The organism is Peribacillus butanolivorans (assembly GCF_001273755.1).
Classification (GTDB): domain Bacteria; phylum Bacillota; class Bacilli; order Bacillales; family DSM-1321; genus Peribacillus; species Peribacillus butanolivorans.
Map to the genome: position 1 here is coordinate 1658362 of NZ_LGYA01000001.1, position 57671 is coordinate 1716032.

General features: G+C 35.9%; 45 protein-coding genes and 3 pseudogenes (1 of these 48 running past the window's edge). 32 read left to right on the top strand and 16 right to left on the bottom strand.

Translation table 11 applies throughout. The features are described 5' to 3' along the window. The 6 genes from AKG34_RS07920 to AKG34_RS07945 form a co-directional block, all read left to right on the top strand. Positions 1-357: group II intron maturase-specific domain-containing protein (locus AKG34_RS07920; RefSeq protein ID WP_330219144.1), on the top strand; the 357-nt coding region annotated here is incomplete at its 5' end. Positions 358-523: 166 nt separating this feature from the next. Beyond that, positions 524-1093, top strand: a complete 570-nt coding sequence (locus tag AKG34_RS07925) for a GrpB family protein (RefSeq protein ID WP_053345581.1) — start codon at positions 524-526, stop codon at positions 1091-1093. Between the two features lie 291 nt (positions 1094-1384). Then, positions 1385-1849 (top strand): DUF8821 family protein, encoded by a 465-nt coding sequence (locus tag AKG34_RS07930; protein ID WP_053345582.1) that lies wholly within the window; start codon positions 1385-1387, stop codon positions 1847-1849. A gap of 368 nt (positions 1850-2217) precedes the next feature. Then, on the top strand, positions 2218-2448 hold the full coding sequence (locus AKG34_RS07935) for a hypothetical protein (protein WP_053345583.1): 231 nt from the start codon (positions 2218-2220) through the stop codon (positions 2446-2448). A 139-nt stretch (positions 2449-2587) separates the two neighbouring features. Beyond that, positions 2588-2857 (top strand): hypothetical protein, encoded by a 270-nt coding sequence (locus AKG34_RS07940; RefSeq protein ID WP_053345584.1) that lies wholly within the window; start codon positions 2588-2590, stop codon positions 2855-2857. 178 nt (positions 2858-3035) lie between these two features. Further along, entirely contained in the window at positions 3036-3854 is an 819-nt protein-coding gene (locus AKG34_RS07945; RefSeq protein WP_053345585.1) for an alpha/beta fold hydrolase, read from the top strand. Between the two features lie 262 nt (positions 3855-4116). Here AKG34_RS07945 and AKG34_RS27900 read toward each other — a convergent pair whose 3' ends face one another. The 4 genes from AKG34_RS27900 to AKG34_RS07965 all read right to left on the bottom strand — a co-directional run bounded on the left by AKG34_RS27900 (position 4117) and on the right by AKG34_RS07965 (position 8015). Beyond that, a complete protein-coding gene (locus tag AKG34_RS27900) occupies positions 4117-4275 on the bottom strand; it encodes a hypothetical protein (protein ID WP_157444014.1) in 159 nt (52 codons plus the stop codon). Positions 4276-4567: 292 nt separating this feature from the next. Continuing rightward, entirely contained in the window at positions 4568-5872 is a 1305-nt protein-coding gene (locus tag AKG34_RS07955) for a (Fe-S)-binding protein (protein ID WP_053345587.1), read from the bottom strand. A gap of 1 nt (position 5873) precedes the next feature. Next, positions 5874-7283, bottom strand: coding sequence for an FAD-binding oxidoreductase (locus AKG34_RS07960; protein WP_053345588.1), 1410 nt, complete (start codon positions 7281-7283; stop codon positions 5874-5876). A gap of 24 nt (positions 7284-7307) precedes the next feature. After that, complete coding sequence (locus tag AKG34_RS07965; protein WP_053345589.1) at positions 7308-8015, bottom strand: FadR/GntR family transcriptional regulator; 708 nt, start codon at positions 8013-8015, stop codon at positions 7308-7310. A gap of 455 nt (positions 8016-8470) precedes the next feature. Here AKG34_RS07965 and AKG34_RS07970 point away from each other — a divergent pair, with 455 nt between their 5' ends. From AKG34_RS07970 to AKG34_RS07985, 4 genes are all read left to right on the top strand, one after another. Further along, positions 8471-8767: an MFS transporter gene (locus AKG34_RS07970; protein ID WP_053345590.1), complete on the top strand. Its 297-nt coding sequence runs from the start codon at positions 8471-8473 to the stop codon at positions 8765-8767. Between the two features lie 82 nt (positions 8768-8849). Then, positions 8850-9305: an N-acetyltransferase gene (locus tag AKG34_RS07975; protein WP_053345591.1), complete on the top strand. Its 456-nt coding sequence runs from the start codon at positions 8850-8852 to the stop codon at positions 9303-9305. Between the two features lie 196 nt (positions 9306-9501). Beyond that, on the top strand, positions 9502-9990 hold the full coding sequence (locus tag AKG34_RS07980; RefSeq protein WP_053345592.1) for a hypothetical protein: 489 nt from the start codon (positions 9502-9504) through the stop codon (positions 9988-9990). Between the two features lie 694 nt (positions 9991-10684). Next, a complete protein-coding gene (locus tag AKG34_RS07985; protein WP_053345593.1) occupies positions 10685-11647 on the top strand; it encodes a tRNA dihydrouridine synthase in 963 nt (320 codons plus the stop codon). 609 nt (positions 11648-12256) lie between these two features. On the opposite strand, the gene AKG34_RS07990 is transcribed toward AKG34_RS07985, so the two are convergent. Further along, positions 12257-13447 carry an MFS transporter gene (locus tag AKG34_RS07990; RefSeq protein WP_053345594.1) on the bottom strand — a complete coding sequence of 397 codons (1191 nt, stop codon included), beginning with the start codon at positions 13445-13447 and terminating at the stop codon, positions 12257-12259. A gap of 1126 nt (positions 13448-14573) precedes the next feature. On the opposite strand from AKG34_RS07990, the gene AKG34_RS28270 reads away from it, so the two are divergent. Beyond that, on the top strand, positions 14574-14801 hold the full coding sequence (locus AKG34_RS28270) for a hypothetical protein (RefSeq protein ID WP_053345595.1): 228 nt from the start codon (positions 14574-14576) through the stop codon (positions 14799-14801). Positions 14802-15637: 836 nt separating this feature from the next. Next, the gene (locus AKG34_RS08000; RefSeq protein WP_053345596.1) at positions 15638-16537 is read left to right on the top strand and encodes a DMT family transporter; all 900 of its coding nucleotides are present in this window, start codon (positions 15638-15640) and stop codon (positions 16535-16537) included. Between the two features lie 496 nt (positions 16538-17033). Here AKG34_RS08000 and AKG34_RS08005 read toward each other — a convergent pair whose 3' ends face one another. Further along, a complete protein-coding gene (locus AKG34_RS08005) occupies positions 17034-17678 on the bottom strand; it encodes a YczE/YyaS/YitT family protein (RefSeq protein ID WP_053345597.1) in 645 nt (214 codons plus the stop codon). A 29-nt stretch (positions 17679-17707) separates the two neighbouring features. After that, positions 17708-17938 (bottom strand): hypothetical protein, encoded by a 231-nt coding sequence (locus tag AKG34_RS28275; RefSeq protein WP_053345598.1) that lies wholly within the window; start codon positions 17936-17938, stop codon positions 17708-17710. Positions 17939-18979: 1041 nt separating this feature from the next. Between AKG34_RS28275 and AKG34_RS08015 the strand changes: the two genes are divergently transcribed. From AKG34_RS08015 to AKG34_RS08030, 4 genes and pseudogenes are all read left to right on the top strand, one after another. Beyond that, entirely contained in the window at positions 18980-21124 is a 2145-nt protein-coding gene (locus AKG34_RS08015) for a bifunctional metallophosphatase/5'-nucleotidase (protein ID WP_053345599.1), read from the top strand. Between the two features lie 487 nt (positions 21125-21611). Further along, on the top strand, positions 21612-23552 hold the full coding sequence (locus AKG34_RS08020; RefSeq protein WP_053345600.1) for a PhoX family protein: 1941 nt from the start codon (positions 21612-21614) through the stop codon (positions 23550-23552). Between the two features lie 1174 nt (positions 23553-24726). Continuing rightward, complete coding sequence (locus AKG34_RS08025; RefSeq protein WP_053345601.1) at positions 24727-25737, top strand: alpha/beta fold hydrolase; 1011 nt, start codon at positions 24727-24729, stop codon at positions 25735-25737. Beyond that, positions 25724-25978, top strand: a pseudogene (locus AKG34_RS08030) (response regulator); the annotation flags it as partial. The gene AKG34_RS08025 and the pseudogene AKG34_RS08030, both read left to right, overlap by 14 nt. Positions 25979-26435: 457 nt before the next feature. Here AKG34_RS08030 and AKG34_RS08035 read toward each other — a convergent pair. Both AKG34_RS08035 and AKG34_RS08040 read right to left on the bottom strand, forming a co-directional pair. After that, positions 26436-27758: an SLC13 family permease gene (locus AKG34_RS08035; RefSeq protein ID WP_053345602.1), complete on the bottom strand. Its 1323-nt coding sequence runs from the start codon at positions 27756-27758 to the stop codon at positions 26436-26438. An 867-nt stretch (positions 27759-28625) separates the two neighbouring features. Further along, positions 28626-29300 carry a GntR family transcriptional regulator gene (locus AKG34_RS08040; RefSeq protein ID WP_053345603.1) on the bottom strand — a complete coding sequence of 225 codons (675 nt, stop codon included), beginning with the start codon at positions 29298-29300 and terminating at the stop codon, positions 28626-28628. A 443-nt stretch (positions 29301-29743) separates the two neighbouring features. On the opposite strand from AKG34_RS08040, the gene AKG34_RS08045 reads away from it, so the two are divergent. From AKG34_RS08045 to AKG34_RS08060, 4 genes are read left to right on the top strand one after another with little or no spacing between them, the layout of a single operon-like run. Continuing rightward, positions 29744-30541, top strand: a complete 798-nt coding sequence (locus AKG34_RS08045) for an enoyl-CoA hydratase/isomerase family protein (RefSeq protein WP_053345604.1) — start codon at positions 29744-29746, stop codon at positions 30539-30541. 3 nt (positions 30542-30544) lie between these two features. Beyond that, a complete protein-coding gene (locus AKG34_RS08050) occupies positions 30545-31753 on the top strand; it encodes a CaiB/BaiF CoA transferase family protein (protein WP_053345605.1) in 1209 nt (402 codons plus the stop codon). A gap of 40 nt (positions 31754-31793) precedes the next feature. Next, entirely contained in the window at positions 31794-32387 is a 594-nt protein-coding gene (locus AKG34_RS08055; protein ID WP_053345606.1) for a flavin reductase family protein, read from the top strand. Positions 32388-32406: 19 nt separating this feature from the next. Then, entirely contained in the window at positions 32407-33384 is a 978-nt protein-coding gene (locus AKG34_RS08060) for a quinone oxidoreductase family protein (protein ID WP_053348035.1), read from the top strand. Between the two features lie 67 nt (positions 33385-33451). Here AKG34_RS08060 and AKG34_RS08065 read toward each other — a convergent pair whose 3' ends face one another. Continuing rightward, positions 33452-34264: a hypothetical protein gene (locus AKG34_RS08065; RefSeq protein WP_053345607.1), complete on the bottom strand. Its 813-nt coding sequence runs from the start codon at positions 34262-34264 to the stop codon at positions 33452-33454. A 483-nt stretch (positions 34265-34747) separates the two neighbouring features. Between AKG34_RS08065 and AKG34_RS08070 the strand changes: the two genes are divergently transcribed. The 7 genes and pseudogenes from AKG34_RS08070 (at position 34748) to coaA (ending at position 41420) form a co-directional block, all read left to right on the top strand. Continuing rightward, entirely contained in the window at positions 34748-35389 is a 642-nt protein-coding gene (locus tag AKG34_RS08070; RefSeq protein WP_053345608.1) for a GntR family transcriptional regulator, read from the top strand. A 599-nt stretch (positions 35390-35988) separates the two neighbouring features. Further along, positions 35989-36810 carry an enoyl-CoA hydratase-related protein gene (locus AKG34_RS08075; RefSeq protein WP_053345609.1) on the top strand — a complete coding sequence of 274 codons (822 nt, stop codon included), beginning with the start codon at positions 35989-35991 and terminating at the stop codon, positions 36808-36810. A gap of 251 nt (positions 36811-37061) precedes the next feature. Further along, positions 37062-37892 carry an ABC transporter ATP-binding protein gene (locus tag AKG34_RS08080; protein WP_053345610.1) on the top strand — a complete coding sequence of 277 codons (831 nt, stop codon included), beginning with the start codon at positions 37062-37064 and terminating at the stop codon, positions 37890-37892. Between the two features lie 416 nt (positions 37893-38308). After that, positions 38309-38536, top strand: a complete 228-nt coding sequence (locus AKG34_RS08085) for a hypothetical protein (RefSeq protein ID WP_053345611.1) — start codon at positions 38309-38311, stop codon at positions 38534-38536. Positions 38537-38869: 333 nt separating this feature from the next. After that, a pseudogene (locus tag AKG34_RS26695) lies at positions 38870-39249 on the top strand (IS3 family transposase); the annotation flags it as partial. Between the two features lie 766 nt (positions 39250-40015). After that, positions 40016-40309 (top strand): RNA polymerase alpha subunit C-terminal domain-containing protein, encoded by a 294-nt coding sequence (locus AKG34_RS08090; RefSeq protein WP_053345612.1) that lies wholly within the window; start codon positions 40016-40018, stop codon positions 40307-40309. A 190-nt stretch (positions 40310-40499) separates the two neighbouring features. Further along, a complete protein-coding gene (gene coaA, locus AKG34_RS08095; protein ID WP_053348036.1) occupies positions 40500-41420 on the top strand; it encodes a type I pantothenate kinase in 921 nt (306 codons plus the stop codon). Between the two features lie 164 nt (positions 41421-41584). On the opposite strand, the gene AKG34_RS08100 is transcribed toward coaA, so the two are convergent. From AKG34_RS08100 to AKG34_RS08110, 3 genes are all read right to left on the bottom strand, one after another. Continuing rightward, positions 41585-42427, bottom strand: a complete 843-nt coding sequence (locus AKG34_RS08100) for a MurR/RpiR family transcriptional regulator (RefSeq protein WP_053345613.1) — start codon at positions 42425-42427, stop codon at positions 41585-41587. 201 nt (positions 42428-42628) lie between these two features. Beyond that, positions 42629-43321: an N-acetylmannosamine-6-phosphate 2-epimerase gene (locus tag AKG34_RS08105; protein WP_053345614.1), complete on the bottom strand. Its 693-nt coding sequence runs from the start codon at positions 43319-43321 to the stop codon at positions 42629-42631. Between the two features lie 31 nt (positions 43322-43352). Then, positions 43353-44888 carry a maltose/glucose-specific PTS transporter subunit IIC gene (locus tag AKG34_RS08110; protein ID WP_053345615.1) on the bottom strand — a complete coding sequence of 512 codons (1536 nt, stop codon included), beginning with the start codon at positions 44886-44888 and terminating at the stop codon, positions 43353-43355. A gap of 1689 nt (positions 44889-46577) precedes the next feature. On the opposite strand from AKG34_RS08110, the gene AKG34_RS08120 reads away from it, so the two are divergent. The 5 genes and pseudogenes from AKG34_RS08120 to AKG34_RS08140 all read left to right on the top strand — a co-directional run bounded on the left by AKG34_RS08120 (position 46578) and on the right by AKG34_RS08140 (position 54907). Then, positions 46578-47396: a putative protein N(5)-glutamine methyltransferase gene (locus AKG34_RS08120; RefSeq protein ID WP_053348037.1), complete on the top strand. Its 819-nt coding sequence runs from the start codon at positions 46578-46580 to the stop codon at positions 47394-47396. 894 nt (positions 47397-48290) lie between these two features. Next, complete coding sequence (locus AKG34_RS08125; RefSeq protein ID WP_407946281.1) at positions 48291-50435, top strand: transglycosylase domain-containing protein; 2145 nt, start codon at positions 48291-48293, stop codon at positions 50433-50435. A 19-nt stretch (positions 50436-50454) separates the two neighbouring features. Next, positions 50455-50715 (top strand): hypothetical protein, encoded by a 261-nt coding sequence (locus AKG34_RS08130; protein WP_053348039.1) that lies wholly within the window; start codon positions 50455-50457, stop codon positions 50713-50715. A gap of 558 nt (positions 50716-51273) precedes the next feature. After that, positions 51274-52686, top strand: coding sequence for a glycoside hydrolase family 18 protein (locus tag AKG34_RS08135; RefSeq protein ID WP_053348040.1), 1413 nt, complete (start codon positions 51274-51276; stop codon positions 52684-52686). A gap of 863 nt (positions 52687-53549) precedes the next feature. Next, positions 53550-54907: pseudogene (locus AKG34_RS08140) on the top strand (IS1182 family transposase). A gap of 189 nt (positions 54908-55096) precedes the next feature. Here AKG34_RS08140 and AKG34_RS28680 read toward each other — a convergent pair. The 3 genes from AKG34_RS28680 to speB form a co-directional block, all read right to left on the bottom strand. Continuing rightward, complete coding sequence (locus AKG34_RS28680; protein ID WP_236694889.1) at positions 55097-56161, bottom strand: midas domain-containing protein; 1065 nt, start codon at positions 56159-56161, stop codon at positions 55097-55099. Positions 56162-56709: 548 nt separating this feature from the next. Beyond that, positions 56710-57063, bottom strand: a complete 354-nt coding sequence (locus tag AKG34_RS08150; protein WP_082612881.1) for a GNAT family N-acetyltransferase — start codon at positions 57061-57063, stop codon at positions 56710-56712. A gap of 385 nt (positions 57064-57448) precedes the next feature. Continuing rightward, positions 57449-57671: the end of an agmatinase gene (speB, locus tag AKG34_RS08155; protein WP_053345617.1), read on the bottom strand. 743 nt of this gene lie beyond the right edge of the window; only the last 223 of its 966 coding nucleotides appear in the window; the start codon falls outside the window, past its right edge; its stop codon occupies positions 57449-57451.

Consider the following 57671-nt stretch of genomic DNA (forward strand, 5'->3'; position numbering starts at 1 on the left):
AATTGGAATGTTCCACTAGACTACCGAATATTGAAATTGAACCAAGTAATAGTTGGATGGGTAAACTACTTCAGAGTGGCAAACATGAAAAAAACGACGGAACGAATAGACACAAAGCTTCGCTCTAGAATTAGGGTCATCATATGGAAACAATGGAAAGTAGCGAAGAAACAAATTAAATCGCTTATTCAACTAGGAATTCCGGAGGAAGAAGCGAAAGGATTAACCTACTATCGAAAAGGTTACCGATTCATAGGAGTATCCAAAGTCGTCCAAAGAGCAATCTCAAACAAAAGACTAAAGCAGAGGGGAGTCCCCTCTGCTTTAGAACATTATCTAAAAGAGTACACACTGTGATATAAATTGAAACGCCGTATACGCGAACCGTACGTACGGTGTTGTGAGAGGGGCGAAAATAAACTTATTTTCCCCCTACTCGATTTATCGAGGCAGGTTTGTAAAAGAATGCAGGTACAAAGATTTTTCTGAAACTGAAAAAATAAAAATCTTGAGGGAGAGTAAAATGAAAGATATTCATGATGAAAGCACATGGCCCGTTTGGGCTAATGAGACAATAGACATTGTCGAACCAAATCCCAAGTGGGAAGAAAAAGGTAATCGGGAAAAAGCACTTCTTCTTAATCTTCTTTCAACTTTCGGCATAACGGAAATTCAACATTATGGAAGTACATCTATTCCTAATTTACCAGCTAAACCAATCATTGATTTAATGGCTAAAATTGATTCATTTAAAAAAATAAAAGAAATATCTACATTGTTAGCTAATCACGACTGGCATTATGTACCACCTAACATAGACAATCAACCTTGGCAAAGATTTTTTGTGAAAGTAATTAACGACAAACGAGCAGTACATTTACATATTTTACTTGAGGGAGAAGAACGGTGGGATAATCAGCTACTTTTTCGTGATTTATTACGGACTAATCAGCAGTTTATTGATGAATACGCTATTCTTAAAAGAAATTTAGCAAAAAAATATAGCAATGATCGTGAAGCGTACACTAAAGCAAAAACAGAATTTATCAATTATGTTCTTAAATCTAAGTTGCGAACTAATATAAGTTTGTGAAGAAATGTACCTCAACTAACGGGTGCGTTAGTTGAAGAAGAAACTTGTGCATACTTATATCGTGAAATGTCATGCGGAGGCGTGCAGATTGAAATGTAACAATATTTTCTCTTGAATCATTTTTGGTATAATATTTGGTAGATGAGAGGAATAATTTGAAGTTTGGCTATATGCGTGTTTCTTTGACCAAAATTTGTATCGTCAAAAGAAACAATTTGAAGAATGGCTTAGTTTTTGGTGAAATGTGGATTCCTATTGTTAGGAAATAAAAAGAGAAAAGGAGAGATGTAAATGTCCTATATCGTTGATTTTAAAAATGTTTCTACGGTTGGTTTAGAGTCTTCACCTGTAGTAGAAGCGCTTGCTGGTTTACGTGCTAATGAAGCCCGTTATTTTATGAACAAATACAAGCATGAATTTACGGTTGTAGCAGCTAGCGAAAGTCAGGAGAGCCTTGATTATGTGAACCGAATCTTGAAAGAAGAACGTGATATTGAGTTTGCGGCCAAACCTTTAGAAACGTCGCGTTTTCAATTGGAAAATATCAAATTTGCCTACGTCTTTTATGAGGATGGTCTTGAGGTCAATGTCATGTATACGGTTGATGACCCTAAGAAGCGGGCCGTTGGTTTTAAGCTTTCTGAGGGGATGGAGGTACCAAAGGAGTTAGAAGGGAAGTTTAAGTTTGCTAGGCAGAAGTCTAAACTAGCTGGAACAATTCGGGGCTCGTATTTTGTAATTAAAGGAGAATACTAAAGTAATCAAAAGCGCAAGTGGAGGAATCCAGCCATTGCGGTCTGTCTCATCAACGCTGGGATCAGGCCTATATGGATGCGTGGATGGAGAAACAATATTACTAATGATATGTCACAGAAGAATGTAATGAAATTGATTTTAAATCAACTGTAAAAGTAATTATTGAGATTAGTATGAAATACTAATTATCTAATGCAACTAACGCATACTTTAGAGCCATAAGAAGGCCGCCAATTGGCGGCCTTTTGAATGTATGATTCTTTCAATTATCATACATTCAAATTAGAGAAAAAATATCTTTATTCCACTTGATACCCATTTTATTACTATCAATTGGTATAATTAAACATATCTTAAGGAGGTAGATTATGTTTAAGAAAATCCTTATGTTATTCGGCTTATTAATCACTTTCATTGGTCTTTCTTCTTCCCAATCTGATTTAGCAAATGCGCCAGTAGATGAAGAAGTTATTCTATTACCTGGAAGTGAAACATTAGTTGAAGATGACATTGAAACAGCAAAAAAACAAAGAGAAAAAGCGATGCAAGACATGGCAGATCACCCTGAATTGGTTCAATTTGCAACTGAAATTGAATGAAAAAGGATTCCTTTATTGCAAAGGGGTTCTTTTTTTGTTCATTTCTCTTGTTGAACTATAGGGGCAGGATAGTTTAATAAAGAAAATAAAAATAAACCCCCTTCATTAAATGGTAAAATAAGTTAAAGGGGTGGGAGTAATGGAAAAATATTTTGGAGTTATTTCATTCGCTTTAATAATATTGGTGATTGGATTCTTTGGTATGGATGTATCTTTAATCATTAATCCTGAAGTCTCAACGTTTCGATTATTAATGATAACAGGAATTACTTTATCTTTGATTTTCGCTGGATTCAGCGAAAAGGGATATTGGAAAAGGGTATCTTTAGGTCTTAGTATTTTAGTTGGTTTATTTTACTTTATTGGTATTGAAGTAATGAGAATTTTATTTCAAGGGAACGGATTTTAATTTAAAAATATTTATTTAATAAAAAATTAAAGGGTGCTTTACTTCAATAACAGGGGTTGCTGCGGCAGTCTTTTTCTTATTGAACTATCGGGGCAGGTTAGTCGAAGAAGGAATTGAAGAAACAAAAAGAGGATAGGTACTGTTAATTAAAATGATTTTTATAGAAAGAAGGATTAATATGGCATATTGCAAAGTTCGCCAAGCTGAAATTTATTATGAAGATTTAGGGGAAGGTAAACCAATTTTAATGATACACGGTTATTCTCCGGACCATCGATTAATGAGTGGTTGTATGGAACCTATATTTACTAAGAGGGAGGGGTGGCGACGTATTTATATTGATCTACCTGGAATGGGATTAACAAAAGAATATAACGAAATAAGCAGTTCTGATGAAATGTTGAATGCTGTTTTAGATTTTATTCAAGCTGTAATTCCTAACCAAGAGTACGTAATTGCTGGGGAATCTTACGGTGGCTATATAGCTAGGGGCATTATTGAAAAGCATCAAGAACAAATACTCGGTGCAGCATTTATATGTCCTCTTATTATTCCTTTTAAAAAAAATATAACAGTTGAGAAACATAAAATATTGAGAAAAGATGAAAAGTTTATTGAAAATTTATCAAAGGGTGAATTAGAAGATTTTAGAAAAAACAACATTATACTTGATGAGTACACATGGTTAAGGTACAACAAAGAAATTCTAAGTGGTTGTAAAATTGGAGATGAAAAGTTTCTAAATAAGGTTAAGAATAAATATGGGTTTTCTTTTAAGATTGACCAGACTGATTTTATTAAACCCAGTGTATTCCTGTTAGGAAGACAAGACTCTTCGGTTGGATATAAAGATGCTCTTGACATAATAAACAAGTATCCACGAGGAACATTTGCTGTATTGGATATAGCAGGTCACAATTTACAAATTGATCAACCACAACTTTTTAGTACTCTATTAAATGAATGGTTGGATAGAATTGAAGAGTTCCAAAACTAATACTTACCGCAGTAAGTGAAGTTTGTGAAATATTGTACTTGAACTAACAGGTGCTTTACTTCAATAAGAGAGTTGCTTCTGCAGCTCTTTTTCTTATGGAACTAAAGGGGCAGGATAGTGGAAGAAGGTATTTATTGTTCAGATAAAGAATAGTATTCGGAAAAGGTTGATTTTTAAGGATTAAACAAACTAAATATCAGGAGGAAAAAATGGTTGATAATAGTTATGAGAAACAACAACTGAAAAAACTCAGGACTTATATTTATATCACGATAGCATTACTTTTTTCAATGATATTTATATTTGTTAGCATTTTATTTTTGTATTTTCCTATGATAGGCATTTTAGACGTTGTGTATTTTCCACCAAAACTCGCAATTTTTTCATTCTTAATTTCTATTGTATTTTCTGTTTTAGCCATAAAAAATCTCTTTGGTAAGATATTGTTAGTTTTAAACATATTTCTCATGCTATTTATGAATTTTTATGGACCATAAATAGATACAAGAAGACTAACTTAGGGTGTAATAGTCAGGCTGTTGTATAGACAGCCTTTTCTTAAGTAACAACGAAAGCAGCATTTCTGCAATAAATGAACTACTTTCTTCATTTGTAAATCGTCCATAATTGTGAAGTAATTCACTTAAACTCTTGAGATTCTATTGATCTATTGGGCAAGACACCTTGCCAAATAGACCAATAGATGAAGGAATTTAATAATCGATACCGGCAGCTTCAGCTAAATATTCAATTAGATGAAGGGCGCGCATTGATTGTGTGAGTCCTTCACGATCAATACCAAGTTTCATCTGTAATAGGCAGCCAGGATTTGTTGTAATAATAACAGCTGCCTCTGTGGCTTTCGTGTGCTTCATTTTCTCATCAAGAATCTGCATGGATGAATCATAGTTTACAATATTATAAATGCCTGCAGATCCACAGCACATATCAGCCTGATCCATTTCAATAAGTCGTATTCCAGGCACTTTTTTCAATAATTCGACTGGTTCTTGCGTTACTTTTTGAACGTTAGTCATATGGCAAGAGCGCTGATAAGTAACTCTCTCGCCAACTCGGGCTGCTATCTCTGGTAATCCGCATTCAACAAGAATTTGGCTGATATCTTTTGACTTTGCTGAAAAAGCTCTTGCTCTGTCTGCCCATTCGCTGTCATCTGAAAGTAAATGACCGTATTCATATAACATGGCGCCGCATCCTCCAGCATTATTGACAATAAAATCAGCTTCCACTTTTTCAAAAGCCAGAATGTTTTGTTTCGCAAGATTGCGTGCTTCATCCATTTCTCCAGAATGGGCGTGCAGTGCGCCGCAGCATGTTTGTTTCGGTACAACGACAACATCACAGCCCGCTTCTGAAAGAAGCTTAATGGATAATTGGTTAATGTGGTGGAACATCGCATCCATAATACAACCGGTGAAAAAGGCTACTATATATTTCGGATTCAATTTTGCTTTCACTTCTGTCAGGGCACGCCCTCGTTCCACCGGTGAAACGGGTTCCGGCATGATTGCTTCGAAGGCACCAAGATTATTAGGTAGCTTTTTCATAATACCTGATGAACGAGCCGCTTTTTGCAGCCCACTTTTTTTGTATAGCCAAATGGAGTGTCCAGTGACATTCATCATCGTCCTACTTGGGAAAACCTTTTTCAGCATAGATTTTCGGAGTAGCCGCACGGGTATAGAAAAGGTTTTGCGTTTGACAAGTGCTGCGCGAGTGGCTTCTAAAATGGAACCATATTCTACACCTGTCGGGCAGGCTGTTTCGCACGCCCTGCAGCCTAAACACAAATCGAATGGTTCTTCGAGAACAGATAAGTCGGTAATTTTTCCTTCACCGACCATTTTCACTAAGTTAATTCGACCACGTGGTGAATGTGTCTCTTTTCCGAATGTTGTATAAGTCGGACACACAGGCAAACAATAGCCGCATTGGACGCAGTTATTTGTTTTGTCGTATTGAAATTCTTCTCTTAACTGTTTAAGTGATGTTTCCATGTTAGCTCAACTCCAATTTTTGTCCCGGTTCAGGGAAAATTTTCCCTGGGTTCATAATGTTATTTGGATCCCATACTTCTTTAATCCGTTTCATAATATCGAGGCCGGCTGCCCCTAGCTCCATTTCCATAAAGGGAGCTTTCATCATTCCAATGCCATGCTCGCCGGACAAGGTTCCGCCAAGCTCAATGGCCGCCATAAAAATTTCCGAAACAGCTAGTTCAACGCGGCTCATTTCTTCTTTATCCGTTTTATCACAAATAATGTTAGGATGAAGGTTACCATCACCTGCATGCCCAAAAACAACGAGATGAACACCATACTTGTCTCTTATTTTCTGCAGTCTTTCACACATTTCAGGAATTTTGCTGCGAGGAACGGTGGCGTCTTCTGAAATTTTCGTTGGCTTAATCCGAACAATGGCCGGAGATACGAGCTTTCGTGCTCTCCATAGTTCCGATTCTTCGACTTTGTCCTTTGGAATTCTAACTTCTCTTGCTCCTACGGAACGACATAATTCAGATGCCTGGGCAACTTCTTCTTGCAAAGCAAGTGGATGGCCATCCATTTCAATTAAAATAAGTGCAGCCGCATCAACAGGTAAGCCAAGTGGCTCAAACTGTTCAACTGCTACAATGGATGCCTGATCCATCAATTCCATTTTTGAAGGGAAAATACCGGCAGAAAGAATTTTGGAAATCGCACTTCCTGCATCTACTAAACTATCAAAAATAACCATTATTGTTGCAGTAGCTTTCGGTTTAGGAATGAGTCTGAGCACTGCTTTCGTAATGATGCCGAGTGTACCTTCTGATCCGACAATCAGCTTTGTTAAGTCGTATCCGGTCACATTCTTAACGGTACTCCCTCCTGTTTTTATGAGTTCTCCTTCAGGTGTAATCACTTCAAGGCCAATAACATAATCTTTCGTTACGCCGTATTTCAGCCCCCTCGGCCCTCCAGAGTTTTCAGCTAAATTGCCGCCAATTGTCGAGACGTGAGAACTGCTTGGGTCAGGTGGATACATAAATCCTTTTTGTTCAGCTGCTTTATGTATATTCGATGTCAAAACACCAGGAGAAACCACTGCTACAAGGTCCTCTTCGTGAATTTCCAGAATATCATTCATCACAGATAAATCGAGGACGATGCCCCCTTTAACCGGAAGCGGCCCGCCACTTAAACTAGTAGACTGACCCCGTGGATAAAGAGGGATTTTCTCCCGATTCGCAAACTTCACGAGGGATACTAGCTCTTCTGTACTTTTTGTCTGAATGACGAGGTCCGGCAAATACGTCCCGAATGAAGCATCGAATGAATAGCTAAAGCGGTCACTTTCATCTGTATAGACTTTTCCCGTTTTTATAATTGCATCGATTTCCTGAATGTGATTGGCGGTTATTACTTTCATTTCATTATCATCCTTTCTGTTTTGCTATACTGTATAATCCTGTAAAAATAAACTTAATTTTTTCTCGGCGTTTCTTAAATGAATCTGGCATTGAAGTTTAGCCAATTCGGGCTCTTCTGCTTCAATTGCCAGAAGAATGCTTTGATGTTCATCGTAGACTGCTTTACTTTTTCGTTTTAATTGTTCGTTTGGACGAAGAGTAATGTTTAACGCTTTTTCATAGAGAGTAGATAAGCTTTCAAGCGTTTGAATCATAATCGGATTTTGCGTAGCCTTAATAATGGAACTGTGAAATTCTATATCAGAATGGATGGCGGTAGTACCTTTTTCAATAGATTCTTCTTCCATTCTTTTTAAAATATTCTTCATTTGGTCAAGGCATTTTGGTGTACGTCTTAGGGCAGCTAAATAGGCCGCTTCAGGCTCCAGAATCTTTCGCATCTCAAATAGATACTTAATATTTTCAACATCATCTCTTTCTACTTGTATGCGATGTATGAATGTTGAACTTGTCGTTTCTTCCACATAGCTTCCGCCTCCTTGACGGGAGTTAATGACACCAGCAGCACGCAGCATGCTTAATGCCTCGCGTATGGGTGCTCTGCTTACAGAAAAATGAGCCGTTAACTCCTTTTCCGTTGGCAGCTTAGAACCTGGACGGAACTGCCCTGTTTCAATCATGTTTAATAATTCACGGGAGATCATTTGAGAAACACTTTCTTTTTGGGACAAAATAATCTATCACCTTTCATGTTTTATCTCAATAGAGAAGTATAAAAGCTAAAAATTTGCATTATGAATTTAAATTTGTATGACATATTTATGGAATGTATTGAGATTTTATTCTAATTTGGGGAAATATCAATTCGAAAGCGCTTTCAATTTGTTTATAATAAAGAAAAGCCTTTAATTAAACTACAAAAAAGCGAATATTTGTATTACAAATATTGTATAAAAAACTGTTGAGTTAATCAAGAGTTTTCTTTAATGACTACAACCTGGTTTCGCAAACTGTAAAACTTAATAATAAAAGGGAAGTACTTTTGAAACTTTACTGATGTAAAAGGGTACTTTTAAGTTGTTTTCAGTCCTCAATTAATGGAATGTTATTTAGCTTATTCTCATTAACAAATAAATTGAGGTTTTTGTTTTTAAATATTTGCATTTATGAGTGAGCGACATGAGCAATGCAACTATGTTTAGAAAGACTGACGACTAGAAAAGTGACAAGACGAATTGTACCATTTCTTATTGTCTTGTATGTAATCGCATTCATTGAAAGAGCGAATTTAGGTTATGCGGCTTTGGACATGAACGAGGCACTGGCACTGACAAGCCAGATGTTTGGAATCGTTTCTGGTATTTTCTTTATCAGCTATTTCTTGTTTGAAATTCCAAGCAATGTGATGCAGGAAAAGTCCGGGGCGCGAAAATGGATTGCACGTATTCTCGTTACGTGGGGAGACGTGGTAGCGTTGACATAAATAAAAAAACATTTCATTGCATAAAAATACAAAATAATATATTTTTATAATAAACATTCTAAGATCTAAAAGGAGATAAGATATGGATATTTATCATGCAGTAACCAGTGATGTTAAATATATTTATAATTTAATACAAATTCAGGCTGAACAAGGAGTAGTTTTGCCTCGTACAAAATTATCACTATATCAACATTTACAATGTATGTATGTCATGAAAGAGGATAATAAAATACTTGGGGTTGCCGGATTACATGTTTTAGGTCAGGACCTAGCAGAGGTACGTTCATTAGTCGTAGATCCAAATCATTCTGGTCAAGGTATAGGTCGTAAATTAGTTAATCATATTATAAATGAAGCTTCACGACTTGAAATTAGCAGATTAATATCATTAACATACGAAACGGAGTTTTTTAAAAAATGTAACTTTGAAATTATTTCAAAGGATACTTTGCCAGAAAAAGTGTGGATTGATTGTATGAATTGCCCCAAGTTTAACTCTTGTGATGAAGTTGCAATGATTAATTATATTGGATAAAAAAATTATCATCGAGTCCATGGCTGTCATGAATAAAGGCGGATTACACATTTCCGTTCATGGTATTTTAAGGAGAAAGCACCTTATGGTAAGTGGTTAGAAAGAGAGGATGGAATACGGGAGAGATAAGTATCTTTAAGTAAAATATGTATTTATAGCTTTAAAATATAAAAAGTAAAGGTTACGAGAGAGATATTTGAGACAAATAATTGTAACTTTAAACAAACACTTTAACTCTCTAGAAAGATATATATTTGATTTGGGAAATATAATTAAAGAACTAAATTTAGATGAAAAACCAAATAAGCAGGTTGATTCATATATTTATGAGGAATTTAGAGATAAAACTCAATTTATTGAAAATAAAATATTGAATTTAATGGGTGATATGCAAAGCGACTCTATTTCGTACAACAAATTTAAAAGAGCACTTGTAAAACGAAACATTGAAGTAAAACAATTAATAGGGAAAATTCTAGAAGAATTATCAAAGTTGCTTAATGAAATGAATACTATGAGAAACTGGGGACTGCACGAACCAGAATCACTTTTAAACGCACATTTAGAAAATATCAAAGAATTTTGGCCAAAGGAAGAATTAGATTGGTATTTTAATAATTTCAATCCTATACACGTACCCATATTTGAAAAATATGAAGGTAAATGGATTATTAGTTTATTATGAGAGTTGTAAAGGAAACTTAGAATATTATAAAGCCATTTACGAATATATTTTCTAAAGACTATAGGTTATTATCCGGTGAAGAAGATATAAAAATTAATTTAAAGAAGATAAAAGTGCGTCCTTTTGAATTAGAAATAAAATTGCCTAATACATCTCTTGAAATGCAAAAAAATCAAAATAATCCAAAATAAAGTATTTTGAGAAGAATTTATAAAGAAACGAACACATGTTCCTTTCAAAAATAACCATAGGAAAGTTCTATTTAGAAAATATAGTAACTGTAGCTCTTATTTAAATGGAAAATCAATAAATTAAGTGATCAAATAGTAACCTGATTTGTTTCTGAACTCAACCAATCAGGTTACATAACCCCACCAGCATCTCTTGTGTTGCCACATACACTCCGCATTGTGAAGCGGTCGCGTGGTTGGAGTTGGTATAATAGAAAAGCAGTTGATATAGAAAAAATCTATACCATCTGCTTTTTTGTTTATAAAAATACCATTCAGGACCGATTTTCGTTAAAATAGACATTGCCGATTGTTTTTCACAAATTATAAATGTCCAAATGTACTTGTGTTTGATAATAAGTTATTAAGCATGATATAAGTGTAAAAGAAGTGGAACATTTGCCTTTATATTTTTTGACGGAGAGTTTGAAGTTGTATCCATAGTGAGAGGATTTGAGTTTGAAATGATAGATAATTTTTGGCGTGATTTACCACGACCATTTTTTGTACTTGCACCAATGGAAGATGTGACAGATGTTGTTTTTCGTCACGTAGTAAGTGAAGCCGGTCGACCGGATGTATTTTTCACAGAGTTTACAAACTCGGATAGCTATTGTCATCCAGAGGGCATGAAAAGTGTGCGTGGCCGTTTGATTTTTACAGAAGATGAACAGCCAATGGTGGCACATATTTGGGGGGATAATCCCGAATATTTCCGTCAAATGAGTATTGGCATGGCAGAGCTAGGATTTAAAGGCATCGATATTAATATGGGCTGCCCTGTACCGAATGTGGCATCGAGAGGGAAAGGTAGTGGCCTTATTCTGCGTCCAAACGTTGCGGCAGAACTTATTCAAGCAGCAAAAGCGGGCGGACTGCCTGTCAGCGTGAAAACACGACTTGGCTATGAGGATGTAAATGAGTGGGAGGAGTGGCTAACGCATATTTTAAAACAGGATATTGCGAACCTTTCTATTCATTTACGTACAAGAAAGGAAATGAGCCAAGTAGATGCGCATTGGGAGCTAATTCCGGAAATCAAAAAATTACGTGACCGTATCGCACCAAATACGCTACTAACAATCAATGGAGACATTCCTGACCGTCAAACTGGGCTGCAGCTTGCTGAACAATATGGTATTGATGGCGTTATGATCGGGCGAGGTATTTTTAAAAATCCTTTTGCTTTTGAAAAAGAGCCAAGAGAGCATAGCAGTAAAGAATACCTTGATCTTTTAAGACTGCAGCTTGATCTTCAAGATCAATATGCGGAAGCACTGCCACGTTCAATCACAGGGCTTCATCGCTTTTTCAAAATTTATGTCAAAGGATTCCGTGGAGCTGGTGAATTAAGAAATCAATTGATGAACACGAAATCAACAGATGAAGTGCGTGCATTGCTTGATAACTTTGGAAAAGAATGTTGATGGGACGGGGACAGTGAAATGATGTAACTCTCAAAAAGTTAGAGAAAAAATGAATCACATCAACTCATGTGTACTTATTTTATTCAGTTTCAAGTTCCTTTGCAGCCGGCAACTTTTGTTTTGATACAGTCTGTTTTCTAGAATGTAATAAACCCACCAGCACCCTTGTGATGCCACATACACTCTGCACATGAGGAGTGCTAGATGTTTCTAGCGAATGTTTTTTCCACTCAACCGAAACCTGCTGCAAAATTGAAGAAATAAAGAATAGAAAATGATTAGGATTCTATCTCAATTATAGGATTTTTTTGGATTAACTAGGTGGAACCGTACCATAAGTATCGATTCTTAGATCAATATTTCCTTTAATCAGAAACATTGTTCTTGATAAGTTCTTTTGCAATTGTCCGCTTGATTTTTAGAGGTAAGCACCTAGTCCTATTTTTAAAAGAAGTATCAAAGAACAACTCAACGTTCTTGATACTTCTTTCTTCAATTTTATTTGAAAGATTAACTATAATCTCGTTTATTCTGCCATGGAATGATTTTTGTTTTTTGTTCTATTGGAGGTACCATAGGAAGCATACCAAGGCGTTCGTAGCTTCTCTCTTATGCTGGTTTCTTTTGTTTTTGGTCTAAGCGATGACTTAGGAAAGTTAGAAGACTTGCAAAGATAGCAACCAGCCCACCGACCAATGTCACATTCATCAAATTTCCCTGATGGTAAACAATTCCGCCTAATGCGGAACCAAAGGCGATACCGACATTACTTGCTACTGGCATCAGTGAAGCAGCTAGTCCTGTAGCTTTTGGTTGATAAATAACGGCAAGGTCTATCAAATAAAGCTGGGTAGATGTTGTTAAAAGGATAGCCATTAATGACATCAAGCTAATATTAACCAATCCAAAGATAAAATTATCTGTCGTCCAATATAAACTGATCAGAACAATTGCTTGTACGAGAAAAACAAACCGGAGGCGTCCGATAGCATTGTAGCTGGCAATTTTACCAGCGAGTATGTTGCTGAAAATGGAAATAAATCCGTAGCCAAACAAGATCAAACTGATTGAACTACTCGGTGCTTCCATTCCTTTTAGGATCGGAACAAGATACGTATAAACGGCATACGTTGCTCCAAATCCAAGAGATGGAATGAAAAAAGCCATTAAGATTCGTGGGTGTGTTAACAAAGAAAATTGCTCACGCATTGAACTGCGGAATGTACTGTGCATAGTAGGCAAAATGAAGAAAGATGCCAAAAACGCAATTCCACCGAGAAAAGTAGTTAACAGGAAGGTTGCATTCCAGTCGTACCAATCAGCGATGACAGTGCCTATTGGTACTCCAATTACGTTTGCAAGAGTAAAACCACCGAAAACGAATGATATAGCAAGTCCACGTTTTGCGATTGGTATGGTTTCACTTGCAACAATCATGGAAAGCGAAATTAAAACTCCTGTTACAATCGCAGTCATCATCCGAAGTACAAGGAGCATGATGTAGCTCGTCGAAATCACGCACAAAGCATTCAGGATGATGAACGAACCTATCAAAAACAACATCCATTTACGCTTTGGAAAATGGCTTGTTGTCGACATCACGAGTGGTGTGGCAATGGCAAACGTAATCGCAAACGCAGAAACGAGTGTACCTGCTTTTGCATTTGTTATATGGAGACTCGAGGAAATATCGGTTAAGATCCCGATTATAACAAATTCGCTTGTCCCGAGAACAAATGTTAATAAAGTAAGTGTTAAGATGAGTAGCCAATGTCGCTTGGATAATTCTGTAGCGTGCATAAATACCTCTTTTCTTAGATGAATGTAAATGTGTCACAGGGTAGATAAACAATCGTACTATCATACCATAAAACACTTTTACGAGGAAACCCCTTGCTTAGTTATCGTTGATTATCTCTTTAAAAATTGATTAACGTTAAAAAGTACATTTTATAGAAACATCATATAGATATAACTTGATTTTAAAAAGTTCTCGATATCCATAAAAATACCAATTATATTTTACCCGCTTGATGATCATTATAAATAAAGAAGAAGGGGCTAGTGATTACGTATGATTCACATCATATAGTAAATGAGGTGTCAGTTAAAGACGTTTAACTTAACTACTAGAAGCTTCATTAAAAAATCGTTTCGAGCAAGGAGATGGTTCGCTTGCACGTAAAAGCAGAAAACTCATTCAATAATTGTCATTTATGCTTTGAAAGTTGAGGAAACTTTTAAGATATAGGGGATGGTTGCTTTGGATGGAAAACTCTAGTCAGATACCCGTATTTACTCTAATGTAGATGAGGTGTTTATCGCAGAGAATTTATGCTAATTCGAAATGAAGCAAACCCCTTTTTTCAGACAGGGTGCAACTTTCCGTTGCATCCTGTTTTTATGTGTGTTCTTTTCTTGTTATTACTAGGGTGAGTTATAACCAACATTGTTAAATCTTTTTCGCGTTGCGGCTGTTTTAACTCAAAGTAGAGATAAAAACACAGGGTGAGTGGGAAATCAACATAACTCGCTTTTAAAATTTTGATAATTACTTATACTGGTGTCGTTGGCTTGAGTTAAATAAAAACTTGGCATTTGAAAATCGGGTAGAACAAATGCTTATTTTAGCTTGTCAAAAATCTAACTATTTCACAGTAGAATCATTAAAAGAAAACAAAAATCACCTGTTTCAGCGACTATAAGTAGGAGAGGAACTTCTCTTTCCAGTTCCATTCTTTATTCCTTCTATGTACTTATGTCCCCCTTTACTCGTTTATTGTTTCATTTTACCGTTACCTGTTATGTACAAAAAAAAATTCAAAACGGATTAATAAGGAAAAGCATAAGGGTAACAAGATGATAAAAATATAATACTCTAATATCAGGAAGAAAACATAAATCAAACAAAAAGGATGGGATCCTGATGGTTGATGAAAATAAGCAAAAAAACAAACGGGAACAATGGAAAAAGAAAGTTATGGATAATCTGAAGAGGGAAGCTGTCAAAAATATCATAGCAAGAACGGGAGACCTAGCAAGATTAGATGCTAAAGTCAATAATACTTACACTGTATACATCAAGGATGGAAGGATGATAAAGCAACCTACAAATGGGAAGTGTGTTGTTATTAATGGAAAAATCCAAAATTAAAATTTGTGAAGGAATAGAGAATACACATTATAGAAGGCGAAGGTATATAGCGGTTGGACCACGGTAATTGGTGCAAGGTCATAACAAAGTTTATAGTGCTAACATGTATGGTAAGCTTTCTGGAGACAAGATAGTGTATAGAATTCGAGGTCCTTACTTTTATGAAGCTCTAATTTGATTAGATTTGGTACATTTGAGTGTGCAACGAGCAGATCGAACTAGAAACCCACATACAGGAGAAGAAATACAAATTGGTGCTTCCAAGGTTTACTGCTTTTAAACCGGATAAGGAAAAGAGACGGTTAAAAATAAAAAAGTAGTATAGCGTAAAAAAATACTCTGGGATGAGATATTCTCCAGAGTATTTTTTTTCTTTATGTAAAGTTAGGTTTTATACTTTCGCATCTGTTTTCACATAGATAAGTGCTACGGGTAAAATGCAAAACACTTTTAAGTGAGCTTGAGAGATGCACCTATTTTTACAGAATGAGAGGAGGGAAGGGATGTAGTGGGAGGGGATGTTACTGAACCCTTTTGATAAATGTCGAAAAACTTTGCACCACAAATAACAATGGTGTGGAAAGTGACCACTGTGTGATATCAGCCATTATGAAGAAATTCCAATATAATAGTTAATTCTCGAACTTCGTTAGCTACATAGTTTAAACACCAAATTTTAAAAATGTTGTCTCTAATAAAATAGAATCCCATTAATACTTTAGTCAATTTGCTCTGTTGAGTGCAAAATCATTAAAAAACATAACTGATCGTTTATCTTGTATTAACCATTAAAAGTAGTATTATGATTTAGGTACGAATGTTAAGGAGGCACAACTATGAAACAAATTTCTCGAACAAATACAGCTTTACTGCTTATATTTCTTGTAGTTGTGTGGGGCGTTAATTGGCCATTATCTAAAATGGCGCTGAATTATACACCACCAATATTATTTGCGGGAACAAGAACTATATTGGGTGGTCTGATTTTACTAATTTTTGCTCTACCGAGATATAAAAAACTTCGCTTTAAAAAAACATGGCATTTTTACCTAATTTCTGCTTCTCTAAACATTATTCTCTTTTACGGCCTTCAAACGGTAGGTCTTGGTTTTGCACCTGCGGGATTATTTTCGGCCATTGTGTTCATTGAGCCAGTTTTACTTGGAGTTTTCTGTTGGATTTGGCTAGGGGAATCGATGTATGGATTAAAAATTATTGGATTAATTCTTGGCTTCGCAGGTGTTGCTATTATAAGTGCAGGAGGATTTACAGGTAATGTTTCAGCGATTGGAATTATTCTAGCCCTTGGCTCTGCTTTATCCTGGGGGTTAGGTACTGTTTTTATTAAGAAAACAGGTGATCGTGTAGACTCAATTTGGATGGTTACATTACAACTTATTATGGGAGGCATTTTTTTATTAAGTGTAGGCTCCAGCGTTGAAAGCTGGTCAAATATCCAGTGGGAATTGCCATTTATTATAAATTTATTATTCATCTCTATCTTTGTAATTGCATTTGGGTGGCTTGCATTCTTTACACTTGTAGGTTCAGGAGAAGCGAGCAAAGTAGGTTCATTTACGTTCCTTATCCCGCTTATTGCAATCCTTTGCAGTTCTTTTATGTTGCATGAAAAAATTACACTAAATTTATTAGTTGGCCTTTTATTTATCTTGATTAGTATTTTGTTTGTAAACATAAAACTAAAATCACAGACATTACCAGACTCAAATTTATAAAATAAGGCTGTTTTCTAAAATATTATAATTTGATTACGATCTAGATCGGTCGCTTTATACATATAAAATGCCATTAGGTCAAATATCGTTATGGACACATATCCGAGTTTGATTATATGGATGATCAAACCAGTTTAGTCTTATTGGCAGACTTGGCTAATACTTTCCCATTTATTTCTTAGGGTGAGATTATGTAAAAAGTTGGAGTTATCCGAGCTATTGGTCGGAAAAACAACAATAAAGATTAAGATTTTTTATATTATAAAATAAACCTCGTTAGAATATGTGTAGTTTTCTTTAACCATATTTTGCTAAGAAAATGTTAATTATACTAATCGTTAATAAAAAAAACCACTCTTTAAAAAAGAGTGGATTTTTTATATTTATTTGTTTTATTGCGTAAATCTGTCACTTCTATGCTCTCTACAATACATTTCATGACAAAGGTCTGTTTTTCTATAGCATCTTTATGATTTACAAACAGAATCTCTTCTAATTATAAGGGGATCTTAAATTGTCCCTTTTGCTTCCGATCAAGATTAGCGATATAGGAACTCATCAGCTTCATGGAAAACTGAAAGATCGGGCTTTGAATAAAGGTATATGCAAACGTCATAATAAACACTGGACCGCCAAGGATGAAGCCGATAATCAAGATGAGGCTCTCGACAGCGATTCTTGCACGGCTGACCGATAACCCGGTTTTTTCCGAAACGGAAAGCATGAAACCATCCCGAGGACCGGCCCCGATTCCCGCAGCCACATAGATTCCTCCGCCAATGCCGGATATGATGATACCCATCAACAAGATGAATAGATTTAACCACCAATGCTCCGTTTCATGAGGAAGAATGTTGAGATGCAAGAAGAAATCCATAATCGGGCCGATTGACAAGGCATTTAGAAAGGTACCAATGCTAATATGCTTCCTATCAACGACGCAGGCGATTAGCACAAGTACTAAGCCGCATATGACACTCCACGTCCCAATCGTGAACCCGAACCGTTGGAACAGGGCGACGTTTAAAACCTCCCATGGATGCAGCCCCAAGGATTGAACATTCACCGCAATCGCATTTCCTAATCCAAAGAAAATTAAACCAAGAAAAAAAATAAAATACCGTAATAAAAGAAATCTCATCTCTTCACCTCTACATCATATATATCTATCTACTTTAGATGAAGAAGGCTTAACGAACAAGATGATTTATTAAATTCAAAGCGAGAGGACCATGAAAAAACGTCATCCTTTTCGAGTATTTTACTCAAAGAATAACGTTTTTTGTGTTTAAAATTGTTTCGTTTTCTTGATAGGCATGTTTGATAAGGTATACCTTTATCCAAAAAGGCTTGAACCTGACTTTCCCCTTTTGAAATATCCAGACCAACGACTGGATTCATTCTAAATCTCCTCCTAATCTAGTGGATTACAGGTACCCCTATTTTTCCTTGCAGTGTCACAGCTTCGCTTGTTATACGAGATCTACGTCCCAATCAGCCTAATCATGTTTGTACAAGTAGGGGGCAAACTGTTTAGTTGACGGGGTCTATCTCCACGAGCAGTTACGTTTTGCCCCGGCTACCGTTATAATCCATATAAAAATTGGTCAACCAGAAATAACTTGCTGACCTTATAATACGATCGGGTCAGGTTAGCATAACTGGCCTCCACCCCTTGGATAGGCATGACGAAGGAATGAGAGGGCAATTGACCCGTTGAGACATGGGAGGGAAAGCCTCCAGGGGCGGCGTGGAGATGTGTATTTTATGGTAAAATATGGAGTGGTAGCTGACTCCTTTATTTAACTATGCCATCACGAAGCCTAACTGATCTGAACTCATTTCATTTACCCGTAAGTCTAATTACAAGGGTTATGAAATCCTGCGAATAAGTGAGCATTCGAGAGATATTCGCATCAAACTGAGAGAGTTGAAGAATGGTTTTTACTCTTATTTAACAATTATGCATATTGTCAAGGATGTAGTTTAGGATTACTAGTGATGAACCGTACCATAAGTAAATGAGGTTTTTAGTATGGTCGGAAGACACCTTCAACAAAGAAAGCTAGCCAAGGGCTGGCTTTTTTTTCAGTAAATAGATCTGTGCCTAATAACTCCTCGAATATTCTTGTTTTAAATATAGTTTCAAAGGTGTTTACATCTCGATTTATTATATTACTATGAATGTTTACTTGTAGTAATTTGTGATATTTAATCCAATCAAGTAGTAATATATCATTCTATTATTTATCCATACACCGCTACTAGTTAAGCTGCTTTAGTTTTTGTAACTTAGATAAATCTGGACTTTGAAACTATTTAAAAGTCATGACACTAGGTAAAAACGATTATTTTCTGATAATTTACATGAAATTAACATGGAATTAACCTTCTATATAAATAACCAGATTATTATTGGGGAATAATAGGAGGAATGAAATTTTGAGAAAACTATTTTGTAAAAGATTTATTAATTTACTAGTTATTGCACTACTGGTTCTACCCATCTTCTCAAGTCTTGCCATTCGTGCGCATGCAGAAGATACCGTGTCGGTTAAATTACTTTCGGTGAATGATTTACATGGTAAGATTGATGTAACAGCAACAATTAATAATGTAAATTACGGACGTGCTGATTATTTGGCTACTTATTTAAAAGCCCGTAAAGCAACCAATCCAGATAACACGCTAATTATCCATTCTGGAGATATGATTGGTGGCAGTTCTCCGGTTTCAGCTTTACTTCGAGATGAACCTACTGTTGAAATCATGGAAGCAATCGGATTTGATGTAGGAACTGTAGGTAACCACGAATTTGATAAAGGTACACAAGAATTCCTTCGGATGGTAAATGGCGGTGACCATCCGAACGGCACACAAGGATATAACGGGATGGACTTTCCAGTTATTGCTGCAAATGTGGAATACAAAGATAGCGGAAAGCTCATATTAGATCCCTATGCCATTAAAGAAGTAGATGGTGTTAAAATTGGATTTATTGGTGTAGCTACGGTTGAAACGCCTAATATGGTGATGGCCTCAGGTATTCAGGATATTCGTTTCACGGACGAAGCTGCCGCTGTTAATAAATATACGGAGGAGCTAAAAGCACAAGGAATTAAGGCAATTGTCGTTTTAGCTCACGTTCCTGGAAATCAAAGCGGTGAAACGGCCACTGGTCAAATTGCAAGTTTAGCTAAGAACGTAGATGACGAGGTAGATGTCATTATTGCTGCTCATAACCATGTGAAACTCAATGCGATTGTAGACAACAAACTTATTGTCCAAGCTTGGGAATATGGAAAATCCTTTGCGGATATTGATTTGAATATTGATCGTGCTACAGGAGACATTGTTGAAAAACATGCAGAAATCGTTGATGTTATTCAAGAAGGTGCAACTCCTGATCCAGAGGTTAGTGCCATTCTAGCCAAATATAAAGAAATGGCTGGACCAAAATTGAATGAAGTCATGGGTTATGCTGCTACTCCAATGACTGGCGGATACCCTATCAAAGGCATTATTGGTGACAATGCTCTTGGAAACTTGATTGCAGACGGAATGAATGATGAAATGAAGTCTGATTTTGCCTTAATGAACGGTGGAGGAATCCGTGACTTTCTAGCCCAAGGCGAAATTACTTGGGAAAATCTTTTCAATATCCAGCCATTTAATAACACACTGGTTACGGTCACCATTCCAGGATCAGCATTAGAACCTATATTAAATGCTCAGATTTCATCCTATGGGCCAGACGTCTCTATTAGTGGATTCTCATATACATGGGATAGTGCGACAAGGAAAGTAGTGAATATCTATCTTCCTGATGGAACACCAATTGATAAGAATGGGACCTATACGCTTACTGTCAACAATTATATGTATGAACATGAGACTGATAAATATAAAATTCGCCAATATGGCAATGATCCAGTTCAAGGACCTGAAGATTTACAAGCTACTGGAAACTTCGTGAAAAGCTTTAATGGACCAATCCATTATGTTGCGGAAGGAAGAATCTCGGAAGACTTCAAGGCACCTGAACTGGCGGATGTGGTATTACATGAGGCTGACTTGAGAGACGGATCGTATCTTCATGAAGTTAAGGTATCCTTGGAAGCAACAGATGCAGGTATCGGGATTTCGCATATTGAGTATAGCCTAGATAACGGTGTCACTTGGAAACGTTATGATGAGGGGCTAACTATTAATAAAGAAGGTAAAAACTCTATTCAATATCGTGCGATTGATAAAGTGCATAATGTTTCAGAGCCGAAAGCTCTTGAGGTATTCATTACACCTGCATCAGTCGAAAATGCGATTTCTTTAGTGAAACAAGCAGAGGGAAATAAAGAAATCAAAACATCGCTTATTGCTCAATTGGAGAACGCAATTAAAACTTTTGAAAAAGATAAAGAAGATAAAGCTTATCAATCTTTAGAAAAAATTTACTCGCGTATTAGCAAGCTCCCAAATAAGCATTTAGGGGAAGTGGACAAAAACGAAATCATGTTCATGCTTCAATACATCATTGAACATAGAACAGAAACTAGCGGGAATGAGTTCCCAGCCTTATTAGCAAGTTAGTTTTCGATTCGAGTCTTTTATAATAAATAAAATGATGGCAAGGATAAAAACATGAGCTTTCGAAAAAGTAGGATGGTAACCAGAAAATAGGAAGTGAAAAAACAGATAGAGGCTTGTTTTACGCGCACTCTATCTGTTTTTTTAATTTACTCTATTCAACGTTAGAGTGAACCGTACCATAAGTAAATGAGGTTTCTAGTTGAAAGTTAAAAAGTATTTAATTCTTTGAATTCATTATTATCTTAATAAAAATAAGCACTCAGTCAAAAACCATATGACAATCGCCAGCTACTTTCAGAAAAAGATTAAAAAATTCAAAAGCAAGTGGAGAAAACAACCTGTTTTTCGCCACTTGCTTTATTTTAGGGACTTATCGGACAGCCCCCTTGTGGAATTAATAATATTAATATAAAAAATTAACATTATATTTATATAGTTTTGGTTTAATTGAATTGTAAAATATAAATCTCCTTGGAGGAATCATTAGATGATTAATAAGAAAATTGTGAAAACAGGAGCTACTTTAGCACTTGCCTTAGCTATTACAGTTCCAGCACTATCACCGACAGCAGCTACTGCAAAGGAAAATAGTAAAATTGAATCTGTTAAATTTAATGGAATGAAAGCACCAGCTACTATCGATGAAATGGTAAAAACGTATACAACTGCAACCGTTGATGTAAAATATAGCAATGGAAAAGTAAAAACATTTCCGTTGTCCTACAACTACCTATTTAAATCGGAAGATAAGGTAGCAACCGTTAAAGGTGAAAAAATTCCTGCAGGTACACCAATTGATGTAAAAGGAAATCCAATTAAGGATCCAAGTAGCACAGACGGAAAATATTTTGTTTCAGATGCTCCGGATTCAAATAGCTTATTAATGCCAATTGACGGCAAACTTTATATGGTTACACATTATGAATATCAAACAATTGATGCTGCTGGTCAATCAGCATACGGTTTAGTCCCAGCATCTATGTCTTTAACTGAGATGGAACAGGACAAAAAAACAGGTGAACTTAAACCTGTAAAAGTAGAAAAAATCGATTTTTCGGCAGTAAATGGACTTTGGATTCCATGTAATGGTTCTTTATCACCATGGAATACGCATTTAGGTTCAGAAGAGTATGAGCCAGATGCTCGTCAATTTGCGGACCCTACATCAAAAACAAGAAGTCAAGTTGAAACATTTGCTCAATTCTATTTTGGAAATAAAGCAAAGGCTAATCCTTATTTCTATGGCTACACTCCTGAAATTACAGTTGATAAGAAGGGGAAAGCATCGGTTGTAAAACATTACAGTACAGGGCGTTTCTCCCATGAGTTAGCTAAAGTAATGCCTGATAACAAAACTGTATTTTACGGTGATGATGGTGGTAATACAGGAATGTTTATGTATATAGCCGATAAAGCAAAAGATTTATCAGCGGGTACACTATATGCAGCTAAGTTTAAACAAACAGGTACTGAAAATGGTGGTTCAGGAGACTTAGAATGGATTAATTTAGGACATACAACGGATAAAGAAGTGGAAAAAATTATTGACAGCGGCATTACATTCAATGATATTTTTGAAACTTCTGATGTACCAAAAGAAGGTTTTACTGCGATTAAACAATATTCATATGGTAAAACAGAATATCTAAAACTTAAACCTGGTAAAGAAAAAGCAGCGGCCTTCCTTGAAACACGCCGATACGCAGCAATGCTTGGTGCGACTACTGAATTTAACAAAATGGAAGGTTTAGCGCTAAACGAAAAGGATAAAAAAGTATATATTGCTATTTCCGATCAAAGTAAGAGTATGGAAAAAGATTCAACAGGAAAAGACCCAGCAGACCATATCCAATTACCAAAAATTAAAGCTGGTGTAACCTATCAATTAGATTTACAAGGTGGTCAAAAGGATAGCGAAGGAGAGGCTATTCATAGCTCTTATGTAGCACCATCAATGTATGGATTGGTGGTAGGAGAAGACCTTCCTAATGCTGATGCATATGGAAACACTGCAAATGTAGACAAAGTAGCTAATCCCGATAACTTAAGTTATTCTGAAGCAATGCGAACCCTCTTTATTGGTGAAGATAGCGGTGCTCACACAAATAACTATGTTTGGGCATATAATGTTGATACGAAAGAATCAAATCGTATTCTATCTGTTCCAGCAGGAGCCGAAGCAACTGGATTATTTGCTGCTGATGACCGCAATGGATTCTCATACATTTTCAGTAATTTCCAACATCCTGGTGATGAACTAGATGGTAAGTCAGTTACAGCTGTTAACAAAGATGAATTACTTAAAGCTGTTGACGAACAAATTGGCATTAATAAAACAGGGGGGATTGGTTATATCTCTGGTATACCTTCTTTAACAAAATATAATAATGGTAAATATCAAAAAAGTTTAGAAATTGATAAAAAATGATAAGTTTAGATTAGGTAATGAACCTAAATGAAGGAACACAAATTTACGTAACGGCAACTGATGCAGCCGGAAATATAAGCGCTGATAAAGTTACTAAGTAATGGATAAACTGGCTCCTAAAATACCTTCAGTAAATGAAGTTATTGTGCTTATAAAAATAAAAAGGGCTGTCATAAAAGTGATTAAAAAATGACTTTTGTGACAGCCCTCATCCATTTTAATTTGGCTCTGTATTATTTGTTGGGGTTAAGACACAATATTGAAGCAATAAAAAAACGTAGGAATCTTATTTTAGAAATGAGATTCGTGTCTCACTTCAAGCAGTGGCAGAACAAGTGGGTATTTTGCTAGAGAGAAACCTATAGGTGGGAAATAGAATTAGATTGTGAAGGATTGTACGTAAACTTTAGCCAATATCGATTGTTATTATAAAGAATCTCTTGAACCAAAAAACCAGGATGATCCTAAGAAATAAAATTATAAATATTGTTTTATTAATCCTGTACGTAAAAGTACACATTTATAAACATAAAAAGTCCTTAGATTCTATTAAATCTAAGGACTTTTTTGATTGCCTCTAATCCTAATTATGTTAAGTAGGGCTGGCGTACACTGGTTCTTCTTATTTCACATTTCACATACTATTTTTTGAACGTATTTTTCCGTTTTGTTGCTGATAGGTCGAACCCGTAAGTGACATTTCTGTCATTCTTATTTATTTATTGTTAGGTAAATCGATGGAAAGAAATTGAAATGATTTTTAAAATAGATATAAACTCTGTTGTAGAAAGGAATAAGTCCAGAGAATCCTTTACAATCACCTTATTAGTTTGGTTGACGTTGTTTGTAATTTTTGTACTTCATGGGAGAATAGATACACTTTATCTGAAAGTAGATACTTTATAAAAAAGCCACCCTTCCAAAGTATTGTATAGAAAGATAGCCCTTTGGGCGTTTTAAGGAAACGACCTTGTATTAACCTGATAGATGGCGAGACCCGTATTAGAGAATGTACGGTTAACTTAAATGAATTTTAAAGTTCTTATATTAAAACAAAAAATAATACTACCAAGAAAAGGAGAATGACTGATGAATCGAAGTTTGGTTGATCGATACAATCAATCTATCATTTTCTTTGATGGAGAGAGAGTGTATAAGTTGAAAGGAGAAGTCTATGAAAAAAGTATTCGAAGTATTAAAGAAAATATTTGTTTTATTTATTGCCTTTAGCTTGCTCGTATCAGTATCTGTTTTTATTTACCATAACTCTCAATTAAGTAAGGAAGCAGCACTCCTTAAAAGTGAGGGAACAGTCGTTAAGTTTAATAATAAAAAAATTAATGTCTATAATGAGGGAAGTGGTGAGGATACATTTGTATTTATGGCTGGCTCCGGGATCGCTGCTCCTGTTTATGACATGAAAGGACTATATAGCAAGTTTTCAAAAGAAAATAAGATAGCTGTTATTGAAAGAGCTGGATATGGGTATAGTGACGTTTTTAACGATGACAGAGATATTGACAAAATACTAGAGCAAACTAGAGAAGCTCTAATAGAAAGTGGAAATAAACCTCCGTATATATTAGTGCCTCACTCATTATCAGGGATAGAAGCTATTTACTGGGCACAAAGATACCCAGATGAAATAAAGGGAATTATTGCTTTAGATATTGGTTTACCTCAACAGTACGTAACACATAAAATGAACCTAGTTGATTCATTGACAGTAAGAGGAATAAATATTTTAACGAAAATTGGTTTGCACCGACTTGTTCCTTCTTCTACTTATAATCCTGAAGTGATTCGGCAATCATTTTTAACTGAAGAGGAAAAAGAAATTTATAAAGCATTATACTATAAACAATTTTTTAATGATGATATGAAGCAAGAACTTTTACAGGCTTATGAAAACGGTAAAAAATCAGTTAACCTTCCGATACCAAAAGAAACACCTATTTTATTTTTAGATGCAATTGCTGACCAATATAAAAACTCGAAATATACAAAACAAAAAAACAAAGATTATGAGGAATTTGCAGAACAATTAGAAATAGCAGATGTCATAAAAATTAGAGGTACACACAGCATTTATTTATACGTGCCTGATGAAATATATAAGCTTTCAATGGAATTTATCAATAAGGAAGTTGAAAAAAATGAAATCCTACGTGATGAAAGGATTTAACATTTTAATAGTAGAAGGCGATTTGATGATTGGCGATTTACTTCAAAAAATTTTGCAACTCGAAGCGTACTATGTTTGTTGGAAAACGGATGGAAGAGAAGTTCTGGATATCATCCATAAGATAGATTTAGTCATAATGGATGTTATGTTACTAGGTGAAGAGGGCTATCAAATCACAAAGAAAATAAAAAACTAGGATTAAATATTCTCATAAATTTTTCTCTCTGTCCGAAATGATATGGTTAATCCTTATGATTCTAGATAGTTACTATTACAAACTTTTTTAAATTGCGGGGTAGAAAATACAATTGACTAAGAACATAGGATCGTTGAATTATTAGCAGAAATTATAGATTAAATATTAGTTGAACTTGATTAAAAGTTATACCATTTTTGGTGGAATCTTTAATGTTTCAGGAGGGGATTTGGAATTATAGAACTAATACTTTAAGGTCAAGGCTCTTACCTTGGATACAGCTTCGCTCATCTATATAGGAAATCCAGGATAGTAGGTGGATGATTATGAGTTAATTGGTTAGTTGACTGGGCGGTAAATAAAAAGAAAAGGTACTAATTCCTTATTTGTACGGAATCAGTACCAGGTATAGATATTTAATAATCTTTCTTATTAGGGAATCACTTACCGGTTAATTAAGCAATTCCCTTCGTCATAACGAACGATAATGACGAGCTTGTGTCTATCCCCATGGTGTTCCAATCACGACAAATATTAGCCAAGCAAGTCCAGGTCCGATAACAACAAAGCATGCGGATGCAATTAAGAGTTTTCTAAAAAATTCATTTTGGTTCATACCTTGAGCATTTGCGAGCAACATAGCACCATTTGTTGAGAAAGGACTTATATCCACAATGCTCGATGCAAAAGAGATGGATGATATGACACCTATGGATGATACAGTCGGATCCTGAAGAATTGGAATCGCGAGTGGAATAATGGCTGCCAAGAAACCTGTTGTTGAGGCGAAAGATGAGATAATTCCTCCAATATAAGATGCTGTTAGAGCTGCCATTACAGAATTATTCATGCCAGCTATTAACTGGGTCATATATTCGATAACACCGATTTGTTCTAGTACTCCTACATAAGTCACAATCCCTGTTACCATAAGGATAATTGGCCAAGGCATACTCTGTAAGACGCCTTCTTGCCTTTTTGGAGCCATCAAGAAAAGTGCCAACCCTACTCCAAACCCGGCAAAGCCCATGTGTACATTGTACCCTAGAGCTAGGACGACTAGAAGAGCTATTCCAAGAAGTGTGAATCCTCTATACCAAGTTAAACGCCCTTCTGATTTTCCTGAATTATCTTCTGGATTATCCACTTGATTTACATTTATATCGATTGTTTCTACTGTTTCTACTGTAGCTGCTGTATACAGGTGAACAGAATCTTTCCTAAAAAACCGAAGTCCTCCAAAAAGAATGAATACTATAATCGCAACGAATACACATAAGATAAAGGTGTTTAAGAAAAGCAAACCTGGTGAATGTGGGAGGTTTTGTGAATCCATCATACCGTTCACAATCACACCAAAAAGATGAAGTGGTGAGAAACCACCCGCAGTCACCCCTATAAGTAGCATTAATCCCATCATAAGAGGATTAATCTTGTATTGAAAGGCAACTCGTAACGCAATTGGACTTAAGATAGAAGCAGAAGCAATGGCAGATGTACCGATACTGGTCAAAATAGCACCCAGGGCGAACATAACCCATGGAATTAAGCCGGTGTTACCTTTAACCAAAAGGAGCCCCCATCTACTAATTAAGTCGATGGTTCCATTTTTTTGGACAATTGCAAATAAGAATGTGACTCCTGCAAGTAGGACGAATAGATCTGCAGGAAATGCACTAAAGATCTCGTCAACGCTTAGCCCACTGACTAACACACCCATGATAAAAGCTGCAACAAAACCGATAATACCGATGTTTATTGGGAGAATAGCTCCAATGATAAACATAAGTAAAAGTAATATAATAGCTCCGATTTCTATGCTCATAAAATGACCCCCTAAGTTTAATAAATTGCTCATGTGTGACCTGATCAAATGTGCTGAACAAATCCAATTGCTAGCTTCTTAGAGGTAGGCTCGCACTGTAACAGACACATAAGAAAAATACTCTATAAAAATTTAAAACTTTGATTCACAAGTCTGAAAACGCTTTCAAATAGAAAAAATATGAATGCCAATAAATAACCTTATTAGGGAATTATTTTTTTGAGTTTTTTTCAAATGAAGAGTAATTGTCAACAATTTATTAATATCATCAAGAGTAATTGCATAATACAAGACACGTTTAATTTCTGTTAAACCAATTGTAGAGTAGTTTCATTTCTTTAACCTCCTTTCCTTAGTTTAAAAAACTAATGGCGATTGTCGACAAAATTATGCTGATGCTTGTAATTCTAATGAAATTAGAATTTTCTGTCAATGTTTTTTTTATCAATTTTATTAAATTCCCTTAATCCATAATAGGAGGGTGTAAATTCAAGAAGTTTTGTTAAACCAGAAGTTGGTTTTTGTACCCTATGTATTTGAAAGAATAAACCGCATTTTGGGAAAGGCAAATAAGCCTGATCGTAGAGATAGGCTTTTTCACTTTTTTCAATTGCTAAGTTTTCATGTTGAAAAAACAAGGGAAAGTGTTTTTAGGTAGGAAACTATGGAATATGGTTTTATAATTTTGTTTTTCAACGTGCTTTTCTTCTAGTGTCATAGTTCATACAGTAATACAGTCCTCATCAACATTCATACCACATGCACATTCAATAACTACATTCATTGAAAACACCCGTTTCAGCTTCAATAATTGGAATTGGTAAGATCAACTTGACCTTTGTTCTGCATGGATTGTTAAGGGAAAATCTAATTATTAAAGCCTTTAATGCTAGGTTGTGATTTACCTCTAGGGTTAAAGACTTTTTGGTTATGCTTTATTAAAACTTTTTTTGCATCATCAAATTGTTTTTTACGTAAATGATTTAAAATAATATGGTGTTCTTTAAGTGATTTATTAATATTCTCTACCCATTCAAAAGAAAGTCGTTGCAATGATAGTAGCGGTAGTCCTAATCTCGAATACATATTGGCGATAATATCACTTTTACTCATTTCGATAATCCCCAAGTGGAACTTTTGATTCAACATCGCGTATTCCAAACGGTCACCATCAACCAGATCCATCTTATTAACAAGCTGTTCCATATGAATTAGAGATGATTCAGGTGTATCGAGTTCTGCAATCCTCTCTATTGCCAGGCTTTCGAGCATCATTCTTATTTCTAACAGATCAATAATATCTCTTTCTGAGTAGCCCTTTACAACGGAACCTTTTCTTGGGATCCGTTCAACTAAACCATCGATTGCTAATAAATAAAAAGCTTCTCTTATTGGGGCTCTGCTTGTCCCAAATTCTTCAGCATAATTAGCTTCTATTAATTTGTCTCCTGCTTTAAGTTTCCCAGTAATAATTTCTTCAGTTATTTTCTCGGCTATCAGCCTAGATAGTGAGTTATTATCAAAAATGTTGTTATCAACCATTATTTGTCCTCCTTAACCTGGACATGAGTTTTGAACTTTTATTAATGTATACAATACCAGAACTTTTAGAAAAATCGAAGTAAACTTTTTGGGAAAATCCTACTCATTTAAAAATTTTTTTTAAAAAGCAAAATATAGTCATCAAACTAAGTCAATTGAAATGAGAAAAAGGGTGAAGATTGCCACTCTTTTTAGAAGTAAATACAACCAATGTTATCGACAAAATTGAAAATACACGTAATAAGCCTGAAAATAAATAGTCAGAAAATTATATAAATTAATAATTATTAGTTGAATTTACATTAAAAGTATATTAGGATGTAATCATTCACAATAAACGATTGTCGACAATATACTATTTTAGTTTCGGTATATGATAATTTTTATAAAAGAGCAAGTAAAGGCGTCATCTAATTCAAATTTATTAAAGGGGTGAATTCAGCATGAAAGTTACGATTAACCGAACTGAAACGAATGGGAAAATTACCTTACAAGAAAGCGGCGGATTTGCGATAGTGACCATACACCGACCAGAATTAAAAAATGCACTGACAAATCGAATGTGGAAAGATTTAGCAGAGATGGGGAAAATGATAACTCAAAATCCAAAAAATAAAGTCGTAATATTACGTGGAAGTAAAACTCATTTCTCTGCTGGCTCCGATATTAAACAATTTAATGAGTTAACAATTGCTGAGGCAAATGAGGCATTTCGATTAATGGAAGAAGCCATTTCTACTTTTGAAAAAATACCATTACCTACAATAGGCGCCATAAATGGTCCTGCGTTAGGTGCCGGTTTTGAATTGGCCTTAGCATGTGACATACGAATTGGCACGCCACACACACTAATGGGAATTCCTGTTGCAAGACTAGGGATTACTTTGAACCAACCATTTGCGAAAAGAATAGCCGACATGATCGGAAAAAGTAGAACAATGGATCTAGTTTATACGGGTCGTTTATTAAATCCAACAGAGTGCTATCAATTGGGCCTAATCAATTATCTTCTAGATGATGAAGAAGATATTAATCATTTCATTATAAATCTTGGCAAAAGGATCTTGGAGCAGTCACAAGCCTCCCTTTTAGCTGTAAAACGGTCAGTTGCTTATAATTATCCGACTATTTCCATTCCATGGGAAACGGGCATTCAATCCAGCGTTGACCCTATTGACTTTCCAGAAGGTGTTCGATCTTTTGTAGAAAAAAGAAAACCCAACTTTCAAAGGAGACGATAATATATGCAACCACTAAAAGGAATTAAAATAGTAGATTTAACCCGTATTTTGAGTGGTCCATACTGTACAATGACACTTGCTGACCTAGGTGCAGAAGTAATCAAAATAGAGTCCCCAAAAGGTGACGATACAAGAGAGTGGGGTCCCCCTTTTTTACTAAATGAAAGCGCTTATTTTTTAAGCGTTAATCGAAATAAAAAAAGCATGGTACTCAATTTAAAAGAAGAAACAGGGAAAGAAATTTTTTTAAAGTTAGTTAAAAATGCTGATGTTGTAGTTGAGAATTTCCGTCCAGGTACTTTAACGAGACTTGGTATAGGTTACGAGGTACTTAAAGAGCATAATCCAGGAATTATTTTAGCTTCAATTTCCGGATTCGGTCAAACTGGTACATATTCACAGAAACCAGGATATGATGTTTTAGCCCAAGGTATGGGCGGGTTAATGTCAGTAACAGGAGAACTCGGGAAAAGACCTGTGAAAGCAGGATTTTCCATGGCGGATGTCGGTACTGGAATGTGGGCAGCTTTTGGCATTTTAGCAGCTTTGCATGAACGCAATCATTCTGGCGAAGGTCAGTGGGTAGACACATCCCTACTGGATACCGTTGTTTCGTGGCAAACTTATTTAGCAGGCAATTATTTTGCGACAGGAAAAAATCCAGAACCACTGGGAGATGCTCATCCAAATATTGTCCCTTATCAAGTATTTGAAGCATCTGATGGATACTTCATTCTTGCTGTTGGGAACGATGGTTTATGGGATAGATTTGTTGAGGTGATGGATTTACAATCCATAAAAGATCAAAGGTTTGTAACCAATTCAAAGAGGGTGGAAAACCGAGAGATACTTATTCCTCTCTTAAATAAAGTGTTTCAGAACAAAACAATTAATGAGTGGATAGCATTATTTGAATCAGTGAAAATTCCGTGCGGTCCAGTAAATAAGTTTTCAGACATTCTAAATGATAAACATATGTATGAACGCGAAATGATAATTGAGAGGGAGCACCCAACACTTGGGCCTATTAAAATGTTAGGAATTCCAGTTAAATTTTCAAGAACACCAGGGGAGGTTAAAACTGTGCCACCTCAATTAGGGGAACATACGACCGGGATTTTGGAAGAGTTAGGTTATAGTGATGAAGAAATCTCACGCTTTGCTGAATTAAATATTACAGCTCCAGAAAAAGCTAGTCTAATAGAAAAATAGATGAAAAAAGTATCCTTTATGGAAGCCTAGGAGGATAAAGATGTTAATAGACCCGGAGACGCTAACATCTAAGGAAATATATAAATTGCTCATTGGTTCAGTTGTCCCAAGACCGATTGCTTGGGTTTCTACGGTTAGTAGAAATGGAGTATATAATTTAGCACCTTTCAGTTTTTACAATGTTGTTTCGCGAAACCCGCCAATGCTCGGCATTTCAATAGGTCCAGGTGTCGGTGAAAGAAGTGGAACAGAAAAGGATACGTTGACAAATATACGTAGTGAAAAAGATTTTGTCATCAATGTAGTGTCCAATAAGGTTGCAAATCAGATGCATTTAAGTTCTGGTAATTTTCAACCTGAGGTTGATGAGTTTAAGAGTGTAAATGTAACACCAATGGAAAGTAAGATAGTAAAATCTCCATTAATAATGGAAGCAGATATAAAAATGGAATGTCGATTAGAGAAAATTATCGAACTTGGATCAGATCATCTCGTAATTGGCAGACTTGTTCAATATCATATTATTGACGATTTATATTGTGATGGGAAGGTCAATATAGGAAAATTACAACCAGTTGGTCGCCTTGCTGGAAATTATAATCTTGTTGAAAATATTTTTCTTCTCCCCAGATAAAAAAGGGAGTGATAATCTGATGAAAGCCATTTATGTTAATCGATTTGGAGGTCCAGAGAAATTAGAAGTAATAGAAACAACTGTGCCTCTCATAGCTCCAAATCAAGTTCTAATACAAGTTGCCGCAGTGAGTGTTAACTTTGCTGATATAAAAGCAAGATTAGGTAAGTATCATGGAAAAGGCAACCCGCCTTTTATACCAGGATTAGATGTAGCTGGGATAGTAGAATCTGTAGGTAATTCAGTGAAAAATGTAAAGGTGGGGGATCGGGTAATTGCCTTTCCAGCCAACGGTTCTTATTCAGAATATTGTGTGGCTGATGATAAACTAACCTATGTCATTCCTGGTAATGTTAGCTTTGATATTGCAGCAGCATGCCCAGTTGTTTCAGTAACTTCATATAATCTACTGTCACAATCTGCGAATGTAAAAAAGGGAGAAATCGTTGTTATTCATTCTGCCTCTGGTGGAATAGGTACAACTGCAATACAAATTGCAAAAGTATTAGGTGCAAAGATGATAATTGGAACAGTGGGAAGTGATGAAAAAATTGCAACAGCTAAAAGCGCAGGTGCAGATGCTGTGCTTAATTACAATACAGAAAGCATGGAGCAAAGAATTCTTGAATTAACAAATGGACAAGGTGCTGACGTTATTCTCGATTCAATTGGGGGGAAGATTTTTGAAGAAAGTATGAAATATCTTGCTCCTTTCGGAAGAATTGTCTGTTTTGGAAGCTCATTAGGAGAATCAGGTGTAGTCAAAACCAACGATCTCCATAAAACATGCCGTTCCGTATTAGGATATAGTTTAGGAACCCAGTTAAAGGCACGGCCAGAAGCATTAGCTCAACCAGTTTCAGATGTATTGAAATTAATTGAAAACAAGGAATTAAAAATAGTCATAAGTAAAAAATTTAAATTAAACGAGGCAGCAGAAGCACATAAATGGATTGAGAGTAGGAATAGTGTAGGGAAAGTTCTGTTAATTCCATAATGTGAAAGAGGATGATTAATGAAGAGTGAGGTTAACGAGTCACTTCATATTTTCATCCTCTTTTCTATTAATCTTTTTCTAAAGTAAGACTAGAAATATAAACATCGATTGAATCTAGCTCAATTTCCAAGACAGAAAGGAGAATAAAGGTGATTTTCTCTTGAATCATTTCGATCATTTTTATAATATTTTGATCAATCGAGGAAACGAGTTCGACCTGTATTTGTAGTTTAGGGACATTGGAGAAATTATATCTAATGTTGCTAACTTTTGACACCTCGACTAAGTTTTTGCAACTGAAAATTGTAATATCTTTTAAGGCAGTTTCAGATATGAAGATAGTACCTTTGTTAAAGTTTGGCTGAATAATTGTTGTTTCACCAATATATATTTTTTGATTAGAAAAGATTTTCTTACCCTTTAAGATTATCTTTTTAACCATGCTAGGTTCGATTTGAATATATGGGATCGGTATGACATGTTTTTCTTCTGTCTTTCGTACAAAGAGTGCCATTTTAATTTCCTTACTGGAACGGATATCAGATACATCAGTATATTGGTCAATTTTCCCTAATTTTAATTTTTGGGCAATTAAATCAACCATTTTGATTGAAGTACCTACTATTAAAATTTTATCAATCGAAGCTCTATGAATAGCTTTTATTACTTCTTCTTGATGCTCATCGTAATGAAATATAGCTCGCTTAACCGCCTTAATATAATTTTTTTCGTATTTTGCAGAAGTTCCTGCAATTTTCCGGCCTTTAACAATTAAAAGACCATCGTCAATAAAGGCAGGAATCCCTTTTTTATGGGTATATTGAAGAACAGAAGTGCTCTTTCCGGTACCGCTTTTTCCAACTAATGCAAAAACTTTCAAGAAAAATCCCCCTTAACTTCCGGTTTATATAAAATTTACCTTTTAAAGATAATTTTTATATTCTAGCAAATATCGAATTGAAGGAAATTACTTTTGAGTCAATTTCCCTTCTAATCCATTAATAAAATAAATAAAATAGTTAACAAAAAATGTGATTAGAAAAACTGATTAACACAAAATCCTTTGAAAAATAAGGTTTCAATCTTAAACGCATACTAGATTATTGGAAAATAAGTATAAATTGTTAACAATTTGTTGAAGGGAATTTAGCGATAACATATAATATACTCAAAGACATTATATCATTCTTAAGTGGTTGTTCAAAAAGGTCAGGAAAAGTTCCGCAAAAAGAAAAAAGATTTTTCTTATCGCGAAGTTATTTCTAGGAAACTGACCCTAGTATTGTGAATCTCTTCATTGATTCGCTTTTTTCCTCCTTTTTGAGCATTCGCTTAAAGTTATTTGTAAAAGAGGTGTATTATTATGGAGGTCGATAAGCATCTTCCAAAAATTATTGCAAGTCAAATCGTTACTGATATTATAAATAACGTTTTGGAATCCGGGGAAAAAGTAATTGAAGAGCGATACGCGAATAGTTTTGGTACTAGTCGAGGTCCAGTTCGAGAAGCACTTTATATATTAGAAAATGAAGGGATGATCGAGAGAATTCCCAAAAGGGGTTCATTTGTAAAAAAATACAACAGACAGGATCTCTGTGATTTATTTGAAGTCAGAGGATCTCTAGAAAACATGTCACTAAGCCGCCTTAAATATCCATTACAAGAGGATCAGGTAAATGAAATTGATCAAATAATTAGTGATATGGCTACTGCAAATATGGAAGTTTATGCACAACTAAATAATGATTTTCACTATAAAGTCTTGTCTTTATCAGGGAATGAGGTTTATAAAAATATTTTTTCTCGTTTGGGAACACCATTGATAACCTTACAAAAGTTAGTTTTAGAAACTCCTGAAAGTGTAAAGCAATCGTATGAGGAGCATAAAATGCTTTGGAAGGCTATAAAAGTAGGGAAAATTAATCTTGCAAAAGCAGTGTTAGAAGACCATATTGAAAGTGGTAAAAGAAGGTTTTATGAAGCAGTTGAAAAAAATAAAAAATAAAGGAATGTATCTTTTATTTTTTGTCCTAAATTATCAAAATATTTAAAATAATATAAAAAGTGCAAGTCGAAATGATTATTCATTAAATGGACATTGAATAAAAAAAGGGATTGTAGATGGAAATGGAAACGGAAACGTTAGAAGGTTTTAAACTATTAACATTTAGCCGTCTTCTAGAAAGAAATGCTATTAATATGAAAATGATTTAGGGGGGTAAAGGTTATTGAGCTGTTTTAGAAAAATGATGATATTGACATTCTTATGATTTCGGAACAGGTAAAGCCTTTTGCTCTGGAGAAGAAGATACAACGAAATTCTTAATTGTGATTATGGAGGAAAATGGTGACATGGTTAAAAGCAGGTGAATCCAACGATACCTGTTATTGGTGTAATTAAGGAGTAGGCTGAAGTATTTCTGAACGAAGAGAACTTGAAGATAAGTCCAATCAATGTAAAGTTCACCATACTAATAATCGTGAGACTTTTGAATTATTTGTAGAGAAAGAGAAAATTAGACCAGTAAAAGGGTGATATTGGTGTCGTTAGGTTACCCGAAGAATCTACTATATTGAAAAAGTAATAGAAGGGACGTAGAAGAGATGGCTGAAAATCTAGAGGTAGTGAACAAAAATAGTATTAGTAATGATCCACTTTATCTCCAAATAGAAGGAAATATAGCGTTTATCAATTTCAACAGACCCGGAAAACGGAATGCAATTAGTTACGAAATGTGGACGAAAATACCTGATTTAATAGAAGAATGCGAAAAAAATTCACAGGTTAAAGTAATTATTTTTAAAGGTGTAGATCATAGTGCGTTTTCGGCAGGAGCGGATATAAGCGAATTTAAAACATTACGTTATACAGCTGAAGGGGCTGATAAATATAATAGGGCAACGATGGTCGCAGAAAAAGCTATTATGGATGTTTCCAAACCAACAATAGCCATGATTAAAGGGTTTTGTGTGGGAGGGGGCTGTGAAATAGCAGTTGCATGCGATTTTAGATTTTCTGATGAAAATGGAAGATTGGGCATTACCCCTGCCAAGCTTGGATTAGTTTATAATACGCCTGGAACAAAGAATATTGTCGACCTTGTAGGCCCTGCAAAAGCAAAAGACATTCTATATACAGGCCGTTTATTAGATGCTGAAGAAGCTTTTCGAATTGGGTTAGTGGATCGTATATTTTCCTCAGGCTCAATTGAAAAAGAAACTTTGGATTATGCAAAACTAATTTGTAAAAATGCTCAATTGTCAGTACGGGGGTCAAAAAAGATTATTAATGAAGTTTTAATGGGAGCTACCAAGGATTCTCAAGAGACAGCTCAACTTGTAATCGATTCTTTTGTTTCAGAGGATTATAGAGAAGGTGTTCATTCTTTCCTAGAAAAACGCAAGCCGAACTTTAAATATTCTTAATATGTAAATGAGTCATACTGAGAAACTTTCTTGAGGTGTAAGTTTAGAAAAGAAATAAAAAAACGTTGAATGAATTTTAATTTAATATCACACGCACCTTAAGAAAGGGGATTTTTACATAAAAGGCTTAAAACGATTGAAATGAAGTTAAAAAAAGGGATATAAAAGGACATTCTATATAAAATCGGCGTATTGTGTGATAACGAAAAAGCGAAATGACTGAAAGTCTATAAGACAGATGGAGGATAAAGATGGATCAAACAAAAACCAGCAACAATGTCATCTCACTTAAGAATATTAATTGGAAACGCAATGGGAACCAAATATTAAATGGGGTTTCATGGGAAGTCCAAACGGGGGAACACTGGGCGCTTCTAGGTTTAAATGGATCAGGAAAAACATCTCTTTTAAAAATGATTACGGGATATCAATGGCCCAATAGTGGTGGCGAAGTTTCTGTTTTAGGAAACATTTTTGGAAAAACGAATATTCCTGAGCTGCGGAAATCCATAGGTTGGGTGAGTTCCTCCTTAGATCAGGAATATCAATCACGGCCGAATGATACAGCACTTGAAGTAGTCTTAAGTGGTAAATTTGCTTCTATTGGATTATATGAGGAAATTACAGAGAATGATATAAAAAAAGCAAATAAATTACTAGACCAATTTAGAATCAAACATTTGTCCAACCAATTCATCCAATCTCTTTCTCAAGGCGAAAAAAGAAAAGCGATGATTGCAAGGGCTCTAATGTCTTCGCCTCGTTTATTAATTTTAGATGAGCCTTGTAATGGATTGGACATTTACTCTAAGGAAGAACTATTAACCACTATTGAAGATTTGACTGCTGCACCGAACGGCCCAACCATTTTATATGTTACACATCATATCGAAGAAATCGTTCCATCAATAACCCATGCTTTGTTAATCAATTCAGGGAACGTTATTGCAAAAGGCGATAAAAAGAACACATTAACAGAATCATTGTTAGAAAAGACCTTTCGTGTCCCTATAACTTTAGAATGGGACAATGATCGTCCTTGGATCCGGATTAAATCGATGTTAGCGACTGTAAAAAATTAAAACTTCTGGAAAGCATTCTGCGTGAGTAGTATAATCAGTAGTTCTTCTATGAACTTTACACGAGTTTTAGGGGATTTTCGCTCTTCTGAAAAGGGTGTCAACTGTTATTTATAGAGATTCAATGGGAGCAACGTTTTATAGAACAACACCCTTATGTTAATCATTAATGACCCGTTCGTAAAAATTGACTTTTACGAACGGGTATTTTTGTTTTGACAATACCTTTTTCTCATTCACCTTAATAGTATGTCTGGTTGAGTGGTTGACAATGTAAGGAATATGGTCTTGCATATATATGATACGATGAAAGTAGCCCTTCGTTTTTTGATTTGGGCAGGCTGGGTAAAAAAAGTGAATAAACAATCATATTAGGTCAATTCTATATACAAGAATGAAAATAAAAAGGAGATTAGATCGTGAAGCCATATGAAATAAAAAATATGATTATTGATGACGAGTTTGATGTTGAAGAAACAGTTACAGCTGATTTTACTCACAATTATAAAGAGTATAGCATTACTTTTAATAAAGCAGATCTTGAAATAATTAATACATGGGTTTTTGAGGATGGTTCATCTCTTCCATCAAATTTATCAGATACTATCATTGAATCAATAAGGGAAGATATTAAAAAGAGAATCTAGTCATATGAACTAGATCTTTTTTGTGGTCATTTTCTTGATCGAAGAAAAGTTTAGCCTAGTTTATATTGATGAAGAAGTAGAAATTATTTGGCTTTACCGACAAACGTCTTAAACTCGGAACAGAATTGATGACAAATATGATCGCTTCAATCCATGCTGAGATGTATGATGAGACCTTTTTTATATCTCTGGTTTTTATACAATACTGGCTCCAATTGAAAATAGGAAACAGGTAGTATAGGTGTTTGTTCCAAGTCCCAACCCGTGGGGCAGAAAAAAGGACTTTTGCGTATTTTATTTCCTAAAGGATCCATTATGTTAACTAATGATTAGTCTCATTTATCCACGATTAAAGATGGTTCAACCAATGAAATACTTGCCTATAATGTGTCTAGCCGAATGACATTAGATTTAGGTACAGATACATTAGTAAAGTTAACGAAGAATAAACGAGTAAAGTTTGCCGAAGGGGCCTCTATTCACTCTGATCACGGAGTACACTATACTGGTCCACTTTTCAAAAACACGTAAAAAAACTAGGACTTGGGCAATCCATGTCGAGAAGAGGGAACTGTTGGGATAACGCTCCACTAGAGTCCTTCTTTGGTCATTTTAAAGATGAAGTCTATATTAAACCCTGTAATACAATAGAAGAACTTAAAAAGGAAATTAAAAGTTATATGACGTACTATAACAATTTAAGATATCAATGAAACTTAAAGAAGATGACTCCTGTTCAATACAGAAATCACCTTCTCAAGTGGCATGACCTTTTTTAAAAATGTCCTTTACATAGGGTACAGTTTAATAACTGGTTGACCTTATATTACGAACGGGGCGGGTTAGTTCCATAAGGAATTCTGAATTTTATGGTAAAGTAAAGGAATAATTGATTATTTAGTTTGGGGGATTTTTAGTGGAGGCTATCATCCCTATTGTTTTTTTATATTTTTGGGTTATTTATTCTATATATAGTTATCGAAACAGCAGTAAGGAAAGGTATTAATAGTTCAATTATTGGTCAACTTCTTGAAAAGAAGTAGGGAATTAAAGGAAGATAAAAAGTCTTTTCTTGATGATGAATTAGATAATGATAAATAAAACGGATTATTAAGCTAACAGGTGCTTCATTTCATTAAGGGAATTGCTTTGGCAGCTCTTATTCTTATGGAGCTAACGGGGCAGCTTTCCTATGAGTCTTTTTCTTCAAATGTCCAGTTATATCCTTTTTAAATAGGTTAATCCATTTGAAAGAAAAACCTTTGAAATCGGATGACTATAAAACTCTAATAAAACACGAGAAATTGAGAGATTTCTCTTTCTTTATTGAGGGAGTTTAGTTACATACAGCAGGAATGGGGCGAATACGTAGCCGCTAATGCTTCGCTTGATATACCTATGATGTTATTACTGTAATCCATTGAAAAGTTGGCAGAAGATAGACTGCTAAAAAATTCTTGAGAAAAGGAGACATTAGAAATGACAACTTCAAAGAAAAATGTAAGGACTTGCAATAAAGGACACAAATATTATAAGGGTAGCGACTGTCCGACCTGCCCTATTTGTGAGCAAGAACGCAAACCTGACAACGGATTTCTTTCACTACTCTCTGCGCCAGCCAGACGAGCAATGGAAAACAATGGGGTAACTTCACTACAACAGCTATCAAAATTTAGTGAAAAAGAGATTTTGCAATTTCACGGTATGGGACCAGCTTCTATACCTAAACTTAGGACTGCTTTGGAGACAAATGGGTTATCATTCAAAAATTAAACACCAAGAATGATTAAACTTAAGTAATGCATTTTATGCCTACTGGAGCATAATTTTTATTCAATTCCTTCCTCAAGTCACAGGGGCTTTATGTCAATAAGGGATTAGAAAGATCGATGGTTCCTGAGTTTTTTTGGCCACCATCCTTGTTAAACTGAAAGTAACTCTAAAAAGTGAGGTAACGAAAATCATGAGTTCCTATACTCCCTATTTTGAATTCAATCGAAAAAAGTGGGCATCTTTACGAAATCATACTCCTCTTCCTTTAACTGAAGAAGAATTAGATAACTTAAAAGGAATAAATGAAGAAATATCTATTCAGGAAGTAGAAGAGATTTATTTGCCCTTGACTCGATTAATTAATTTATATGTCGAAGCTTATCAGCAACTTAACATAGCTACTTCTTCATTTCTTAAAAATAATATTAAAAAAGCCCCTTATATTATTGGAATTGCAGGAAGTGTTGCTGTAGGAAAGAGTACAACAGCAAGGTTACTTCAAACATTATTATCTAGATGGGATAACCATAGAAATGTAGGTCTAGTCACAACAGATGGTTTTTTGTACTCAAATGAGATTTTAGAAGAAAAAGGAATGATGAAAAGAAAAGGGTTTCCTGAAAGTTATGATACACAAAAATTAATTAATCTTATCGGAGATGTAAAAGCTGGAAAAAATAAAGTGGAAGTTCCAATCTACTCACATTTGACGTACGATATTTTGCCGAATGAAGTACAAACTATCAGTAATCCAGATATTTTAATAGTGGAAGGTGTTAATGTTCTTCAAGTTGACAAAGAAAATCAAGTATTTGTCAGTGACTTTTTTGATTTTTCACTTTATGTTGATGCAGAGATACATGACATAGAAAGGTGGTATGTTGAAAGGTTTCTTCTACTTCAAGAGACAGCATTTCAAAGTCCCGAATCCTATTTTCATCGGTACATTAACTTGTCTAAAGAAAATGCTATTAAACAAGCGACTCAAATTTGGGAAGAAATTAATTTGAAAAATTTACATGAAAATATACTACCGACAAAAGGACGGGCCAATCTAGTTTTAAAAAAAGGATCAGATCATAAAGCTGAAAATATCTATTTACGAAGATAATATAATTTAAAACTTTTTAAAAAAATAAATATATCTAATTCAACGAACAGGTGCATTAGCGCCATAAGAAGGCCGCCAATTGGCGGCCTTTTGAAAGTATGTTTCTTAGTATTATAGAGTAATTAAATGTCTAATATAAATTAGGACGTAAAGTTCCAAGAAAACTAGTCAGTATCAGCTAATACCTGTAAAGTCTTTTCTCTAATATTTATCCTGTTTTTATAATCTTTTGCTACTAACTCTGTATATATTAAATCAAAAAGTAATAAGAGCGGAAGTAAGGGAGAAATATTCTGTCCCATATGCATGCTACTTTTACTGGTTACTAATAATGATAAGTCACCCAGCTGTGAAAGCTCAGAATTTTTATCACCTGTAAAAACTAATATGAGTGAACCTTGTTTCTTTGCAATTTTAACAGCACGAATGACTTCTTTTGTTGCTCCGGAAATGGAAATGCCAATGACAACACTATTCTGGTTACTTAAAGCCGCATCCATCATTGCCTGGTGAGTATCCGTAACAGCCTCAACATGTAAACCAATTCGGAAAAACTTGGATTTAAACTCCTGGGCGGCTATACCCGAACTCCCTATTCCATAGACATGTATCTTATCTGCCTGAGTAAGGAAAGATACCGCTTTCTGGATATCGTCATATGTAGCTATACGAAAGGTGTTGTCAATGATTCCTAAGTGATCTTGGTACAGTTTAGCGAAATAATCTACCTGCTTAATGTTTTTCATGCTTATCGGTGTATTTTGCAGATCAACGAACCTTTTTAACTCATGTCTAAACTCATTAAATCCTGAAAAAGCTAGTTTCTGGCAAAAACGCGTAATGGTTGCTGGCGAAATGTGAAGATTTTTAGCTATTTGACTTATAGTTAACTGGCTAACTTCATCAGGGCGTTGAAGAATATATTTGGCTAGTTCTTCTTCTGTTTTTGTGAATTTGCTCATACTGCACTCGATTCCATATATGAGATTTTCTGCTAGATATTCCATTTGACCACCCATTTCAGGTTGAATTTTTTAAATGTATGCTTTCTTTAGTATAGTTTAATGTAACCATTAAGAACGTCTATAACCGATAGTTTTAAATAAAGTTGCAGCTACAATAATATTAATCGAGAAAAAGACCCAAACTGCTGATAGTCTGAGTCTTTTTCATTCTTTTGTTATGTTCGGTGCACATTTACAAAGTTTCTATTTTTGCATAGCATTTACAAATCTTTTTGTGATTTGCTGTGGCCTGGTAATAGCGCCACCTACTACCACTGCATGGACATTCATATCTAATATAGAACGAGCAATTTCTGGTGTTATGACATTTCCCTCTGCAATAACTTTTGCATTTTTCACTGCTTTTATTATCTCTTTGAGCACAGCGTAGTCATCCTGATAAATTTTCTGTCCCATTGTTTCACTTGTATAGCCGTAGAGTGTAGGTGCTACAATATCAAATCCTAAATGGTCAGCGTATACAGCCTCATCTATGGTCGATACATCCGCCATTAACAGAACATCTGGATATTTTGCTCTTATATCACAATAAAACTGCTCTAACGTTTTACCGTTCGGTCTTATCCGAGCAGTAGCATCCGTCGCAATGATTTCCGCTTTAGTTTCCATTAAAGCATCAATTTCGATCATGGTGGGAGTAATATAAACATCGTTTTGTCCATACACCTGTTTAATGATCCCTATGACTGGAAGGTCCACATTTTTCTTGATTTCCATTATGTCAGCTACAGAGTTTGCGCGAATGCACGTTGCACCGCCTTCTTTGGCAGCAATGGCCATGCGTCCCATAATAAAAGAGCTGTGCAGCGGCTCATTCTCTAATGCTTGACATGATACAATTAAGCCTTTGTGAATTTTATCCAGCACCTGTTGCATGTTTAACACGTCCTTATCGTTATCTATGTTCTTAATGACCCAAGTATTCTTCCACTTCATTTTTGATGATCGTTACTTGGGGACCGTATACTATTTGAATGCCATTCCCTTTTTTTACGACGCCTTTTGAACCGGTTTGTTTAATGACGTCCTCTTTCACCAATGATTCGTCCTTTACCGTGACACGCAGACGGGTTGCGCAGCAATCGACTATATCGATATTTTCCTGTCCGCCTAATCCATTAACGATGGTCTGGGTTCTCTCTGATGCCGTTACTTGTGTAACAGCGGCCTGTTCATCATCTTCACGGCCGACCACTTTCAAATTCTTCTTCCTGATTAAGAATTTAAAAGTGAAGTAGTATAAGAAAAACCATGGAATGCCTACGAGGAGTACATAAACCCAGTTTGTTTTACTGATTCCTTGGAGAATCCCGAATAAAGTAAAATCAATAAATCCTCCAGAAAAGGTTTGACCGATTGTAATATTGAATATATCTGCCATCATGAAGGCCAAGCCATCAAACAAAGCATGAAAAACATAAAGGATTGGAGCGACAAATAAGAAACTGAATTCAAGTGGTTCGGTAATGCCTGTTAAGAATGATGTTAAGGCTGCTGAAAGAAGTAAACCAGCCACGACTTTCTTATTTTTAGGTTTAGCGCAATGATAAATGGCCAATGCCGCTCCAGGTAAACCAAACATCATCGTGATGAACCGTCCGGACATGAACCGGGAAACACCCTCATAGTACTTGACGGTAGTTGGGTCGGCCAATTGCGCAAAGAAGATATTCTGGGTCCCGCTGACAATCTGCCCTTTAATCTCCATCGTTCCGCCTAAAGCTGTTTGCCAGAAGGGAAGGTAGAAAATATGGTGCAACCCTAACGGCCCGAGCATCCGTAATATGAATCCGTAAAAGAAAGTCCCAATCGTTCCTGTGCTCGTTACCAGCGAACCTAATTGGTTTATGAAAAGTTGGAAATAAGGCCATACGATAAAAAGCACGGCTCCAACCAAGATGGACGCGAAGGAAACGATGATGGGAATGAAACGGGAACCACCGAAAAATCCTAACACTTGCGGAAGCTGAATTTTATTATATTTATTGTGCAAAAGTGCGGTAACGATACCTACTACGATACCGCCAAACACACCAGTCTCCAGTGTTTGGATCCCGACAGCCATTCCCTGTCCAGCACCTGCCAAATTCTCTTTGGCAAGTTCACCGTTTATTTGAAGCAGTGCATTTATTGAACTGTTCATGACGAAATAGCCAATCATGGCTGCCAGTGCAGCGGTCCCTTTATCCGAACGTGCCAATCCTACTGCAACACCTACGGCAAAAATGACCGGCAAGTTACCGAATACGATGCTTCCTGCAGAACTCATGATCGTGAAAATGGCCTGCAGCCAGGCAAAGTCTAAAAAAGGATAGGCCTCAACTGTATTTGGATTAGAAAGAGCACCGCCAATTCCCAGCAATAAACCGGCCGCTGGCAAAACGGCAATCGGGAGCATAAAAGATTTACCGAACTGCTGCGCTTTCTCAAAAGCTTTCTTCATAAAACATTCCTCCCTCATTTAACGAGCCTATAATGTTCTCTATATTTTGATTCTCTATTAATAAGGGGTATTTCTTCCCTATAGCTATATATTAAATCCCTATAAAAGCGTTTTCAATACGAAGCAAGAGATATCAATTGTTTTCACCTAGGAGCTGATTTTTTTGAAAAAGTTTTCAAAAAAAATAATCTCTGAAAATCTGATTGCGAATAAAAGTATTTCCTATTAGCTGGTTTAGGTCAAAAAGACATACAAAGGACTAAATTAATTTCCTTTTTCTTTTGTTTAACTATCAACATTAATGTTTAAATGAGCCTAAATAAAAAGATCCTCTCATGGTATTTGGTTGTGATTGCTGTCTTAAATCTTTTCACAATGATTTTTGACAAGAGGTCTCTTTTAAAAAAGCAACTTGTATGAGTGATACGAGTTGCTTTTACTATTTTACGGACAGAAATAAGGCTTATTTGTAATAAAGTTTTTAATTACAAGTAAAAGATACCTTCTCAATAGTTAATATTCATTTTTGAAATAGAACCAGATTTTTTACCTTATGCAAAATTTATGGTATAAGAAAAACCTTTTAGGTTAAACTAATGGTAAAAACAAGAAGTTTAGTAAAGAGAGTGTGTGCATGAATTTTATTTACAGTTTAGCGTGCTTGTTCTTAGGATTATTTCTGATAAACCTGATTTTTTCTTATCAAAGTAAACACATTGATTCAGCTTTTTGGGAAACACTCAAGTTCCATCTTTGTGTCTTACCTTTATTTTTAACTGCAAATATGCTGATAGGTTATGGAGTAAAGTTCGGATTTAAAGCTATACATAACCTGACATATGTCTTAGTTACTTCTAAGGGGATAGAAATCTTAATCGCATTGATAATGGGGTACATATTTTTAAAGGAAGTGCCTACTTGGAAAACTTTATTGGGATTTTCGATTATTGTAGTTGGATTAATTGTCTCAAAAATAAAGTAGGAACAGTTCAATCCTGATGCAAAATCTAATGACTATTAATGTTCAAGATGATTTTCATCATGAAGTTAATTTTGAATAAGTTTGACTCATATACTTTGTTAACAATGAGATAGTACCTGCGGTGCAACTTGAGCTTTCTTAATGTAGTGAAGATGAGGGAAGAACGTGGCTTATCGATGGAATTTCGAGTGATCATAAAAATATTGATATATTGCTAGAATTGGAACAATATACAATTGATTACACTAGAAAAAATGGGGGGGGAATATGAGTTTTTTACTAAAAAAGGATTTAAAAACGCTAATGTACTAATGGGTGCTTTACTTCACTGAGAGAGTGGCTGAGGCAACCTATTTTTATGCAACTAACGGGGCGGTTTAGTGAAAAAAGGGATTTTTTTCCCTTTGACGAATATATAACTTTGAAGGTCAAAAAGGAAGTTGTTACTACGATAGTGGTACGCCTTTTTGTTAATCGAAACGATTTGCTTAAGTTTAAGAAAAGGGGTTATAGCATAGCAATACCTGCTTCTTAATGTGCTAACCGGATAGTTACGAGGATGGGAATGAGGGGGATTTATGGACTTAAGGAAAGCTACTTTGAGCTTTGGGAGAGTCAATTGTGTTGATGGAAGTGAGATAACAACTAAGTCTGCACCTTCAAAAAATGTTGATGATGTAACACTCCATGCCGAGGCAGGATCATTTGTGAATTATGGTGGCTTTCATGGAGATATCACTTGTACGAAAATCGTCAGCAGGCTTCGGGCGGCCGGTTGTGTTTTCGCCGAAGATGAGGCCCGGTTGCTCGTCTCCGCGGAACGGACTCCAGCCGACCTTGCAGCCATGGTTGACAGCCGAGCAGCCGGTTTGCCCCTCGAACACGTCATTGGCTGGGCGGAGTTCTGCGGACTGCGAATAGCGTTGGACCCTGGAGTTTTCGTACCCCGTCAACGCACCAAATTTCTCGTCCGACAGGCCGCCGACATCGCCCGACCAGGAGCCATTGTGGTTGACCTGTGCTGTGGATCGGGCGCGGTGGGCGCCGCGCTGGCCGCTGCACTGGAACGAATCGAATTGTACGCCACCGACATCGACCCGGCGGCGGTGCGGTGCGCCCGCCGCAACGTCACTGTCGCAGGTGGTTACGTGTACGAAGGTGACCTCTACGAGCCGTTGCCCTCCACACTTAGGGGGCGCGTCGACGTTCTGGTCGCCAACGCACCTTACGTACCTACCGAGGTGATCCGACTGCTCCCCCCGGAGGCCCGCATACACGAGGCCCGGGTGGCGCTCGACGGGGGAGCGGACGGGCTTGACGTCCAGCGACGGGTGGCGAACGCGGCCTCACTCTGGCTGGCACCGGGCGGCCACCTGCTGGTCGAGTCTAGCGAGCGACAGGCGCCCAAGACCGTCGAGATTTTCACTCGCAACGGGCTGGTACCGAAAGTGGCCAGATTCGACGAACTGGACGCCACCGTCGTCATCGGAACAAAGCCCGACTTTCAGAGCAATTCGGACGGCTAGCATTGTCCGCAAATGAGAGTGATGTTTGCTTGGCAGCGTGCTGATGGCAGGTGTTAAGTTAAAAATATGGCCCAATAAAAGAGAAAAATTTTAGGTTTAGTCTAAATTCGGAATTTAAATAGGACTTAACGAGCGAGTGCATTACTTCTACGAGGAGGTTGCTGAGGCAGCCTTTTTTGTATGCAACAAACCAGGCAGTTAAATTTAACAAGGGTCCTGAAAGAAATTAAAAGCCTTAATATCTGTTGTCGTATTAAGGTGGATAGTGCAGATACACTACCTCTGTATAAGTTCTCTTTAATAGATGGATTAGTACACAAAGAATGATGTTCTGTAAAAAAAAGTATAATTACCCTGTTGTATATTGTCTCAAATACAATTTTAAAAAATATAATGTCTTTACACCTACAAAAAAGTAAAATCTTTCGAAGTTTATTAAGTATGGAAATCTGTAAATAGTATAATGCAATAATATTTTTAATTTGGTTTATATAAAATAAAAATAAATGTATTATGACTATCAATAACGGTCTTTGTAAATATTCTGAAATAATTTGATATAGGAAAAGAAAGAAGTGATTCATTTATTGATAGAATTTAGTGCTTGTTTACCCTTGATACTGATGTGAAATGAGAGAAAGTAACAAAATGTTTGGATGAAAAATCAGAAGACGTTTTACTAGAGTTGCTAAAAACGATTGAAAACATTATGTTTATAAATCTGAATAACGTAAGGATATATTTAAGGCTGCTTGTTAATCAGGATTTTGAGAATGACATGCCCATTACTTATATTTTTAACTTTTGGATAGGATTTAACTGCATTTTCCTGAACGATTATATTATTCTTTTATATTGATTTTATTTAAGGGCGGTTACATAAGCATGGGGAGAATGTATAAGAGGCAACAACGAAAATTTTCATTAAGAAAGATATGGAATCGGATGTATTCCAAAAAGTTTCTATTAAAGATAATGGCCATAGTTACAACATTTACTATATGCGTTTTACTTATTCTTAATGTGTTTATTTGGTCCACTGATGTAAGTAAATTAGAGAATCCTGTACCACAACCGACAATTATCTACGACCAAGCGGGAAGCGTTGCAAGTAAGATTTCGACTTCAAATATTGAGGGAGTTAGTATTAAACAAATTCCTAGCAATTTGATCAATGCAGTCATTTCAACTGAGGATCAGCGTTTTTACGATCACCATGGTATTAATTACGTAGGTATTGCTAGAGCTATGGTTAAGAATCTATTTAGTGGGGGAATTGTAGCGGGGGGAAGTACAATAACACAACAGTTAGCTAAAAATGTATTTCTTACCCAGGAACGTACATATACAAGAAAGTTCAAAGAGCTCATTTTTACTAAAAAAATTGAACGTACATACTCTAAAGATAAGATTATGGAACGATATTTAAATCAAATCTATTTTGGGGAAGGTGCTTGGGGAATTCAGCGGGCTGCTCAAGTATACTTTGGAAAAGACGTAAACAAATTAACATTAAGTGAGTCCGCAATGCTAGCAGGACTTATTAAGGCACCTTCTATCCTGTCGCCATTTAAGAATTACGACAAGGCAATTCAGCGTAGAAATATTGTATTGTCACTTATGAAGAATGAAGGCTATATTAGCGAAAGTGATTTAGAGAAAGCCAAGCAACAATCGATAGTGTTAGAAGGAAAGAAAACAGAAGACTATAAAGGGAAATATCCTCATTATGTAGATAACATTATTGATGAGGCAATTAATAAGTATCATCTCACACAAAACGAAGTGCTTTCAGGTGGTCTCCGGATTTATACAGAATTAAATCCTAGGATGCAGAATGCTGTTGAAGAGGTATATAAAAGTGAAAATATGTTTCCAAAAAGTCAGCCAGATCGATTGATTCAAAGTGGGGCAATCTTAATTAACCCTTCGACAGGAGGAATCAATGCCCTTATTGGAGGAAGAGGAGAACACAGCTTCCGCCAGTATAATCGTGCAACACAATTAAAAAGACAACCAGGGTCAATAATGAAACCATTGTCAGTATACACCCCTGCGTTGGAACAAGGCTATGACATCTTTGATATGTTACAAGATAGCCCCCTTAATATTGATGGATATCAACCTCAGAATTATGACAAACAATTTCGCGGTAGCGTTTCTATGTATGATGCTGTAGTTCATTCCTATAATGTACCAGCTGTCTCGTTGTTGCAAAAGATAGGACTAGAGTACGGGGGCAAGGCAGTGGAACGTTTTGGAGTCACATTGGAACAAAAAGACTATATTCCCGGTCTAGCTTTAGGGGGTATGAACAAAGGAACTTCTCCATTGCAAATGGCACAAGCCTTTTCCGCTTTCCCTAACGATGGAATTATGGTAGAAGCTCATGCTATTCAACGCATCGAGAACGCCAGTGGCGAAACACTCGGAAAGTGGAATAAAAAAGAAAGTCGAGTAACAGAACCATCTGTTGCCCAAAAAATCACTTTTATGCTGAAAGGTGTTGTAAACGAAGGAACAGGGGTAAAGGCTCAGATTGAAGGTAGAGAAATTGCCGGTAAAACAGGAACTACACAACTGCCATTTTCTACGCAAAATGGAGCGAAGGATCATTGGTTTGTAGGGTATACTCCGCAAGTTGTAGGAGCCATTTGGTTAGGATACGACAAAACAGATCAAACCCATTATCTCTCCTCGTCTAGTAGTGGAACTGCTACTGTTATTTTTAAAGAGATTTTATTGAAATCTGGCAATGAGGTCCCTACTAAAGGGTTTGACCTATCATTACTTGGAGGCAACTATATAAAACAATTAGAAAAGAAAGTAAAGGCTAAAGAAGAAAAGAGAAAACAAGATAATGAAAACCAAAGTGGAATTAAAGCACCAAAAAGTGAAAAGAACAAAAGCCATGAAAATAAAAAGCATTTAAAAGAAATAAAAAACAAAAATAAAGAAAACAAAGAAAAGAAAAAAAATAAGGGAAAAGATGATAAAAAAAACAAAGTTAAGAAAGAAAAAAAGGAGAATCATGGATAAGGAAGGGGGAGTAATTATAATGACTGTTTTGTTCGGTACGGAAGAATACTTTGAACAAGAAATGCTAAGACACTTAGAAATTAGTCGAATGGGAAAATGGACTAAAGAAGATGAAATCTCATTAATATATTCAATATTAGAAAATGAAATTTTATACGACTTTGTATGTGACGAAAAGGTTCGAATAGAATGTTTGAAAAATCTTGCCTATGCAGATAAAAGGTTAAGGATAAAAGACTATCGACCTATAAATGTCAATGAAAAATATAGTTTAGTGTAACCATTTGGATGAGTAACACTAGCTATAGCTATTGAACCCTACATGAGGTTTGCTTTTTGTAATAAATGTAATAGATACCGTTAGCTTGTAAAATTTGGAATATATTATTTTGCCTCATTCGAAAAAGTACACTTTTATGAACAAAAAAGCCCTTAGTAGATGAAAAAAGGGCTTTTTCGTATTTTTAATTGATGGAAACCATTGGATACCTCATATAACCCATCAATAGAATGTAGAAAAAATATGAAGGACGAGAGTCAGGGAGATGAAGTGTTGGGAGCCCTGAGCGTTTCGCCCTTCAAAGTTAATGTTCTCCATTTCGTAAAAGATATACAAAGGTGGTTAAAATGATTGAATTGTAGGAGCAATGAACTGGGATAAAAAATGTAGCACGGTTTCTTGGATGTACGTTAAATAACCAGAAATTTGTTGTAATAATTATAAGCTAGAATAGCGAAAAACTGAGCATTATGGAATAACGAAACCACCATGAAGCATATAAGGTCTTTACAGGGAATAAAATGAATGAAATATATGAAGGAAAGCGGGGCAGTGCATTTGAAAATCCATGTGGTGAATAAGGGGGATTCCTTGTGGAAGATTTCCCAGCAATATGGTGTCAGCACCAACCGAATTGTTAGGATCAATGGCCTTGAAAATCCCGAAAAGTTAGTGATTGGCCTAGCACTTTTGATTCCTGAACCTTATCTTCAGTACAGAGTTCAACCAGGGGATACTCTCGAAAAAATCGTGACTCAGTTTGGAACAACCTTACAGGAAATCATGCAAAGAAATCGCATCACAAATCCTTCTAATATCTATCCAGGACAAAGACTTACCATTCCGGTCATTTTTCATACAGTAAGGGAACGAGATACCCTTTATGACATAGCAAGACGTTATGGAACAACAGTTCAATCCATAATGCAGACTAATCGAATTACAGACCCTATTAGTATTTATCCCGGACAGATAGTAAAGATTCCTCAGAAACCGAAACCCACGATTGATGTGAATGGTTTTACAAACGTTTATGGGCAAAGAGGCGCGGTACAGGTACGTGAAGTAGCCTACGATTTGACCTACGTAAGTCCGTTTGGTTATAGAATGAGGCAAGATGGGAGTTTAGAAGTCATTGATGACAACCCGACTATACAAGCGGCGCAGTCAACTGGAGTTGTACCCATGATGTGCATAACGAATTTTTCCGCCACTGAAGCGGGAACAAGGCTTGCACATACGATACTTTCTGATTTAAGTTTAGTGGAAAAATTATTGACCAATGTCATAAATACGATGAAAAATAAAGGTTACCGTGGATTGAATATCGACTTTGAAAGTGTAGCGTCTGAAGACCGTGATTTCTACAATCGGTTTCTCCAAAGAGCAGTGGATCGATTGCGTCCTGAAGGCTACTTTGTGTCCTCCTCCCTTGCCCCAAAAACTAGTGCCAATCAAAAGGGATTATTAGTTGAAGCACATGATTATCCTGTTCACGGACGGCTGCTCGATTTCGTTGTGCTGATGACATATGAATGGGGTTACCGAAAGGGACCGCCACAGGCTATCTCTCCCATTAATCAAATCAAGCGGGTCCTAGACTATGCAGTTACAGTGATTCCAACAAACAAAATCTTTATAGGCTTTCAAATTTATGCACGTGACTGGCTTGTTCCTCATATAGAGGGTCAAGAAGCAGAGACTTTCGACATGCAGGAAGCCATCAGGCGTGCCACCCAATATAATGTAGAAATAAAATATGACGAGACAACCCAATCACCTTATTATAGATACAAAGACAGTCAGGGGCGCACACATGAAGTTTGGTTTGAGGACGCACGCAGTGCTAAAGCCAAATTCGACCTGGTGAAGAGTTACAGGGCAAGGGGGCTCAGTTATTGGGTACTTGGTTATCCTTTTCCTCAGAATTGGGAATTACTTGGAGATACATTTATTGTGCGAAAATTGTAAGATGTTTTTTAATAGCACTGAAATTGCCCGCCCTAGAAGTTCATCATTGCTTTTTGCCTGACATGGGGTCAACAAAATGAGCGTTTTTGGCAGAATAAGAATCAAACAATCATTATATCCTCATTTATAATCACAACTATTAAATCTTAATGCCCTTTTTGTAAAATGTGGATGAGAAGAAGCAAAAGTTACTTCATATGTCCATGCATTGAAGGAAGTTGCTGCCATGCTCTATTTCAAGGTATTACACAGACAGCTTATTTAAGGGGCGAATCTTTGAAAAATTAACGACTGCCAAGGAATGCTTTTTGCTAAAAAAAGGTTAATTTTTAACATATAAAGAGGTTTAAGAACAAAAATTTATCCTCTATTATGTTTTTAATGTTAGCAAAATGCTCGGAACTTATTAATACCCATTCAACAATTTGCTGGGAATCAGCTACAATATGAAGAATGCTTTAAACAAGCCGCATAAGAAATTACTGAAGCTCAAACATAGCAAGGTGAATATCAATGTCTCTTTAGGCTATTTCTACAAATTTAAATAAACGTCAAACTGAAAAACGCTGACTATAGTCAGCGTCAGACTGTAGACAAACTCGATGGAAATCGAGTTTGTCTACAGTTTTTTTAAGGGTTTTAAAAATTCGAACGTTGATTTCCACTCCAGGCACTCGCTTTCCGCGGGCGGTCCGAGCCTCCTCGGCGCCTTTGCGCCTGTGGGGTCTCCCTTGGACGCTTTTCCCGCAGGAGTCTCGCACCTTCCGTTCCAATCAACTTTGTTTTAACAATTAGATTTAACCGCTTTTGCCTACAGTCTTTTTTGTTTTAAAATAGGAGTATTAAAACTTGAGGTGATGACGATGCTTTCGAAACATAATTCTATTCAGCGAGATCAACTTGAAATGATTACTTTGGATCAACTGGTGCCAGCGAACCATTTGGTTCGTAAAATTGAGGCGGCCATTGACTTCACTTTCATTTATGACTTGGTGAAAGATATGTATTCAGAGATAGGGCGCCCAAGTATTGATCCAGTTATTTTAGTTAAATTGACATTCATTCAATATACCTTCGGTATTCGTTCGATGCGTAAAACGATTGAAGAAGTTGAAACGAATATGGCTTACCGTTGGTTTTTAGGTTACGGTTTCCATGATAAAGTACCTCACTTCTCAACGTTCGGGAAAAATTATGAGCGTCGCTTTAAAGATACAGACCTGTTTGAACAGATTTTTTATCGTATCTTAATGACAGCTTCAGAAAGAAAGTTAATAAGTGCAGAGCACGTATTCGTTGATTCAACACATGTGAAAGCCAGTGCGAATAAGCGAAAATTCGAAAAGAAAATCGTTCGTAAGGAAACACGAGCATATCAAGGACGCCTTCAAGAAGAAATAAATCAAGATCGTGAAAATAATGGAAAGAAGCCTTTTCCACCGGATAAATTTGATAAAGAAGAAACCAAAGAGATTAAAGAAAGTACAACTGACCCTGAGAGTGGCTACTATGTAAAAGATGAACGAACAAAACAGTTTGCCTATTCATTTCATGCGGCTGCAGACCGCAACGGTTTTGTGCTGGGGACGATTGTAACACCGGGAAATACGCATGATAGTCATATCTTAGAGCCTCTTGTTGAACGAGTAATTGAGAAAGTTGGAAAACCTGAAGCTGTTGCCGCAGATGCAGCTTACAAAACACCAGCCATTACAAGCTACCTTTTTAGGAAAGAAATCACACCAGCTTTACCCTATACACGTCCACGAACAAAAGAAGGGTTCTTTCGCAAGCATGACTATGTTTACGATGAACATTTTGATTGTTATCTCTGCCCATCGGGCGAGATTTTAAAGTACTCAACAACAAATAAAGAGGGCTATCGCGAGTACAAATCACCCAAACACACTTGTGCGACATGCTCATCTTTATCACGGTGTACAGAAAGCAAAGACCACCAAAAAGTGGTGACACGGCATATCTGGCAAGCATATGTGGAAGAAGCAGATCATCTGCGTACTCATCAAGATGTAAAACCTATATATGCGAAACGTAAAGAAACGATTGAGCGTGATTCGCAGATGTAAAAGAAAAGCATGGTATGCGTTGGACTACTTTAAGGGGACTTAAAAAATTGTCGATGCAAGCGATGCTTACTTTCGCTGCCATTAATTTAAAGAAGATGGCCAATTGGACATGGCAAGGTCCAAAAATGGCTTAACAGAGTGGGCTCGTAGAGCCCCAATATCTTAACCTTGGACCAAAATTCAAAAGGAATTTCAAAAGGGGTTCGGAATTTTATAATTCCGAACCCCTTTTGTCTACAAACTGACGCTGACTATAGTCAGCGTTTTTACATTATTGAAAACAAACGGTATTAATACTTATTGCTGTTTACTTATTTAAATTATTACTCATCTTTATTATCTGGGTCAGTTGCATCTTTAGGGTCTTCAATCGGATCTTCTGTATTAGTGCCCCCATCATTTTCATCGATATTATCTGGGTCAGTTGCATCTTTAGGGTCTTCAATCGGATCTTCTTTATTAGTGCCCCCATCATTTTCATCGATATTATCTGGGTCAGTTGCATCTTTAGGGTCTTCAATCGGATCTTCTTTATTAGTGCCCCCATCATTTTCATCGATATTATCTGGGTCAGTTGCATCTTTAGGGTCTTCAATCGGATCTTCTTTATTAGTGCCCCCATCATTTTCATCGATATTATCTGGGTCAGTTGCATCTTTAGGGTCTTCAATCGGATCTTCTTTATTAGTGCCCCCATCATTTTCATCGATATTATCTGGGTCAGTTGCATCTTTAGGGTCTTCAATCGGATCTTCTTTATTAGTGCCCCCATCATTTTCATCGATATTATCTGGGTCAGTTGCATCTTTAGGGTCTTCAATCGGATCTTCTTTATTAGTGCCCCCATCATTTTCATCGATATTATCTGGGTCAGTTGCATCTTTAGGGTCTTCAATCGGATCTTCTTTATTAGTGCCCCCATCATTTTCATCGATATTATCTGGGTCAGTTGCATCTTTAGGGTCTTCAATCGGATCTTCTTTATTAGTGCCCCCATCATTTTCATCGATATTATCTGGGTCAGTTGCATCTTTAGGGTCTTCAATCGGATCTTCTTTATTAGTGCCCCCATCATTTTCATCGATATTATCTGGGTCAGTTGCATCTTTAGGGTCTTCAATCGGATCTTCTTTATTAGTGCCCCCATCATTTTCATCGATATTATCTGGGTCAGTTGCATCTTTAGGGTCTTCAATCGGATCTTCTTTATTAGTGCCCCCATCATTTTCATCGATATTATCTGGGTCAGTTGCATCTTTAGGATCTTCAACTGGTTCCTCTGTATTAGGAGGAGCTGGATTGTTATCCTTATTTGTAGTATTACAACCCATTAACATCATGGCAGAAAGAAAAACAACTGATAATAGTTTTAACCACTTTTGATTCATTTTTATCGTCCTCTCTATTGGCTTTTTACTTTCAATATTACTTTTTCCTTTCTAATTTTTTTTATTCAAACACTGTATCAAATTATCTTCAATCACAGATAGGCTGATGAAGAGGTTGTAAAAAACAGAAGAAACTCGTCAAAAAGGTAGTCGTGAGAATAATTATTTAGTGTAAATGGAATTTTTATTAATACTATGGCGATACTTCAACTAAGGCTCTTTTCCAATACATCTACATGTAATTTTTGTTATAAAGTGAAACTAAGTTTGATAAGAAATTCATGAAAAACATGGATAAATCAACTTTTCATCAAAATCAAAACGTTTGAGTAAACTTCATTTTTTAAAAAACTATAAAAATTCATTAAAAGCTAACCCTTATTCAAAACTTCAAAAGAACATAGGTAGGATATGAGGTAATTTTAGGTACAAAAAAAGGCTATACCTTATAGGTATAAGCCCTCTCTTGAAAATTGTACTTGAAGCGAAAACAAAATGAAGTTTAGCCGAATTTTTTTGATTTATTGATGGGTATCAAGACGTTGAAATCAAGATTCCAACGAAATATATTCAGCACCCTGTTCTTTTGCCCAATTATGTATATAACTGAGCAGCCTATATCCAAGGCCACTAGGGCGATGATTTACATCAGTAACCAAATCTTGTACAAACACATAGCGTTCATTATACAAATCTTCATGCCAGCTAATACCTGCTAAAGCTACGATGCTTGTATCATGATATAAAGCAAATAACTGTTGACCCTCCTTACGCATATCATTTAATAATTCTAGATATTCCTCTAAAGTCAAATCAGTATGTAACTGATTTATTATCGGATAAGCCTGTAAGAATTGATGTTCTACAGTTAACTCTACAATATTTTCCACTGGTATTTTCATATTAATTTCTCCTATCTTTTTTAATTTTTATTGCTTCGCCTTCCATAAATAGATACGGATTGATTTTCTGACATATAAACCTGTCCAAAATTTTTGTTAGTTAAAAATGCTTCTACTTCAGTGGAATCTTTATCAATCTAGAGATTCATCACCCACTTAACCTACACTCGCTCACGAATTGGTTCGGTTTGAAGATGGGGTCTTCTCGCTAGATCTGATAAAAAAAGAAGCGGAACACAGTTAAGGTTCCTGCTTCTTTCTGTTAATTTCACAGGTGAAATTTTTATTAGATGATCGCTTCTTAGATCTTATGCTAATCTGTGCTCAATTCTTTAAGACTAATCGCTTGATTCCGTTGCATTCCTAATTTTCTTCCAATAAAATATTATGAATGATTTTGGGTTGATTTTTCTAGTTCTTCTTCTTTTATCTTTAAGGCTACTAAACTAGCAAAGTCATGAATGATAGTCGCTGCCAATAGTGATGTGATTTGTGTTGGATCATAAGGGGGGAGGACTTCCACTAGGTCGAATCCAATAAAGTTAAATCCCTGCAGAGAACGAATCATCTCTAGGGTTTCAAAGCTGTTTAGACCGCCGACCTCTAGG

Bases quoted from the DNA above. Each gene is read 5' to 3' on its own strand.
- AKG34_RS08000 (WP_053345596.1), top strand. From the start codon at position 15,638: ATGAAACAAATTTCTCGAACAAATACAGCTTTACTGCTTATATTTCTT.
- AKG34_RS08035 (WP_053345602.1), bottom strand. From the start codon at position 27,758: ATGAGCATAGAAATCGGAGCTATTATATTACTTTTACTTATGTTTATC.
- AKG34_RS08150 (WP_082612881.1), bottom strand. From the start codon at position 57,063: ATGAAAATACCAGTGGAAAATATTGTAGAGTTAACTGTAGAACATCAA.
- AKG34_RS08080 (WP_053345610.1), top strand. From the start codon at position 37,062: ATGGATCAAACAAAAACCAGCAACAATGTCATCTCACTTAAGAATATT.
- AKG34_RS07930 (WP_053345582.1), top strand. From the start codon at position 1,385: ATGTCCTATATCGTTGATTTTAAAAATGTTTCTACGGTTGGTTTAGAG.
- AKG34_RS28275 (WP_053345598.1), bottom strand. From the start codon at position 17,938: ATGAATCCAGTCGTTGGTCTGGATATTTCAAAAGGGGAAAGTCAGGTT.
- AKG34_RS07935 (WP_053345583.1), top strand. From the start codon at position 2,218: ATGTTTAAGAAAATCCTTATGTTATTCGGCTTATTAATCACTTTCATT.
- AKG34_RS07925 (WP_053345581.1), top strand. From the start codon at position 524: ATGAAAGATATTCATGATGAAAGCACATGGCCCGTTTGGGCTAATGAG.
- AKG34_RS28270 (WP_053345595.1), top strand. From the start codon at position 14,574: ATGGTTGATGAAAATAAGCAAAAAAACAAACGGGAACAATGGAAAAAG.
- AKG34_RS08020 (WP_053345600.1), top strand. From the start codon at position 21,612: ATGATTAATAAGAAAATTGTGAAAACAGGAGCTACTTTAGCACTTGCC.
- AKG34_RS08130 (WP_053348039.1), top strand. From the start codon at position 50,455: ATGACTGTTTTGTTCGGTACGGAAGAATACTTTGAACAAGAAATGCTA.
- AKG34_RS08070 (WP_053345608.1), top strand. From the start codon at position 34,748: ATGGAGGTCGATAAGCATCTTCCAAAAATTATTGCAAGTCAAATCGTT.
- AKG34_RS07970 (WP_053345590.1), top strand. From the start codon at position 8,471: ATGCAACTATGTTTAGAAAGACTGACGACTAGAAAAGTGACAAGACGA.
- AKG34_RS08100 (WP_053345613.1), bottom strand. From the start codon at position 42,427: ATGGAATATCTAGCAGAAAATCTCATATATGGAATCGAGTGCAGTATG.
- AKG34_RS08005 (WP_053345597.1), bottom strand. From the start codon at position 17,678: ATGAGATTTCTTTTATTACGGTATTTTATTTTTTTTCTTGGTTTAATT.
- AKG34_RS07945 (WP_053345585.1), top strand. From the start codon at position 3,036: ATGGCATATTGCAAAGTTCGCCAAGCTGAAATTTATTATGAAGATTTA.
- AKG34_RS08040 (WP_053345603.1), bottom strand. From the start codon at position 29,300: ATGGTTGATAACAACATTTTTGATAATAACTCACTATCTAGGCTGATA.
- AKG34_RS07955 (WP_053345587.1), bottom strand. From the start codon at position 5,872: ATGGAAACATCACTTAAACAGTTAAGAGAAGAATTTCAATACGACAAA.
- AKG34_RS07940 (WP_053345584.1), top strand. From the start codon at position 2,588: ATGGAAAAATATTTTGGAGTTATTTCATTCGCTTTAATAATATTGGTG.
- AKG34_RS08075 (WP_053345609.1), top strand. From the start codon at position 35,989: ATGGCTGAAAATCTAGAGGTAGTGAACAAAAATAGTATTAGTAATGAT.
- AKG34_RS08055 (WP_053345606.1), top strand. From the start codon at position 31,794: ATGTTAATAGACCCGGAGACGCTAACATCTAAGGAAATATATAAATTG.
- AKG34_RS08125 (WP_407946281.1), top strand. From the start codon at position 48,291: ATGTATAAGAGGCAACAACGAAAATTTTCATTAAGAAAGATATGGAAT.
- AKG34_RS08105 (WP_053345614.1), bottom strand. From the start codon at position 43,321: ATGCAACAGGTGCTGGATAAAATTCACAAAGGCTTAATTGTATCATGT.
- AKG34_RS07975 (WP_053345591.1), top strand. From the start codon at position 8,850: ATGGATATTTATCATGCAGTAACCAGTGATGTTAAATATATTTATAAT.
- AKG34_RS08025 (WP_053345601.1), top strand. From the start codon at position 24,727: ATGAAAAAAGTATTCGAAGTATTAAAGAAAATATTTGTTTTATTTATT.
- AKG34_RS08060 (WP_053348035.1), top strand. From the start codon at position 32,407: ATGAAAGCCATTTATGTTAATCGATTTGGAGGTCCAGAGAAATTAGAA.
- AKG34_RS08050 (WP_053345605.1), top strand. From the start codon at position 30,545: ATGCAACCACTAAAAGGAATTAAAATAGTAGATTTAACCCGTATTTTG.
- AKG34_RS07960 (WP_053345588.1), bottom strand. From the start codon at position 7,283: ATGAAAGTAATAACCGCCAATCACATTCAGGAAATCGATGCAATTATA.
- AKG34_RS07990 (WP_053345594.1), bottom strand. From the start codon at position 13,447: ATGCACGCTACAGAATTATCCAAGCGACATTGGCTACTCATCTTAACA.
- AKG34_RS07985 (WP_053345593.1), top strand. From the start codon at position 10,685: ATGATAGATAATTTTTGGCGTGATTTACCACGACCATTTTTTGTACTT.
- AKG34_RS08090 (WP_053345612.1), top strand. From the start codon at position 40,016: ATGACAACTTCAAAGAAAAATGTAAGGACTTGCAATAAAGGACACAAA.
- AKG34_RS08045 (WP_053345604.1), top strand. From the start codon at position 29,744: ATGAAAGTTACGATTAACCGAACTGAAACGAATGGGAAAATTACCTTA.
- AKG34_RS08110 (WP_053345615.1), bottom strand. From the start codon at position 44,888: ATGAAGAAAGCTTTTGAGAAAGCGCAGCAGTTCGGTAAATCTTTTATG.
- AKG34_RS27900 (WP_157444014.1), bottom strand. From the start codon at position 4,275: ATGGCTAAAACAGAAAATACAATAGAAATTAAGAATGAAAAAATTGCG.
- coaA (WP_053348036.1), top strand. From the start codon at position 40,500: ATGAGTTCCTATACTCCCTATTTTGAATTCAATCGAAAAAAGTGGGCA.
- AKG34_RS28680 (WP_236694889.1), bottom strand. From the start codon at position 56,161: ATGAATCAAAAGTGGTTAAAACTATTATCAGTTGTTTTTCTTTCTGCC.